Raw genomic sequence first — 55,250 nt, 5'->3', positions numbered from 1 at the left:
TTCTCCCACGAGGGGAGAAGGGACGCTTGTCGTCGCCTTGCCCTCGCGCTTGCCGCGTTGATCCTCGCCCCGGCCGCGGGCTGCGGCGGGGGGCTCGATGCCCTGGTCTCGACGCCGCCATCGGACGGGCTCCGGATCGCGACGCCCTGGCCGCGAGAGGAGCGGGCGCGGCTGGCGGGCGAGTTCGCGGGATGGCTTCGCGGGCGACCGGACGAGCCCGTCGAGGCCGGCGCGATCGTCTGGATCGAGACGGCCGACGACGAGCCGATCGACCGCGCGGCGCGTCGACCGGCGTCGGCGCCCGACGTCCTCCTCGGCGGCGACGCGGCGGCCTACGCGCGGATGACGGCCGACGGCCGGCTCGAAAGCCTGAGCGACGGCGCGCCGAAGCCGTACTGGATCGTCGCGCGCTCCGCCGCGATCGGCCTGGAGCCCGGCCCCGGCCGCCTCGCGCTGGCCGACCCTCGCCTGGATCCGCCGACCCTGGCGTGGTGCCTGGCGCGGGTGGACGACGAGGGCTGGCGCGCCGGCTACGCCGAACTGCTCGACCATTATGGGGAGTCCGCCGCCGTCGGCTGGCGGGCGACCTCGGCGCGGGCGGCGATCGGGCGAGGGCGGGCCGCGAGAACGCTGACCACCGCGGATGCATCGGAGGCGAGGCACGAGGAGGGCGCGGCGATCGTCAAGGGGACCTCGCGTCCCCGCGCCGCGCGGGCGTTCCTGAAGTTCGTGGAAGAAGCGGGCGGCGGCGGGCCGGGGCCGAGGTTCGAGGCGATCGGGCAAGCCGGGGCGCTCGCGTGGGAGGGCGACCTCGCGGCCGACCTGCTGGGGGCGACCCTGGTCGACGCCCAGGAGGAGCTGGCGGTCGCGGTCGCGGCGGTGAAGGCGGCGGGCTCGCCGCAATGGGCGGTGGAGCGGCTGACCCAGCCCCCTCCCTGGCCGCCGGCCTCGATCGAGAAGCTGCTGGCCCGGCCCGGCGAGGACGGCCCGGCGCTGGTCGATTCGCTCACCGGCCAGTTCGCCCCCGACCCCGCCGCGCGCGACTGGCTGGCCCGGAGCTGGCTGGCGCCTCGCCGCGACCTGGACCGATCGGTCGTCGCGGAGATCGCCGCCGCGGCGGGGGGCCGGCTGGCGGGCGAGCCGCGATTCCGATCCTGGCTGCGCGCGGAGTGGACGCAGTGGGCCCGTCAGCGTTACCGTTGGGTGGCCCGACTGGCCGCCGCCAAGCCCCCGCCGAGCGAATCATGATCCGCGTCATCGCCGAAGGACTCGTCAAGCGCTACGGCCGCGTCGCCGCGGTCGATCACGCCTCCTTGCGCCTGCCCCCCGGCGAGTTGACTTGCCTGCTCGGCCCCCCGGGCGCGGGCAAGACGACCTTCGCCCGGCTCGTGGCCGGGCTCGAAGCCGCGGACGACGGCGAGATCTACCTGGGCGACCGCATGTCGCAGGCCCTCCCGGCCGCCGAGCGCGGCGTGGGGATGGTCTTCCGCGACCTCGCGCTTTGGCCCGCGCTGACGGTCCGCGACAACGTCGCCTACCCGCTCAAGGCCCAGGGCGTCCCGACGCGCGAGCGTCGGCGTCGGGTCGACGAATCGCTGGCCGCGCTGCGGATCGACGGCGTCGCGGATCGCCGCCCGGACGGGATCTCCCCGGGGCAGGCGTTGCGGGTCGCGCTGGCGCGCGCGCTGATCGCCGACCCGGGGCTGTTGATCCTCGACGACCCCCTCGCCGGGATCGAGCCCCGCGAGCGCGAGGAGGCATGGGACGAGATCCGCCGCGCCCGGATCGAGGCCGGCGTCACGACGCTCCTGCTGACCTCCGACGTGGCCGAGGCCCTGGCCCGCGCGGATCGTCTGGCGGTGATGGACCTGGGACGCGTGCTCCAGTCGGGTCGCCCCGAGGAACTTTACAGGCAGCCCGTCGACGTGTTCGTCGCGCGGCTGCTGGGCGCGACGAACCTGCTCCAGGGCCAGGTGGACGGCGTGGGCCTGGACGCCTCGCTGCGCGAGGTCGTCGTGCGGACGCCCGTCGGCCGACTGGTGGCGCGGACCACGCTCGGGGGGCTGGTCCCCGGATCGCCGGTCACGGTCTGCATCCGGCCCGAGTCGCTGACGATCGCCCAGGGCGTCCCCAGCGACGCCAACCGCCTGCCGGCGACCGTCGAGCGCGTCACCTTCGAGGGCCCCACCCGCCGCATCCTCCTCCGCGGCCCCGGCGACTGGCCCGTCGTCACCCTCGCACTCCAGAGCCAGTCGGCGCACGTCCGCGAGGGCCGCGGCGTCACGCTCACCATCGCCCCGGAGAACGTCACCCTGCTGGCCGGCAAGTTCGCCGTCGGCGGGGGCTGACGTCCTCCGCGGGACGCCGATCAGATCGCGATCACGACCTTCCCGAAGTGCTCGCCGCTCTCCAGGTGACGGAGGGCGTCGACGGCCTGGTCGAACGGGAAGACGCGGTCGATCGCGGGCTTGATGGCGTGGAACTCGATCGCGCTGAGCATCGATTCGAACATCGCGCGGGAGCCGACGAAGACCCCCTGGAGCCGGATCCCCGCGAACAGGATTTGCGCCGGGTCGACCCCCGCGCCGGGGCCGGTCAGGACGCCGATCATCGCGACCGTGCCCCCCGTCTTGACCGCGCGGAGCGACTTCGGGAGCGTCCCCGCGCCCCCAAGCTCGACGACGAGATCGACGCCCCGGCCGCCGGTGAGCCGGCGCGCGGCCTCCTCCCAGTCGGTCGTGGTCTTGTAGTTGATCGTCTCCGCCGCGCCCATCGCCCGGGCGCGTTCGAGCTTGGCGTCGCTGCTGGAGGTGATGATCACGCGGAGCCCGGCGGCCCTGGCGAACTGGAGGGCGAAGATGGAGACGCCGCCGGTCCCCTGGGTCAGGATCGTCTCGCCCGCGCGGACGCCGCCGGTCTCGAACAGGCCGTGCCAGGCCGTGACCGCGGCGCAGGGGAGGGTGGCGGCCTCTTCGAAGCTCAGCGAGTCGGGCAGGCCGACCAGGCCGCATTCCGGCAGGACGACCTCCTCGGCCAGCACGCCGGGGAGTTCGCCGCCGAGGGCCGAGGCGGCCTTCTCGGCGTCGGACGGGCCGTCGACCCATCGCGCGAGGAAGTTGCACGAGACCCGGTCGCCCGGCTTGAACCGCGACGCCCCCGGCCCGTTCTCGATAACCTCGCCGGCACCGTCGGACAGCGGGACCAGCGGTAGCTGGAACATGGGGGGGTACTGCCCCTTGCAGATCATCAGGTCGCGATAGTTCAGCGACGCCGCGCGCATGCGGACCAGGACCTCGCCCGGCCCCGGCTTCGGCGTGGGGGCGTCCTCGGGCTTCCAACCAGAGGGGCCGCCGGACTCGCGCAGTCGGTACAGTTTCATCGGGATTCCTCCGTGGGGGCCTCGGCGGCGTCGGGCACGTCTCCTCATACTACCCGGTGTCGCGGCGGGCCTGCTAGGATGGGGCGTCTTCGGGGCCGGCGTCGGGGGGTGCGTTGATCCGTCTCATATCGGGCTGGTTGTCGTCGCTGGTGTTGGGGATGCTCGTCGTCGGGCCGCTGGCGGCGCTGGGGGTCTGCGCGCTGGTGGATGTCGGGCCGGGGGGGGAGGCGAGGGCGTCGCTGTTCCCGGCGGCGGTCGTGCTGCTGGACCCGTTCGTCTGGACGAGCCTGCGACAGAGCGCGATCACGGCCGGGATCGCGTCGCTGGCGGCGATCGTCGGCGGGACGATCGTGGGGCGCGTCGTGGGGCGGCCGGGGGGGGCCTCGCGGGCGGCGGCGATGGTGGCGCTGGGGATCGCCGCGGCGTCGCCCCCTTATCTGATCGCGCTGGGGGCCTCGGGGTGGCTCGACGCCGGCGATTCGGCGACCTGGCGGGCGCGGTTCCCGTCCATCGACGCCGCGTGGGCGGCGTGGGTCGCGGCGTCGGTCGTGCCGGGGATGGCGCTCGGAGCGCTCGCGTACCTCCGCGCGCTCGACGGGCTGGGGCCGTGGTGGCGCGAGGCCGCCGCGATGGCCGGCGGCCCTCGGCTCGGGCGCTGGCGCCGGCTGGCCTGGCCGCCGATCCGCCCGGCGATGGCCCGCGCGGGGGCGTTCACGTTCGCCCTCACGCTCGCCGATCCCGGGCCGCCGTTGCTGCTGGGGCTGCGGCGGACGCTGGGCTACCAGATGGTCGTCGTCGCGACGGGGGACGCGCCGTTCCCCGCGTTGGCGTCGCTGGCGCTGATCGCGGTCGCGACGGTCGCCGGATGGCGGATCATCCTGAGGCTTTGGTCCGGGCCCGACCGCGAGGGGAACGGGCGCGACGACCGCCCGCGCCCCCCCGCGTCGTGGCGGCGAGCGCTGGCGACGTGGGGCGTCGCGGCCGGCTTCGGGGCGTTCGTCCTGGCCGCGATGGTCGGACTGGGGATGGTCGCGGGGGAGGCCGCCGACGAGGGGGGGGCGACGCGGCGTCTGTCGGCCGACCCGGCCGTGACTCGGATCCTCGTCCGCTCGCTGGCGATGGGGGTGGGCGTGGCGGTGCTGGCGACGGCCTCGGGCGCCGCCCTGGCGCGGCTGGAGGCGTCGGCGGGGCTCGCCGCGGCGGGACGGTTCCGACGGCTCGCGAAGGCCGTCGCGCCGCCGCCGATCGTGGCGGGGGTCGTCGTCCTGGCGCTGGGACGGCTGGCGACGCTCGCCTCCGCCGGCCGGGAGGACGCCGGCGCGCTGATCGACTGGCTCGACGCCGACCGCGCGCCGATGGTCGCGACCACGCTGGCCGTCTGGCTGGCCGTCGCGTCGTCGCGGGTGGGCCGCCGGCCGCTCGGCCCGGTCGACGCGGCCCATGACGCCCGATACGACGCCGCCATGCTCGCCGGGGCGCGCCGCGGGTCGGCCCGCCGTCTGGCGCGCGGGGGGAGGCTCGGCGAGGGCTGGGGCGACTTCGCGGCGACCCTGGCGACGGCCGCCGTGGCCGTCGCGCCGGCCATGGTGGTCGTGTCCTGGCTCTCGATCGCGACCGTCGGGCCGGGGGTGTTGCTGTACCGCGAGCGGGGGGGCGCCGGCGCGGCGGTGGCGGCGACGCTGGGGCTGCTGGCGTGGGGCGTGGCCCTCGCGACCGCCCCGATCGGCGCGGGGCGTCGGGGAAACGCCTCGACGGCCGATTCGCCCGGCGCGTAGAATCGTGGGGATTCGCGAGGCGCATCCAGGTTAGGCGATTTCGGAGCGAGGGCCGCGATCAGGCCCCGGGAGCGACGATGGGCACGGCGAAACTGGCGCTCGAGGACGGTTCGGTATTCACGGGCCGGTCGTTCGGGGCGCAAGGCGAGACGGACGGCGAGGTCGTGTTCAACACGAGCATGACCGGATATCAGGAGATCGTCACCGACCCGTCGTACAACGGCCAGATCGTGGCCATGACCTACACCGAGATCGGCAACTGCGGCGTCAACCGAGAGGACGCCGAGAGCCCCCGCCTGTGGATCCGCGGCTTCATCGTCCGCGAGCTGTCCTCGCGCGTCAGCAACTTCCGCGCGGAGCGGTCGCTCGACGATTACCTCGCCGAGAACGGCGTGGTCGGCCTGGCCGGGATCGACACCCGCGCCCTCGTGCGCCGGATCCGCGTCCAGGGGGCGATGAAGGGGGTCATCTCCACGACCGACCTGGACGACGCCAGCCTGGTCGCCAAGGCGCGGAAGAGCCCCGGCCTGGTGGGCCGCGACCTGGCCAGCGAGGTCATGCCCGAGGGGCCGACCGTCTGGGAGCCGGGCCTCCACGAGGGCTACCACATCGACCCGACCGGCCGCGGGCCTGCCCCTCGCCCCGCCCGGGGGGAGAAGCGGCCCCACGTCGTCGCGATGGACTTCGGCATGAAGTGGAACATGCCCCGCCACCTGGTGGACGTCGGCTTCCGCGTCACGGTCGTCCCGGGGAACACCCCCGCCGAGGCCGTGATGGAGCACCAGCCGGACGGCATCTTCCTCTCCAACGGCCCCGGCGACCCCGAGGCGCTCGGCAAGGCCGTCGGCACGGTCAGGAGCCTGATCAAGACCGCCGCCGAGTCGCGCGGGATCCCCATGTTCGGCGTCTGCCTCGGGCACCAGCTCCTGGGGCTGGCGTTCGGCGGCAAGACGTTCAAGCTGAAGTTCGGCCACCGCGGCGCGAACCACCCGGTGCTCAACAAGGACACCGGCCGGGTGGAGATCACCACCCAGAACCACGGCTTCGCCATCGACCCTTCCAGCCTCCCCGCCGGCGTCGCCGTCTCCCACGTCAACCTCAACGACCAGACGGTCGAGGGGATCGGGCACGAACGGCTGCCCGTCTTCAGCGTCCAGTTCCACCCCGAAGCCTCCGCCGGGCCCCACGACAACCGCTACCTCTTCGACCAGTTCCGCGGCGCGACGGGCTGAGCCGCGCGGGCGGCGAGGCGATGTGGGCCGCCAAGTCCGCGACGACGTTGGACCAACACGTCCCCGCCTCCTCCTCGACGGAGGGGGCGGCGCGGCGACCCATCGAGCCGAAGCGGACTCATTGACGGGGCCGCGACCGTCCTGTAACCTGTGACTTTACGATACCAAGCGACCGCCATGCCGGTTCGCGAGCCGCTCCGGAGTGTGCCCCGTGGGATCGACGTGCGTGGTGGGCCTGCAGTGGGGAGACGAGGCCAAGGGTAAGATCGTGGACCTGCTCTGCGACGACCACGACGTGGTGGTCCGCTATCAGGGCGGGGCCAACGCGGGGCACACGGTCGTCCACGAGGGGACGACGTACAAGCTCTCGCTGGTGCCCACGGGGATCCTGAGGTCGCACGTCCACGCGGTGATCGCCAACGGCGTGGTGATCCACCCGCCGGCGCTCCTGAAGGAGGTCGCGACGCTGGAGGCCCAGGGGATCGACTTCCGGGGCCGCCTGCACGTCGGCGACCGGGCCCACGTCATCCTGCCCTACCACCTGGCGGAAGAGCGGCTGACCGAGGAGTCGTCGTCGAGCGCCGACCACCTGGGGACCACCCGGCGGGGCATCGGCCCGTGCTACAAGGACAAGGTCGGCCGGGTCCACGGCGTGCGGGTCGCCGACCTCTACCGCCCGGCCGAGTTCCGCGAGCGGCTCAAGCGGATCGTCGACTTCAAGAACCGCCTTTTGGGCGCGATGCTGACGGACTTCGAACCGTTCGACGACGCCGCGGTCGCGGAGGAGTACCTGGGCCACGCCGAGGCGCTCCGCCCGTACGTGTGCGATTCCACGGCCAAGCTCCACGAATGCCTGGACGCCGGCAAGCGGCTGATGTTCGAGGGGGCGCAGGGGTCGCTGCTGGACGTCGACCACGGCAGCTATCCCTACGTCACCAGCTCCAACTCCAGCGCCGTCGGGCTGTCGCCGGGCTCGGGCGTGCCGGCGCGGTACGTCGACCGCTGGATCGGCGTCGTCAAGGCGTACACCACCCGCGTCGGCGGCGGCCCGTTCCCCACCGAGCAGGACAACGAGATCGGCGAGCGGATCCGCCGCGTCGGCCGCGAGTACGGGACCGTCACCGGGCGGCCGCGCCGCTGCGGCTGGTTCGACGCCGTCGCCGCGGGATACTCGGCGCGGGTCAGCGGCTCCACGGAGATCGCCGTCATGCTGCTGGACGTCCTCAGCGGGCACGACGAGTTGCAAGTGGCCGTCGCCTACGAGCGGGACGGAGAGCCGGTCCGCACCCTGCCGGCCTCGCTCGCCGACCTGGAGGCCTGCCGCCCGGTCTACGAGACCCTGCCCGGCTGGAAGGAAGACGTGACCGCCGCCAGGAACTGGGACGACCTGCCGAAGGCCGCCCGGGACTACGTCGAGTTCATCGGCCGGAAGGTCGGCGTGCCGGCGACGATCGTCTCCGTGGGCCCGGACCGCAACCAGACGATCCGCGTGCCGCAAGGCCGCTGAACCCGACCAGGACGGACCAGATCGAACGGGCCGGACGCGGCAGGATCCCCCCTCATGGATTGGGCACGACACGACCCATGCGACCCGACGAACTCCCCCCGCTGAACGTCACCGTGGAAGGGCTCGCCAGGCTGGAGGGGTGGGACCTCCGGCCCGAGCAGCTCCCCCGCCACGTCGCGATCATCATGGACGGCAACGGCCGGTGGGCCCAGCAGCGCGGGCTCCCCCGCGTGATGGGCCACCGCCGGGGCGTCCGGAGCGTGCGCGCGATCGTCGAGGAGGGGGTCAGGCTGGGCCTGGAGCAGGTCACGCTCTATTGCCTGTCGGTCGAGAACTGGAAGCGGCCGGCCCGCGAGGTCCGGTTCCTGATGCGGCTGCTGCGCCATTTCCTCGTCGCCGAGCGCGCCGAGCTGATGGAGCGAAACGTGCGGCTGACGACCATCGGCCGTCGCGACGGCCTGCCGCCGGAAGTCCTGGCGGAGATCGACCGCACGGTCGCGGAGACCGCCGGCAACACCGGCATGGTCCTCCGGCTGGCGATCAACTACGGCGGGCGCGCCGAGATCCTCGACGCCGCGCGTCGGATCGCCGAGGAGGCCCGCGACGGCCGGCTCGACCCGGCGACGCTCGACGAGGACGCCTTCGCCGCCTACCTGGAGACCGGCGGGGCGGCCGACCCGGATCTGCTGATCCGCACCGCCGGCGAGCTGCGCGTCAGCAACTTCCTGCTCTGGCAGGTTTCGTACACGGAGTTGTGGGTCACGGACAAGTTCTGGCCCGACTTCCGCGGCGACGACCTGCTGCGGGCCTGCGCCGACTACGCCCTGCGGACGCGCAAGTTCGGCGGGCTGCCGGCCTCCTCGCTGGCCGCGGGGACTCCGGCCGGGTAGAGTGGGATCGAAGCGGCCCCGCCCGGTGGGGCCGCCCCAGGCCACCCACCCGCTCGTCACGCCAAGGATTCATGCTCCGCACCCGCGTCCTCAGCGCCGTCCTGATCGTCGCCGCGCTGGTCCTGGTCCTGTACGTGGACCAGGGGCTCTGGCCGTGGTTCCCGCTCTGGTTCGCCGTCGCCGCCCTGGCGATGGGGGCGACCTCGCGGGAACTCGTCGCGCTGCTGGCGAACACCCCGGCCCGGCCCGACCCCCGCGTCGTCGCCGGCGGGCTGCTGGCGATCCTGGCGGCGAACTGGCTCCCCCACCTGGTCTCCTCGTGCCCGGACCACGAGCCGATCTCGGGCATCATGTCCGAGCCGTACGGGTCGATCGGGGTCCTGGCCTGGCCGTTCCTCAGCTTCGTGGCGGTGGTGATGGCCGCGTTCGTGGCCGAGAGCCTGCGGTTCGAACGCCCCGGAGGCGCGATCGCGTCGGTCGCCGGGACCGTGCTGGTCGTCGCCTACGTCGGCCTGCTCGGGACGTTCATGATCCAGATGCGCTGGCTCGAAGGCTGCAAGCACGGCCTGATCCCGCTGGCGATGCTGATCGCCACGGCGAAGGGGGCGGACGTCGGCGCGTACACCATCGGCCGGCTCTTCGGCCGCCGCAAGCTCTGGCCGGCGTTGAGCCCGAACAAGACCGTGGCGGGGGGCGTCGGCGGGCTGGCGTTCGCGGTGGTCGGCGCGCTGGCGGTGGAATGGATCGCGCGGGGGCGGGGCCTGATGGCCCTGGGCTGGATGGGCGCGGCGGGCTTCGGCCTGCTGGTCGGGGCGACGGCGCAGATCGGCGACCTGATGGAGTCGATGATCAAGCGCGATTGCGGGACGAAGGACGCCTCGGCCGCCGTCCCCGGCTTCGGCGGGGTGCTGGACGTGCTGGACTCGCTGCTCTTCGCCGCCCCGGTGGCCTATGGGTTCTGGGCGATCCTCGGCCCCTGAACCGATTTTCATATCGCGTCGGGCATATTGTCTTCGGCCCCCGAATTGATAGCATAGAGTTGAATGGGATGGGCCGATCGGGCCCGAGTCCGTCGCGCCCGCCCGGGTCGGCGAAAGGGGAGGTATGCCGGAAGTCACCATCGCGCTGGAGGGCCAGGACGAAGAACTGGCGGTCTTCGGCAGTCGCGACCAGCACCTGCGGCAGATCCGCGACGCGCTGGGCGTCAAGGTGCTGGCGCGTCGGGGCGAGGTCCGCATCGAGGGGAACTCCGCCCGCGTCGAGCAGGCGCGGGGGATCTTCGAGGGGCTGCGCTCCCGCCACCGCTCGCGCAAGCCGGTCAGCTCGGCCGACGTGGCCGACCTGATCGATCGCGCCTTGCAGCCTCCGGGAGAGCCGGGGGGCGTCGAGATCCGCGAGGGGAACCGGGTCGTCCGCCCGCGCACCGGCGGGCAGGACCGCTACCTCCGCGCGCTCCGCGACCACGCGCTGGTGCTCTGCGTCGGACCGGCGGGGACCGGGAAGACCTACCTCGCGGTTTCGTACGCGGTCCAGCTGTTGCGCCAGGGGAAGATCAAGAAGATCATCCTGGCGAGGCCGGCCGTGGAGGCGGGGGAGCACCTGGGCTTCCTGCCGGGGGACCTGGAGGCGAAGATCAACCCGTACCTCCGCCCGCTGCTCGACGCCCTGCACGACCTGATGCCCTACGATCAGATCCGTCGCTACATGGACAACGACCTGATCGAGATCGCCCCGCTGGCCTACATGCGCGGTCGGACGCTGAACGACGCCGTCATCATCCTGGACGAGGGCCAGAACGCGACCGTCTCGCAGATGAAGATGTTCCTGACCCGCATGGGGCAGGACTCGCGGATCGTCGTCACCGGCGACGTGACCCAGGTCGACCTCCCCCCCGCGACCCCCAGCGGCCTCGCCGACGCCGTCGAGCGGCTCAAGGGCGTCCCCGGCGTCGCCGCGGTCACGCTCGACCGCACGGACATCGTCCGCCACCCGCTCGTCCAGGCGATCGTCGACGCCTACGAGCCCGTCGAGGTCGTCCCCCGCGAGCTGGAGGAGACGATCGGCATCCCGGCCCACCCCCGCGTCCATGGCCACGGCCACGGTCACGCCGCCGCCCCGCCGGGCGACGACGGGGCGAACGGGGACGGGGACGAGGCCGAGGCGGGATGAGGCCGTGACCCCCCCCCTCGTCATCACGATCCTGATCGTCGGCAAGGCCGACGACCCGCCCGCGAGGACGGACTCAGGGCGCACGGGGCCGCGCGGCCCCGGCGCGGAACAGCGCGGCGCGCCTCGCGACGGCCGCGGCGATTCGAGTCGCCTTCCATGAGCATCGGTAGACGGCGCCCGAGGCCGAGTCGGGCCCAGTTGAGAACCCTCCCGAGCATCTCCATCGAGCAGGGCCGAGCCGCCCGCCAGCGCGCCCGCCTCGTCAGCTTCTCGCTGATCGGCCTGACGGCGCTGATCGTCTCGGCCGTCGTCCACGGCTCCGGGCCGCCGTTCGAGTATCGGCTGGGCCAGCGTCCCGAGCGCGAGATCCGCGTGAAGGTCAGGGAGTTCGGGATCCGGAACCAGACCAAGACCAGCAACCTGCGCCAGGCCGCCGCCGACCAGGTCCCGCTGGTGATGATCAACGACCCGGCCCCGATCAAGGATCTGGCCGAGCGCCTGGACGACCTGACCGTCACCGTGGCGAAGTCGCAGCGGTACGAGGACGTCGACCCGACGGTGGTCTCCACCTGGCGGCTGAAGCCCGAGGCGTACCTCGACATCAAGGCCGCCACCGACACCCCCCAGCGTCGGGACAACCTGCACGTCCAGATCGCCAAGGCGTTCGAGCCCCTGCTGGAGGCGGGGGTCCTGGGCCCCGGCGCGTTGCCGCGCAACGAGGAATCCAGCCGCACGCTCTCGATCCGCGACATCGACCACCCCGCCGAGGCGGCCCGGATCTTCCCCCGCGAGCGGGTCGTTCCGGAGCGGATCGTGAAGCCGGACGGGCCGGTGGCCAAGGAGTTCGTCGCGGCGTTCACGCCGAGCCGCGTCGGCGAGACGCTGTTCCAGCTCGTCGCCGAGCGCCTCGACGGCCGCCCCACGCTGACGTTCGACCCGGAGGAGACCGCGAGGCTCCGCGAGCAGGCGCGCGAGGCGGTCCCGGAGTGGTTCGACACCTTCCGCGAGGGGGAGGTGCTCGTCGACCAGGGGCAGCCCATCGCCGAGGAGCAGCTGATCCTGCTCCGGATGGAGCACGACGCGGCCATCGCCGAGTTGACGCTCGCCGAGAAGCTCCAGCGGGCCGTCGGCATCCTCGCCCTGGTCTCGGCGCTGTTCATCCTGGCCGGCGCGTACATCGCCCGCCACGAGCGCCGGATCGCCGCGGATCTGGGGCGGATCGCCACCCTCTGCGCGCTGGTCGTCGTCTGCGTCGGGATGGTCCGGCTGCTGGCGAACCAGGCGTGGAACGCCGACCTGATCCCGGTCGCCGCGTCGGCCATGATCCTGGCGATCGCCTACAACCCCAGCTTCGGGCTGATGGCGACGTTCTGCCTCTCGATCCTGACGTGCATGGCGCTGGGGACCGGCATCTCCCACTTCCTGATCCTGATGGGGGGGACGGCCGCCGGCGTGCTGGGCCTGAACGACGTCCGCACGCGCACCAAGCTCATCAAGGTCGGCGCGACGTCCGCGGCGGTCTACCTGATCCTGACCTGGGCCGCCGGCCTGTGGGAGCATCAGCCGATCGAGCTGATCCGCTCCGACGGCTTCTGGCGCGCCGGCTGGGGGCTGATGGCCGGCTTCTTCATGGGGGGGGCGCTGCCGTTCCTGGAGAACTCCTTCGGGATCGTGACGGGCATCAGCCTGCTGGAGCTGGGGGACAACACCCACGCGCTGCTGCAGGAGCTGGTCCGCCGCGCGCCGGGGACCCACAACCACTCGATCACCGTCGGCGCGATCGCCGAGGCGGCGGCCGAGCGGATCGGGGCCAACGGCCTGCTGGTCCGGATCGGGGCGTACTTCCACGACATCGGCAAGATGCTGAAGCCCCACTACTTCGTCGAGAACCAGATGGGGTCGGCCAACCGGCACGCCAACCTCGCGCCGGCGATGAGCACGCTGATCATCATCGGCCACGTCAAGGACGGCGTGGACCTGGGGCGGCAGCACCACCTGCCGGAGCGGATCATCGACCTGATCGAGCAGCACCACGGCACGACGCTGGTGGAGTACTTCTACCACGAGGCCAACCGCCGCGGCGCCGGCGACCCGGACGCCGCCGTGGTGCAGGAGAGCGCGTTCCGCTACCCCGGCCCCAAGCCGCAGACGAAGGAGGCCGGCATCCTGATGATGTCGGACTGCGTGGAGAGCGCCAGCCGCACCCTCTCCGAGCCGACCCCGTCGCGGATCGAGGGCCTGGTGCGCGAGCTGATCGACAAGCGGCTGCGCGACGGCCAGTTCGACGAGTCCGGCCTGACCCTCCGCGAGATCGCCGAGATCCGCGACAGCCTCATCAAGTCGCTGATCGGCATCTACCACGGCCGCGTCAAGTACCCCGAGCAGAGGACGGCCTGAACGTGACCCCCCCGCCGGACGATCGCCAGGACCCCGACGCCCTCGACCTCGACCTCGAACCCGACGCGCCCGAGCCCCCCGCGTTCGAGATCGACGTGAGCGACTCGCAATCGCGCGTGGCCGTCGACCGCGCCGCGCTGCGGGCGTTGGTGGAGCGCGTCCTGAGGGGGGAGGGGATCGAGGCGGCGACGATCTCCCTGGCGATCGTCGACGACCCGACCATCCACCGGGTCAATCGCGACCACCTGGACCACGACGAGCCGACCGACGTCGTCACCTTCGACCTATCCGACGAGGGGGACGACCGCCTCCGCGGCGAGCTGGTCGTCTCGGCCGAGACCGCCGCGCGGGTCGCCGCCGAGATCGGCGTCGAGCCCCGCGACGAGCTGACCCTCTACGTCGTCCACGGCCTGCTCCACCTGTGCGGCTGCGACGACCTGGACGAGGAATCGGCCGCGGAGATGCGCCTCCGCGAGGATGCCGCCATGGGTCGCCTCGGCCTGGCGAACCCCTTCCGGGCGACCCATCGCCCCGCCCCCTGACGCCCCACGACTCCCGGAGACCCCGACTTGGACGGGCCTAGCTCGACCTGGCTGATCCTCCTTTGCACGCCCGTCTTCCTCACGCACGTGACGACGATCGCCCTGACCAAGGCCCTCCAGTCGTACTCGCGCAGCAGGCTGGAGGAGCTGACCGAGGCGCGAGGGCGGCCGGAGCGGGCCGACGAGATCGCGCATCACGATGCCCGAGTCGGCCGCGCCGCCGAGGCCGTGGCCGTCGCCACCGGGGTGTTCCTGGCCGTCGCCGCGGGGCTGGCCTTGCACCGTCGCGACGCGACCGGGGGCGACGGCGGGCTGATCCTGGGCGTCACCCTGGCGGGGATCGCCGGATACCTCCTCGCCGGGGTCGTCGGGCGGCTCTACGCGGAATCGATCCTCGACCGCGCCTGGCCGGCCGCGCCCTTCCTGCGAGCGGCCGGGCTGCCGCTGACGGCCGCGTCCGCCGGGCTGGAACTCCTCGTGGAGTGGCTCGTGGGCGTCCCCGACGCCGGCGCGCGGCCGGCCAGCGTGGAGGTCGAGGTCCCCGCCGACCTGGAGGAGGACGAGGACCAGGAGCCCGACATCCCCGAGGAGGCGCGCGAGATGATGGGGAACGTGGTCGAGCTGACCCGGACCACGGCCTCCGACATCATGCGGCCCCGGGCGGAGATGGTCATGCTCCCCTCCACGACCTCCGCGGCCGGGGCGGCCGAGACGTTCCGCGCCACCGGCCTGAGCCGCATCCCGGTGTATGGCCGGAGCCGCGACGACATCGTCGGGATCCTGCTGTTGAAGGATCTGTTCGGCCGCCTCGCCGCACCTCCCGACGGCGGGGAGGTCCCCCTCGCGCGGCTGGTCCGCGAGGCCTACGGCGTCCCCGAGACCAAGAACGCCTTCCAGCTGCTGGAGGAGATGCGGGCCCGGTGCGCCCCGATGGCGGTCGTGCTCGACGAGTACGGCGGCGTGGTCGGGCTCGTCACGATGGAGGACCTGGTCGAGCAGGTCATCGGCCCGATCCGCGACGAGCACGACGCCCCGACCGAGGAGGAGCCGGTCGTCCCCGTGGGAGATTCGGCCTTCGAGATCGTCGGCGGCGTCGACCTGGAGGAGCTGAACGAGCGGTTCGGCCTCCACCTGCCCACCGACGAGGAATTCCACACCGTCGGCGGCCTGGCCTTCCACGCCCTCGGACGACTCCCGGAGCCCGGAGCGAGCTTCCGACGCGACGGCGTCGAGTTCACGGTCCTCGCCGTGTCGCCCCGTTCCATCCGCCGCCTCCGCATGGACCTCAGCCCCGCCCCCCCGCCGGAAGGCTGACCCGACCGAGGGGGAGAAAGGTGAAGACGATCTTCCCCCCTGGAGGGGGAAGACAGACCGCGAAGCGGTCAGATGAGAGGGAGCCCGCCCACCGAACGCCGGACTTCGGAACGTTGGCGCGCGCCGATGGCCTCGGAAAGCCCCGCCTGGCTTCGGAAAGATGTCTCGCTGGTCCCCCCCTCATCCGGCCCTCCGGGCCACCTTCCCCCTCCAGGGGGGAAGGCCGTCGTGAGAGGTTGGCGCGACATGTCGAAACGGGAAGACGCGGCGCCGGGAGGGAGGCCCTCGCGGTCGCCGCGTCGCGGATGATGGCGGTGGTTGGGATGGTTCAGCGGGCGACGGGTCCGCCGTGGGCGGCGGTCACCAGGGCGGGGCCGGACAGCACGTTGATCCAGGCCGAGAGGGCCTCGCGCGTCAGGCGGACGGCCCGGTTGACCTCGGGCGAGGGGGGGAGCGGCTCGGCGGCGACGATCAACTCGGCCTTCGGCTCTTCGGGGGCGAAGACGTCGGCGGGGAGTTCGACGAGCGCGGTCGTCGCCTCGACGGCGGCCGGCTCGGGCGTCTCGGCGAGCATCGCCTCGGGGGCGGGGGCCGGCTCGTCGACGATTGCGGGGGCGAAGTAGAGGTCGGCGCTGGTCTCCATCTCCGAGAAGTCCGGCAGCGGGGCGGGGGCGGGGCCGGCGGCCACGGGCAGCGGGCCTTCCAGGGCGACCGGCTCGGGGCCATCGACCGCGGCGACGGCCTCGGCGGGGATCGGCGCGGGCTCGGGCTTCAGGTCGGCGAGGGCCATGGCGTCGAAGTAGAGGTCGGACGACTCGCCCATCGCGACGAAGGCGCGGGCGTCGCGGTCGCGGTCGGCGGCCTCGCGGATCCCCTCGGCCAGCGCCGCGGCGAGGCGGTAGCCCTCGGGACGGGCCCGATCCCAGGCCAGCAGGGCCAGGTCGTCGGGACGGACGGCGGAAATAGTCGGGGCCGGCGTCGCGAGTTCGGTCGTCGCGACGGCCAGGTAGTCGTCGAGCTTCGGCAACGGGAACGGGAGCGCGAGCGGGGCGGCGACGGACGAGGCCGCGTGACGGCGGGGGGCGATCGAGTGCTCGACCGCGATGATCGGGCGGCGGGGCGCGAGGGCGGGCGCGGCGGCCGTTCGGTTGGCGAGGCTAGCGGCGTGGGCCCGCTGCATCTCGGCCGCCAGCAGGTCGTGGATGATGACGTGCCGCTCGCCGGCGCGGTCGTCGGCCGCCGCGAGTCGGGCGTTCATCCACTTCTGAGCGCCGGCGACCCAGCCCTCGATCGTCGGCCAGGTGGGGAGGCCAAGGCCCAACCCCGCCACCAAACTGATCAAGACGAGTCGTAGCGTCATGGGTCGATCTCCGGGTCGTGACGATTTCATCGGTCGTCGATTCCGTGCGATGTCATGGTCGTACCCTATCCGAATCGATGTCTCCTTGTGCTAAGTGGTATCGACGGGGCTGCCCTGGCGCTTTGCGAAATATCGAGAAAATAAGCAGTCGGGATTGCATGCGGGGCCGGTTCGCATTGGCTGGAGGCTCTGGGTGCCGGGGCGGGCGCCGGTTACGTCAAGCGTCCGGGCCTGGCTCGCGAGGAAGCATGGGAGCTTTGTCCGGCCGGTACCTCGGAAAAAAACCGAGACTCGTGAAATCCCGACGGTCTCGTCGGTGACCATGTAGGCGCTTGATGTCGGTGATCCTTGTCAATTCGGAAGCACTTGAGGACTGCGGGCCGACCGGCCGCCGATGCGCAATCGGGCTCGTCGTGGCGTTGACGTCTCGTTCGAGAAGGCGCGCGCGTTTCGCCCCCGCCGGGCTGGCATGAGCGAGGCGTCGATCGAGAAAACCACTTCGAAAAAGACGAACGAAGCCAACGTGAAAAAATTGCAAGGCGATTTATTGTTGGAGTTTATGGCGAAGCCTGGGAGAGGCGTGGCGCGCGAACGAAGCCAACTCGCGGGGGCTTCGCCACGCCGGGCTTCGACGGGGGAACACGGCCGACGGGCCCTCGAACTCGGAGGGCTCGACCGTTTGCCGGGGGTTCGCGTGGTCAAGACCGGCCCGGCGCTTTAAGATGGGCCGTCCCGTCGGGTTTCGACGGGGGACGAGGAGGAGGCGGACATGGGCAAGGCGGTCCTGGTCACGGGCGCGGGCGGGTTCATCGGCAGTCACCTGACGGAACGCCTCGCGCGGCTGGGACATCGGGTGCGCGCCCTGGTCCGGTACAACGGCCGCGACGATCGCGGCTGGCTCGACGACCTGCCGAGCGACATCCTCGCCGAGATCGAGGTCCATCGGGGCGACCTGAAGGACCCCGACGCGGTGGCCCGCGCGGTGGAGGGGCGGGAGCTGGTCTTCCACCTGGGGGCGCTGATCGCGATCCCGTACTCCTACCAGAACCCGTTCGACGTGGTGCAGACGAACGTCGTCGGAACGGCGCACGTCCTGGACGCCTGCCGGCGGTCGAGCGTGCTGGAGCGGGTGGTGCTGACCTCGACGTCGGAGGTGTACGGCACGGCCCAGTACGTCCCCATCGACGAGAAGCACCCGGTCCGTGGCCAATCGCCCTACGCCGCGACGAAGATCGCCGCGGACGCGCTGGGCGAGAGCTACCATCGCTCGTTCGGGACGCCGGTGAGCGTGCTGCGGCCGTTCAACACGTTCGGCCCCCGCCAGTCCGCCCGCGCCATCATCCCGACGATCATCAGCCAGGCGCTGACGCGACCGGTCGTGAAACTCGGCCGGCTCGACCCCCGCCGCGACCTGACCTACGTCAAGGACACCGCCGAGGCGTTCGTCTCCATCGCCGGGTGCGACGCCGCGCTGGGCAAGGTGGTGAACGTCGGCCGCGGGTCCGACGTGACGATCGGCGAGCTGGTGGAGCGCATCGGCGCGATCCTCGGCAAGCCGATCGAGGTCGAGACCCAGGACGACCGCGTCCGCCCCTCGGCCAGCGAGGTCGAGCGGCTCCAGGCCGGCACGGCGCTCGCCGAGAGCCTCTGGGACTGGCGGCCCCGCTACAGCCTGGACGACGGCCTGGCCGAGACCGTCGCCTGGATCCGCGACCATCTCGACCGCTTCCGCCCCGACGAATACACGACATAAGACGTACCGAACCCGACCCGACCCGATCCATCCTCGCCGAGACCCGGACCCGAGCCCGACATGATCGACTGGACGCCGCTCGCCGACCTGATCGAGAAGCACGACCGCTTCCTGCTGACGACCCACATCCGCCCCGACGGCGACGCCCTCGGCTCCGAGGTCGGGATGGCGGGGCTCCTCCGCCAGAAGGGGAAGGACGTCCGCGTCGTCAACACCAGCACGACCCCGCCGCGGTACGACTTCCTCGACCCCGACGGCACGCTCTTCGAACACTTCGGGTCGATCGACCCCGCGACACTGGCCGACCGGGAGGTCCTGGTGATCCTGGACCTGTCGGCCTGGACGCAGCTCGGCGACATGGCCGATTTCGTCCGCGCGTTCCCCGGCCCGCGCGTGGTCGTCGACCACCACGTGAGTCAGGACGACCTGGGGGCCGTCTTCCTGAAGGACACCTCGGCCGAGGCCGCCGGGACCCTGGTGATGCGCGCGGTCAAGGCGCTGGGGGGATCGTTCACGAAGGAGGTCGCCGTCGGGCTGTTCACGGCCATCGCCATGGACACCGGATGGTTCCGCCACCCGAACACCGGCCCCGCCACCCTCCAGGCCGCCTCCGAGCTGATCGAGGCCGGCGCGGAGATCGACCAGATCTACCGCGACCTCTTCGAGCGCGGGACGCTGGGGCGGCTCCGGCTGACAGGCGAATTCCTGGCGAAACTTAAGACCGATCTCGGGGGCCGGGTCGCGTACTCGACCGTCACGCGGGACGACCTGCAACGCACCGGCTCGATCCCCTCGGACAGCGAGGACCTGGTCGACTACACCGTGAGCATGCGGGGCGTGGAGATCGGGATTTTGCTGATGGAGCTGGAGAAGGGGGGCGTCAAGGGCTCCCTTCGTTCCCGCGCCGGGGCCGACTGCGCCCGGATCGCGGCCGAGTTCGGCGGGGGCGGCCACAAGGCGGCGGCCGGGCTGAGCATGGACGCGCCGCTGGACGTCGCGGTGGAGCGGGTGCTGGCCGCCGTCCGGAAGGCCCTTGATCCCGCCTGATCCGATCGCGATCATGAACGCCAGGTCGCGGGCCCGCCCCGGGCCCCTTCCGCGCCGAGACCCCCCGCGTCCGCGCCGGTCGACGTCCGACCTCCCACCTTGACGAGCCCCCCCATGAACCGACGCGATTTCCACCGCCTGGGCACCTGGGCCCTGGGCGGGCTGATCAAGCTGGCGGTCGCCGTGCCGGCCGCCGCCTTCCTGCTGAATCCCCTTCGCAAGAAGGGAGGGGCCGCCGGCCTCGGCGGCTTCGAGGACCTCGCGCCGCTGAGCCAGCTGAAGGTCGGCGAGCCGCGGTCGTTCGGCGTCGTCCGCGATCAGGTCGACGCCTGGGTGAAGTACCCGAGGGAGCCCGTCGGCTCGGTCTGGCTGGTCCGCCAGCCCGAGGGGGCCGAGCCCCCGGTGATCGCGTTCACGGCCGAGTGCCCCCACCTCGGCTGCGCGATCACCTCGGTGGAGGGGAACCGGGGGTTCTTCTGCCCCTGCCACTCCAGCGGGTTCACGATCGAGGGCGCCCCGACGAACCACGTCCCCCCCCGGGCGATGGACCGGCTCGACGTCGAGCTGAGCGACGACCCGGACCCGGTCGTGCGGGTCAAGTTCGAGCGCTTCCGCACCCTCGCCACGGAGAAGATCCCCCTTGCGTAAGCTCATCGCCGAATGGTTCGAGGACCGCACCGGCCTGGGCTCGCGCCTGCGGGCGATCCGCGAGGAGCCCCTCCCGGCCGGGCCGCGCTGGCGGTACGCCTCGGGCTCCGCCCTGCTCGCCATCCTGCTCGTCCAGGCTTTCACCGGCATGATGATGACCACCGCCTACAGCGCGGGGTCGTCGACGGCCTGGGGGAGCGTCTATTACATCGAACATCAAATGTGGATGGGCTGGCTGATCCGCGGCCTCCACCACTTCGGCTCCCAGGCCGTGATGGTCCTGGCCGCCGTCCACCTGCTCCAGGTCCTGTTCGCCGCGGCGTATCGCGCCCCGCGCGAGGTCAACTGGTGGCTCGGCCTGGTGCTGCTGGGCCTGCTGGTCGGCTTCGGCCACACCGGCTACCAGCTGCCGTGGGACCAGAAGGGCTACTGGGCCACGAAGGTCTCCACCAACATCGCCGGCGGCGCCCCGGTGATCGGCCCCTACATCCAGACGGTCCTGGTCGGCGGCGTCGAGTACGGCAATCAGACGCTCACGCGGTTCTACGGCCTGCACGTCGTGATCCTGCCGACGCTGCTCGCCCTGACCCTGGGCGCGCACCTGGCCCTGCGGCATCGCCACGGGCTGAAGCCCCCCGAGGACGCCCCGAGCGGGCCGCGGGCCGACGGCTACGTCGCCACCTACTTCCCCGACCAGACGTTCCGCAACGCGGTGGTGGTCACGGGGATCCTGGGCGTGCTGTTCGGCCTGGTCCTCTGGCACGGCGGCGCGCCCCTGGACGCCCCGGCGGATCCGTCGAGCGCCGACTACGAGGCGCGGCCGGAGTGGTACTTCCGATTCCTCTATCAGATGCTCAAATATTTCCCCGGGCATCTGGAGTGGGTCGGCTCGATCGCCGTCCCCGGCGGCCTGATGACGGCGCTGGCGCTCCTGCCGATCCTGGACAAGTTCGTCCCCTCGAAGGCCCTCCACGTCGTCGCCTGCGGGACGGCCTTCCTGGTCGTCGGCGGCGCGACCTTCTTCACGATCGAGTCGTTCTACAAGGACTCCCGGAGCGAGTCGTTCATCGCCTCGCGCGAGAAGGCCGACGCCGACGGCAAGCGGGCAATCTTCCTGGCGTCGCACCCCGATTTCGGCATCCCCCCGGAGGGTTCCAGCTACCTGTTCCGGTACGATCCGCTCACGCGCGGCTCGTTCCTGCTCGAGCGGAAGTGCCTGAGCTGCCATTCCTACGACGGCAAGGCGGAAGGGGAGCAATCGGCGCCGGAACTGAAGGATTTCGGCTCGCTGGCCTGGATCCGCGGCCTGCTGGAAGACCCCGCCGCCGACGCCTACTACGGCAAGGTCCCCGAGTGCGACGGCATGATCGAGTGGAAGAAGACCACGAAGCTCGACGCCAAGCAACTCGACCAGGTGGCCGAGTTCGTGGCGACCTTCGCGAGGATCCCCGAGGACCACACCGTCGACGACTGGCTCAACACGCCGGGCGTGACCGAACACCCGGGCTACGACCTGTTCGTCGAGGACTGCGGCAAGTGCCACATGATCGACGGCTTCACCGACGGCGGCCTGCGAGACTCCCCGGACCTCTTCGCCTGGGGCTCCCCGCGCTGGACGCGCCGGATGATCCGCCGTCCGAGCGAGCCGTCCCTGTACGGCTACCTGGAAGACCAGCAGCGGATGCCCGCCTCCCCGCGCGACGAGATGCCCGACCGCGACGTGGACATGATCATCCGTTACCTCCAGGGCGACTACCTGCCGCAGCCCGCGCCGACGCATTAACCGGCCGGCCCACCGGGCGGGGCGGGGCCTCGCCGCGGGGCGCGGGATCTGCTACAAGCGATCCCGTCCCGCGATGTCGCCCCGCACCATCCCCGCGCGAGGTTCCGCCCCATGTTTCTCGGCGCCGACCCGTTGTATCTCCTGCTGGTGACGCCCGCGCTCGCGCTCGCGGCCTGGGCGCAGGCCCGGATCACGTCGGCGTATCGCGAGGGCTCGCGGTATCGGGCCTCGTCGGGCGTGACCGGGGCGGAGGCCGCGCGGCTGGTGATGGAGGAGGGGGGCGTCCGGGGCGTCGCCATCGAGCCCGTCGCCGGGCAGTTGACCGACCACTACGACCCGTCGCACAAGGTGCTGCGGCTCTCGGCCGGCAACTTTCAGCAGGATTCGCTGGCCGCGGTGGGGGTCGCCGCGCACGAGGCGGGGCACGCCCTCCAGGACGCGACCCGATACGCGCCCCTGGTCGTCCGCAACCTGATGGTCCCCCTTGCCTCGCTCGGCTCGAACGCCTCGATGCTGCTCCTGATCGGCGGCGTGGCGATGCAATGGCCGGCGCTGATGTACGTGGCGATCGGACTGTTCTCGCTGGCCGTGCTGTTCCAGGTCGTGAACCTCCCCGTCGAGTTCAACGCGAGCCGACGCGCGCGGGCGATGCTCCAGGGCTCTGGCCTGGTCACGGCCCAGGAAGACGTGGTCGTCGGCAAGGTCCTGAACGCCGCGGCGCTGACCTACGTCGCCGCGACGTTGACGGGCGTGTCGCAGCTTTTGTACTTCCTGATCCGCGCCGGTGTCCTCGGCGGCCGTCGCGATCGATCCGACCGGGGGGCGTGAGCCTCGGCCTCAGCGCGCCGGCTCGGCCTTCGCCTCGGGCTTCTCGAAGACGATGACGTGCTGCCAGGGGAGGAACTCGTGCGTCGTCTTGTAGGCGAAGCCGCGGGGTTCGACCTCGCGGCGGACCTGGGCGAGCGTCATCTTGTGCTCGGGCTTGATCGGCACGTCCGGGTCCTCGCCGCGGAACTCCACCAGGACCAGCCGGCCCCCCGGCTTCAACGCGGCGAGCATCCCGTCGAGGACCGCCTCGGGGTCGGAGCATTCGTGGTAGACGTCGACCATGAGGATCAGGTCGACCTCGCCGGCGGGGAGCCGGGTGTCGCGCTGGGTGCAGAGCAGGGGGCGGACGTTGCGGGCGCCGGCGTCGCGGACGTTGTCCTTGAGCATGGCGATCATCTGGGGCTGGACGTCGGTCGCGAGCACCAGCCCCCTCTCGCCAACCCGCCTCGCCAGGCGGACGGTGTGGTAGCCCGCCCCGGCCCCGACGTCCGCCACGGTCATGCCCGGCTGGATGTCCAGCGCGTCGAGCATGGCCTCGGGCTGCTCCTCGTCGACGCGGGTCTGGCGGAACAGCCATTCCGCGCCCTGCCACGACATGACGTCGGCGATCCGCCGGCCCATGTAGTGGCCGGGGCGGCCGCGGCGCGCGGCCTTGGGGGCCTCCTGCGCGGGGGACGGGGCGGAGGTCGCCAACGAGCAGACGCAGAGGAACGCGGCGAGGAGTCGTCCGGCGGGTCGCATGGGGCGGGGCCTCTCTCTCAGTCGCCGAAGGCGTAGCGGACGATGCAGTAGAGGGCCTGGAAGCCGTCCTTCACGCCGATCTTCTTGCCTTCGAGGTAGGTCCGGCCGTGGTAGGAGACAGGGATCTCGTAGATGCGGCAGGCCCGCTCGACGCCGTTCTCCTTGATCCGGAAGCGGGCCACCTTGGCCGTCACCTCGGGCTCGAAGCCGAAGCGGTCGCTCTTCAGCGGGATGCTCTGGATGATCTCCCGCTTGAACAGCTTGTAGCAGACCTCCATGTCGGTCAGGTTCAGGTTCGTGAACATGTTCGACAGGAGCGTCAGGACGCGGTTGCCGACGGAGTGCCAGAAGTAGAGGACGCGGTGGGTCTCCCCGATGAACCGCGACCCGAAGACGACGTCGGCCTTCCCCTCGATGATCGGCTGGAGGAGTTCGGGGTACTGTTCGGGCTCGTACTCCAGGTCGGCGTCCTGGACGATGACGACGTCGCCGGTGGCGTGCTGGAAGCCGGTGCGGAGCGCGGCGCCCTTGCCCTTGTTGACCTCGTGGAAGGCGATGGTCAGGTCGTCGTCCGTGCGGGCCAGCTCGCGGAGGATGTCGGCGGTGCCGTCCTTGGAGCAGTCGTCGACGAGGATGATCTGCTTGCGGATGGGGACGGCGCGGACGCGGCGGAGGATCTCGTGGATCGTCTTCCGCTCGTTGTAGACCGGGATGACGACCGATAGGACGAAGTCGGCGGGGATGCGATAGACGCCGAGCTTGCGGCAGAGGGGCTCGCCGAGGTTGCTCAGCAGCCACTCGCGGCGCTCGTCGTCGAGCGGGTCGAGCAGGGCCGCGGGATCGTTCGAGTCGGGGCGGGCCATCGACGGGCGGGCGGGGTCGAACGTCACGGTGCAAGCCTCCTGGTGTCGGATCCGCCGCGATCGGGCGGGGGCGATCCTCGCCTCCCGCCGGCACCTGGGGCCGCGCCGCGGATCTTCTCTTCGGATGATGTAGCCGTCATGATACGCACGACGGCGGTTCCTGAGGAAGTCGGAACTTCGGGGGCGATCAAGGGTCCTCGATGCTGATGTCGGGGCCACGCACGGCGCGGCCGCCCGGCTTGCGGGCGCGGGTACGCTCGGGCTCATCGTCGTAGGCCTCGTCGTACTCCCGCCGGCGCGCGGCGGGCTGGGCCCTGGGCCGGGCGTACTCCTCGGGGGGAGGGACGGCCTCGACCTCGGCGCCCCGGCCGCGGCCCTGGGCCCGGCTGGAGACCTCGACGTCCAGGAAGACGAGGACCTCGGTGCTGCTGGGGGCGCCGAGCGGCGTTCCCAGCCAGCCCCCCTTCTTGTCGAGGACGCCGGGATGGACGCCGCCGGAGAGCAGCAGCGTCTGGCCCAGCCGCCAGTTCTTCAGCGTCTGGTCGAGCCGCGTCTGATAGGCGACCGGGACGTCGATGGTCATCTCGCTGGGGCCGACCTCGCGCGGGGCGATGATCTTCGTCCGCTGGAACGCCTGGACCGAGTTCACCAGCAGCTCGATGGCCGCGTCGATCGAGTCCCCCTCGTAGGAGAGCAGGGGGCTCAGCCGAAGGACGATCGATTCGTCAAGCTTGTCCGACCGGGGTTGATAGCCGGTCCCCGAGGCGCTGACGCGCTCGATGCCGCCGGCGTAGCTCCGCGGGTCGGTGGTCCGGATGGTGAGCGTCTGGCCGTTGACGACCTCCAGGCGCTGGTCGACGATGCGCCGGAAGCCGGGCTGCATCTGCAACTGGGCGAGGACGTGAGCCGCGTCCTCCAGCGCGAGGGTCCAGATCTGCTGGCCCTGGGGGCCGGCGCCGACCGGCTCCAGCTTGGAGTAGACGGCGTAGCGCCAGCGGGTGTCCGCCGCGGCGACGACCTGGACGTGGATGGAGAGGTAGTCCTCGACGGCGTCGGTGAACCGCTCGACGACGTCGGCGACCTGGGAGAGGATCTCGGGGCTGTTGTACGCCCTCAGCTCGGTCTTGCCGGCGGCCAGGACGGCGGTCTTCTCGCCGTGCCAGTCGGCGGTCCCCGTGCGGCGGAAGATCCAGTCGATGATCGCCTTCTGCGGGGCCTTCTGCTCGGCGGCGGCGCGGGTGTAGCCGCCGATGGGGAACCGCTTCCACTGGAAGCCGGGCTCGTTCACGAAGCCGGCGGGGGGCTGATCGTCGGGCTCTAGGGACTCGCGGGCGGGCCGGGGGGCCGCCTCGGCCTCGACCTCGGCGGCGGTGGCGCCGGCGGGGCGGAAGCCGGGATCCCGGCGGGGCTCGTCCCGCGAGCCGCGCGCGACGTCCTCCTGGGCCAGGAGCCTCGACGGGGCGAGGCCGCCGAGCAGCGTCGTCAGCATCAGCGCGGTGCGGCGATCCATGCCATGCGGCCTCCTTGCCTGCCGGTGGGGTCGGGGACCGGTCGGTCCCGGGCGGAACCGTAGCAGACCCCGCGAATCGGCTCAAGTCCAATCGCCCGCCGACCGACGGGGGAGATTCAGCCCGAGACGTCCGCCCCGGAGCGCAGGCCGCCGGCGGGCTCGGCGGCGTCATCGCCGGCGAGCAGGCCGTCCTGGATCTCCAGCACCAGGTCGCCCGGCCTGATGAAGCGGCGGTCGTGGGTGACCACGACGAGCGTGGTGTCCGAAGACTCCTGCAATTCGCGGAGGATCCGGTAGATCTCGTCCCCCGACTTGCTGTCCAGCTCGCCGGTCGGCTCGTCGGCCAGGACCCGGGCGGGATCCGTGACCCGCGCCCGAGCGATGGCGACGCGCTGCTGCTCGCCGCCGGATAGCTGGTAGGGGCGGTGGTTCATGCGGTCCCCCAGGCCGACGCGGCGGAGCAGTTCCTCCGCGCGGGCCCGCTGGGCGTCGGTCACGCCCCGCGGGAGGAACGGGATCAGGATGTTCTCGACGGCCGAGAGGTTGCTGATGAGGTTGAACGACTGGAAGATGAAGCCGACGCGCTCGCGGCGATAGTCGTTCTGCTCCGCCTCGGTCATCGCGGTGAGGTCGCGGCCGTCGACGACGATCTGGCCGCGAGTCGGGCGGTCGACGGCCCCCAGGGTGTAGAGCAGCGTGCTCTTGCCCGACCCGCTGGGGCCCACGATGAACGCGAACCGGCCCCGCTCGATGTGGCAGGTCACCCCGCGCAGCGCGTCCACCTGGCGCGGGCCGCTCTTGTACGACTTCCAGACGTCCACCACGTCGATCATCGCGACTCCTTCGGCACGGGCGTCAGTGCGAGCCCAGCCGGATGGCCTCCATCGGGAGCATCCGCGCGGCCTTCCAGGCCGGGTACAGGCCGCCGAGCATCCCGGTGGCGAGGGACAGCGCCAACCCCAGCGCCATCGAGCCCGGGGTGACTCCCAGGCGGATCCCGCCGCCGAGGAACGGGTTGACCGCGGCCGTCCCCAGCCACGCCAGCAGGCAGCCCGCCGCGCCGGCGAGCAGGCCGAGGAACGCGCTCTCGGTCGTCACCAGCCGCAGCACGTCCCACTGCGACCATCCGTTGGTGCGCAGGACGCCGAACTCCACGAAACGCTCGGTCGTGCTCATCAACATGGTGTTGACGATCCCCACGACCCCGACCGCCAGCGCCAGGCTGACGACCAGCATCAGTATCTTGTCGACCTCGCCCATCAGCATGCCGAAATTCGCCTGCACCTCGTTCATGCCGCGGGCGCTGACGCCGGGCTCGGCCTGCTCGATGGCGTCACAGACGGCCTCGTACCCGGGGGGCGTGTCGGCTTCCACGTAGATGCTGGAGACGGTCTCCGGGGCCATCTTGAGGAGCTTCCGCGCCACGTGGATGTCCATCAGGATGACCCCGTCCAGCAGCATCGAGCCGGTGTCGTAGATGCCGATGATCTCGAATTCGCCGTCGGAGATGCGCAGCGTGTCGCCGACCCGCTTGGGCTCCTTCGGATCGGCGGCGAGCTGCTTGGCGAGCTTCCGGCTGATGACGACGCGGGGCTCGCCGATGTCGCCGTGGTCGAGGAACCGGCCCTCGCCGCGTGCCTTCAGCGCCCTGGGGTAGACCGCGCTCCGGAGGCCGGAGTGCGAGGGGATGTCCTGGCCGGAGATGACCGGCTGGTCGAGCAGGCTGTCCCAGCTCTTGGTCATCACGCCGCCGATGAGCCGGCTGGTCATGCCCCGGCCCTCGATGTCGGGGGCGAGCCGCCAGACCTCGGGGGCGGCGGAGCGGACGCCGGGGATGGCGCGGATCTTGTCGACCACCTCGGTCGTCATCGAGCTGGTGATCGGGCTCGGGGAATTCTGGCTGAGCACGATGACCCCCTCGATCTGGCTGAGGGTGTCCCCCACCATGTTTCGAAGGCCGTCCGACAGGCTGAACAGGCCGAGGACCCCCAGGATCGGGATCGACAGGCCGATCAGCGCGAGGATCGTCCGCAGGGGGCGGGTCAGCAGGTTGCGCCAGGCGAAGACACCCATGAAGCTCTCATCCGTGCGATGTGCGAAGACTTCGGAGGGGGGCCGGCGCGGGGCCGGCCCCTCCTCGTGATGTCACTTCGAGCCCGAATCCCCTTCGGGCCGCTCGGGATTGCTCGCGTCCGCGGGGGGCGTCTGGCCCCCCTCCGTCCCGGGCTCCTCGTCCTCGCGGGCGGCCCAGAGCTGCTTGAGCTGGCCGAAGGTCCGGAGCGGGACGTTGCCGGTCAGGGCGTCCTTGGAGAGCGGGGGCGGCGGGGGGGCGGGCCGGGGAGGGCGCGGGGTCGCCGGGGCCTCGGATCGCTCGGGACGGGGGCCGCCGAAGCGTCCCCCCTCGCGGCCGTAGCCCCCGCCGCCGCCGCCGCGCTGGCCGCCGCGACCCTGGCCGGGGCCTCCCTGGCGGTATCCGCCTGGGCCCGGAGGACGACCCCCGGGGCCGCCGCGACGCGGCCCGGCGTCGCCCCCCTCGGGGCGGACGTCGACCGGCGGGGCGCCGACGGGGGGGTTGGTCAGGCTCGACGGCCCGGGACGCGGGCCCCGGCCGCGGCGGCCGTGACCTTCCTGCCCCTGGCCCGCGGGCGCTCCCCCCTCGCCGCGACGACCGCCGCCGCCGCCGCGATGACGCTCGGTCCCCGGCTTGACCATGGTCAGCGAGACCCGCTTGCGATCCTGGTCGACCGACATGACCCAGACGGTCACCACGTCGCCGACGCTGACCACGTCGTGCGGGCTCTTGATGTAGCGATTGGCGAGCTGGCTGATGTGGACCAGCCCGGAGTCCTTCAGGCCGATGTCGACGAACGCGCCGAAGTCGACGACGTTCAGGACCGTCCCCTTCAGCTCCATGCCGGCTTCGAGGTCCTCGAGCTTGAGGATCCCCTTCTTGAAGATCGGCTTGGGCAGGTCGTCGCGGGGGTCGCGCTCGGGGCGGCCGAGCGCCTCGATGATGTCGGCGAGGGTCGGCTCGCCGATCTCCAGCTCCTGGGCCAGCGCGGGGACGTCGACCTCGGCCAGCTTGGCGCGAAGCTCGGGGAGCTTCTCCTTGTCGCGGACGACCTCGGGCCCGTGGCCGAACTTCTCCAGCAGCTTGAGCGCGGCGGGATAGCTCTCGGGGTGGACCCAGGTCCGGTCGAGCGGGTGGGGGCCGTCGGCGATCTTGAGGAAGCCGGCGGCCTGGGTGTAGGTCGCCGGGCCGACCCCCTCCACCTCCATCAGCTCCTCGCGGGTGAAGAACCCGCCCTTCGCCTTGCGGCGATCGGCGATCCGACGGGCGGTGAGCTGGTTCAGGCCGGAGACGTAGCGGAGGAGCGGGACGCTGGCGGTGTTCAGGTCGACGCCGACGAAGTTCACGCACGAGGCGATCACCGCGTCGAGCGAGTCCTTGAGCTGCTTGGGGCTGACGTCGTGCTGGTACAGGCCGACCCCGATGTTCTGGGGCTCGATCTTGACCAGCTCGGAGAGCGGATCCTGGAGCCGACGGCCGATGGAGATCGCGCTCCGCAGCGTGGCGTCGAACTCGGGGAGTTCCTCGCGGCCGATCGGGCTGGCCGAGTAGACGCTGGCGCCGGCCTCGTTGACGATGACGTAGGCCAGCTTGGCGATCTGCTCGTCGGCCTCGTGGGGCGCGGGGGGGAGTTGCGGCGGGGGCGTCTGGTTGCGATTCCGCGAACCGCGGCCCTTGCCGCGACGGCCTCCCTCGCGGCGGCCTCCGCCTTCCCTGCCCCCGGCGGGCTTGCCCTCGGCGGCGGCCGCGGGCTCCCCGGCCGACTCGGGCGGGACCGGCACGGCCTGGTGCTCGGCCGCGGCCGTCTCCGGAGCGGCCGACTCCGCGGGAGGCGTCTCGGCGGGGACTTCCGACGGGGAGGGTGATTCGGCGGCCGCCTCGGCCCGGCTCGTCTCGGGCGTGGGCTCGGCGGCGGGGGCTTCCGACGGCGGGGCGGGCTCGGCGGGGGCCGAGCGTTCGGCCGACGGGTGGGCCTGATGCTCGACGTGGCCGTTCGGGGCGGACTCGCCGGCGCCGGCCTCGGTCTCGGACTGGTCGGGCTCGGGGGCGCCGCCGGAGATCGGCGGCAGCTCCTCGTCGTCGGCGTCGTCGGCGTCGTCGGGCTCCTCGGGCCCGTCGGGCACGACATAAGGGCCGGGGTCGGCCGGCTCGACCGCGGGGGCCTCGGCGACCGGCGCGGGGGGCTCGTCGCCGGGAGCGGCCGGGGCGTCCTCGACGACCGGGGCGGTTGCCTCGTCGCTCGCCTCGGGCGGGGCCTGAGCCTCGGGAGACACTTCGGACGGGGACCCGGCGTCGGTGGAATCGCCGGCCGGGGCCTCGGCCTCCGGAGTTTCGCCGGACGGAGTCTCGGAATCGGGGGCCGAGGGCTCGGCGACGGCCGGGGCGGGGGCCTTCAGGGCGGCCTCGTAGGCGGCCTGGGCGGCGGCGCGGGCCTCGGGGTTGGTGCTGAACTCCTGGCCCTCGGCGATGATCTCGGAGATCAGCTCCTCGGTCTCGCGGCAGGCGGTTCCGTTGCCGATGGCGACGACGTCCACGTTGTGCTTGCCGATGAGGCCCTTGATGACCGTCTTGGCGTCGGAGCGCCGGCCCTGGGGGGCGTGGGGGTAGACGATCCCGTGTTCCAGCAGCCCGCCGTTGGGGTCGAGCACGGCCAGCTTGCAGCCCGAGCGCAGGCCCGGGTCGATGGCCAGGACGATCTGCTTGGGGATGGGGGGCTGGAGCAGCAGGCTGCGGAGGTTGCGGGCGAAGACGTCGACGGCGTGCTTCTCGGCCGTCTCGGTCAGGTCGTGGCGGACCTCGCGCTCCATGCTGGGGAGGATGAGCCGGTCCAGGGCGTCCATGGCGGCCTCGCGGAAGGCCTCGCCCTGCGGGTGCCCCTCAAGCGGAAGCTGCGCCAGGAACGCGGCCTCCAGGTCGGGGCGGGAGACCTCCAGCTTGACCTTCAGCGGGCCTTCCTTGTCGCCCCGGTTGATGGCCAGGACGCGGTGGGGCGGGACCTGGGAGACGGGCTCGCTGTAGTCGAAGTAGTCGCGGTATTCCTGGCCCTGGCCCTCGGCCACCTCCCCCTTGGAGGTGACGACCTTGCCGGTCTTCCAGACGGCCTTGCGGACGGCCTCGCGCACGGCGGCCATCTCGCTGACGGCCTCCGCGAGGATGTAGCGGACCCCCTTGAGGACATCCTCGGCCGAGTTCAGCCCCTGGGCGGCGTCGACGAACTCGGCGGCGGCGGCGGCCAGGTCGGTCAGCGTCTCGTCACGCTGCCAGATGCGCGCGGCGAGGGGTTCGAGGCCCTTCTCGCGGGCCTCCGACGCCTTGGTCCGCTTCTTCGCCTTGAACGGCAGGTAGAGATCTTCCAGGCGCTTGAGGTTCTCGGCCCCCCGGATGGCGACCTCGAGCTCGGGGGTGAGCTTCCCCTGCTTGTCGATCGCCTTGAGGATCGTCTCCTTGCGCTCGGCAAGGTCGCGCAGCCTCTGGATCCGGACCTGGATCTCGCGGATGGCCACCTCGTTGAGGTTGCCGGTCCGCTCCTTCCGGTAGCGCGTGATGAAAGGGACGGTGTTGCCCTCGTCCAGCAACTGGACGACGCTCTCCACCTGAACGCGCCGGATCTGCAAGTCTTGCGCGATTCGGCCCAGGTCGACCTGAATCGGGTTGTCCATGGAGCCTCTACTCTGCACCAATGGTGTGACGACGGCGAGGGGGCGTCGGCGGAGGGACCGGCCGGGCTGGGCCGGGCCGCCGCACCCCAAGGGAGACGGCTCGCGGTTCGATCCGAGCGCACGAAGACGCCTAGCCTTGTAACAAGTTTGGTCAACCTATATCAACGCCCGGGCGGTGTCAAGGACCGCGTCGTCCCGGCCTCCCCCCCAAGTCGTGTTGCAATCCGGCTTTCCGCCGGACGATTGGGGGGGATGGGCAAGGCTGGCCGGGGCGTCTTCTCGGGGGCGGCGGGTCCGGGGCGGGCTCAGCCCCCCTTGTGCCAGTTGAAGTAGAACGGGTAGGGATAGGGCCCGGGGCCGGGGACGAGCGGGTCGATGTCGTAGATCGGCACGTAGGAGCCGTTCGAATAGTACATGCCGACCGGCTTGAACGGGTGGGCCATCCCCTGGAAGACCCGCAGGGGCCGGGGCCAGGGCTTGCTGTACGAGGTGATGCTGGAGGACCCCGGGTTGCCGTAGAAGTAGGGGTAGACGCTCTCGGTGTCGGCCCCCTTCCAGCCCAGGCCGTAGAGGCCCTGGCTCTTGGGGTTGATCCGCGGGTGCTTGACCAGCCCCTGGTCGGCGTAGCGGGTGGCGTAGAAGTTGTCGCGGTACTTATCCGGCGGGAGGCGGCCCGGGGGGTCGGTGAATCGCATCATCAGCCCGCTGCGGTCCTGGACGTCCGGGACGTTCGGGGGCGGGGTCTGCGCCCGGGCGACGCCGGCGGTCCCGGCGGCGAGGGCGAGCGCGACGGCGGCCATGGCGAGGCCGGCGCGTCGGGTGGGGCTTGCGGACATGGCATCCTCTCCTATCCGGGTCGTGCGTTGGGGCCGGGCCGGTCTCCGCCGGGCGGCGGGGACGACGAAGGCCCGGCGCGGGTCGCGCGCCGGGCCCTGGTTCGTCAGGGGTCCTGGATCAATGATCGGTCAGAACCCGTCCGGGGTGCGGGGCGGGAAGGCGAAGAAGTCCCGCGGCGATCGGGTCGTGACGATATAAGGGGAATAGCCGGGCGTGAGGGGGACGGGGCCGCCGGGGCCGACGAAGTAGGGGAACTTGGGGCCGGCGATCCCGCCGAGCAGGCCGTGGAGCTTGCCCTTCAGGCCGTGGCCGCCCATGCACAGCTTGCAGCCGGCGCCGCCGCAGCCCAGGCACCGCTTGAGCTTGCTCAGCAGGCCGCAGCCGTTGCAGAGGCCGCACCCGTTGCCGCCGCAGGAGGAGCAGGGGTCGCCCGCGCCCATCCCACCGCAGCCGCCGCAGCCGTTGCCGCCACAGAGCTTGCACTTCAGCTTGCCGACCAGCCCCGAGAGGTGGTCGTGGAGCCCGCGGCCGCCGCAGCCGGGGTCGACGCACCCGCCCTGGGAGGCGGGCATCACGACCGCCTGGGCCGAGGGGGCCGTCTGGCCCGACGCGACGACCTGCGTGGCGTGATGAATCGGGCCGAAGTTCTTGACCTTCCCGTGGCCCTTGCCGTGCTTCGGCCCGCAAGGGTCGCCGCACAGGCCCGACCCGAGGGAGTGGCCCCCGAGGCCGCAGCCGAGGCCGCAGCCGGCGCCGAGCTTGCTCTTCAGGCCGTGCCCGAGGCCGCAGCCGAGCCCGCAGCCGGAGCCGCCCAGGCCGTGGCCGATGCCATGTCCGTGGCCCCCCGCGCCGTGTCCGAGGCCGTGGCCGTGCCCGTCGCCATGGCCGTGACCGCCATGACCCAGGCCGTGACCGCCGCCGTGCTTGAGGCCCGCGAGGTGCCCCTTCAGGCCGTGGATCGGGCCCGCGACCATGCCGATCCCCTTCGCCACGTGGGCGCCGGGATCCTTGGCGTAGTGGCCGTAGGGGACCGGGGGCATGAAGTACTCGCCGCCGGTGCTGTAGTCGTAGGCGGGCACCTCCCTGGGGAGGGTGTGATGGAACCAGCCGCCGGCCCTCGCCGTCGCCGACAGGCTCGTCCCGAGCATGACGGCCATACCGAGGGCGATCGCCGCCCCTCGCCATTCACCGAAGCAACGCATGGTCAATCCCTTACCTAAGTCGCGTGTATCCTCCTGAATCGTCCGGTAGCGAGCGTGCGGTGGACCGAGGGTCCCCGGCGTCCTGCGCGGGGCGTCTCCTGCCGATCACCTTGCGGCCATCTCTGGCCTCGCCACAAGGATCGGCCCGGGGCGGGGGGCGTCTCGACGGATTCCGGCCTTCGAAACGGCGCGAAGGCCCGCCCCCCCCGCTACAGGCCGGGGGGGCGGACCATTCGTCGTCGTCGTCGCGACCGGCCGGGGCCGGCCGCGGCCGGTCGGATCGGTCAGCGGCCCTTGCCGAAGACCATGGACGCGGGCAGCTCGGTGACCGGGCCGTTGGCGTCGCCGTAGGAGATGGAGGCGTGGGTCTCCCGGCGGGCTCGCTCGCGGTTGGCGCGGGCGACCCGGCCGATCCGGGTGAGGTCCGGGAGGTCCAGCATGTGGGTGATGATCCTGGGGCGCGCCGGGCTGTTGTCGCCGCCGATCGCCGTCTGGGGCGGGATCATGCTGGACGGCATGACCGATGGGTCGCGCGGGGCGGTCGGGGCGGCGACCGGGCCGGCGACGGGGGTGAAGTTCCCCTGGCTGGCGACGGCGGCGCCGATCGGGGCGGGCTCGGCCCCGACGACGGCGCGGCCGGCGGGGAACTGGGCGGCGACGGCCTCGTCGTGGTCGCCGCCGACGACGGCGCGGCCCGGCGGGGCGACGACGGAGTCGCTGACGACGATGGAGCCGGGGACGATCGTCCCCCCCATCGCGGCGGCGTCATGCTCGCACTCGACGCAGCCGGTCGATCCCGGCGCGACGGCCAGCGCCGGGGCGGCGTGGGCATGGGCGTGGGCGTGGTCATGACCATGGCCGAGCTGGGGCGCGCCGGGCTTCATGGCCGAAGGGGGCGGCGGGACGTTGACGCCGTCGCGGGCCATGGCGCGGGCGCGCTGGCACTCGGTGCAGTTCCGCCGGCCCAGCAGGCCCTTGTGCTCGTGCTTGGGGGCGTCCGACTGGCCGTAGGCCGAGCCGACGCACGGGACGGCGAGGGCCAGGCCCAGCAAGCCCGGGACCAACCGTTTGAGGGAACGCATGCGGGAACTCCTTTCCCAGGGCGCCGCGCCGTCCGTCCGGCCCGGGTCGGGCGGGATCGGCTCGCGGCCGAGAGCGGTCGAGACCGGGGCGGGCTTTCGCCTTCCGGGCCGTCGGCCCCGGGGGCTCCGCCCCCGCGACCTGGGGCGCGGCGGACGACCGCCGGCGCCGGGCCCTCCCGATACGTCCCCTATCATCGGCACTCCCGGCCCCGGGCTTTCGGGAAAACCGGCCCGAGCCGGGCGACCCGCGCCCCGCTCGCCCCTGGACCGGGCCCCGGCCGGGGGTTAGGATCGGAGCCGGGGCTCGATCGCGGCCCCCCCCAGCGCGGCCCGGGAGGCGATCGCGGCGGAGATCCAGGTCCGTGACCCAGCCCAGCAACCAGCCGACCGTGGGCCAAGGTCCGACCCCCGCCGGGACCGATCTCCTCCCCGCGCCTCGCCCGGCCCCGCGATGGGCCTGGGGCCTGCTCGCCTTCCTGTTCGCCGGGAACCTCGCGGCGGCCGTCGACCGCGGCCTCTTCGCGGCCTTGATCCGGCCGATCGGCCGCGAGCTGGACCTCTGGGACGACCAGGCCGACTGGCTGGAGGCCCTGCCGCTGGTCGCCGCGGCGCTCTGGGCCCCCATGCTCGGCTACTTCGCCGACCACACCCGCCGCGCCAGGATCGTCGCCCTCGGCGTCGCCGTGTTCGGGCTGGCCAGCGTCGGCGTGGGGCTGGCCGCCTCCTTCGAGGCGCTCCAGAGGGCGCGGGCGCTGGTGGGGCTGGGGACGGCCACCTTCGGGGTGGCGGCGCTCACGCTGGTGATGGACGTCTTCCCGCGGACCCACCGGGCGCGGGCGCTGGCGGTCTTCTTCCTGGCCGGGCCGATCGGCATGGCGCTGGCCCTCAACCTGGGGCCCGTGGTGGCGGAGGTCGCGACCTGGCAGACCGCGTTCCTGGCCGGCGGCGCCCCGGCGCTCATCCTGGCCCTGGCGGCGCTGCGGCTCCCCGACCCGGTCCGCGGCGTCAGCGAGGGGGTCGCGGTGGCGAGGCTCCGCGCCCACGAGGCGGCGGGGGCCTCGCCCGAGGATTACGTCGACCTGATGGTGAACTCCTCGTTCACATACGCGGTCTTCGGGCTGACGTTCACGGCCTTCGCGATCGGCGGCCTGGACGCCTGGCTGCCGACCTTCCTGATCGGGGCGCGAGGCCTGCCCGAGGCGCGCGCGGCGCGGGCGGCGGCGACCATCGTCCCGGCGGCGTCGGCCGTCGGCCTGCTCGCCGGCGCCTGGGTCGCGGACCTCTGGGGGAGGCGGGAGCCCCGCGCGGCGTTTCTGGTCGCCGGGATGGCCGCGTGGCTGGCGCTGCCGTGCTGGCTGGCGACCTTCCTCGGCCCGGCGCGGGGCTGGCAATACGCGACGCTGTTCGCCACGATCGCCCTGCTGTTCGCCAACCTGGGGCCGTGCCTGGCGATCGTGGCGGCGGCGGCGGCCCCGAACATGCGGGGCGTGGCCTGCGGCGCGACGGTCGCCGTGGCCTACCTGCTGGGGGTGGCCTGGTCCCCCCGGCTCCTGCAGTGGGGCGCCGAGGCGTTCGGCCAGCCCGACGCCATGGCCACGCCGCTCGGCCGCGCCCTGGCGACCCTGGGGGCGACCCCCCACTCCGTCGGCGGCAGGCCCCCGGAGAACGTCGCCGCCGCGCTGCTGTTCGCCGCGCCGACGCTCGCCGCGGCGGGCTTCGTCCTGCTTGCGGGCGCAAGGCACCTGCCGAGGGAGACGGCCCTCATGCTCGCCAACCTCCGCGCCGCCCCCTCCCGATCCGGCCCCCGGGCCTCGGGGGCCGCGGCGCGGACCAAGCCGTCGTCGGAATCGTAGCCACTGTCCTTCCCATTCGCATAGCTGGAGAGATTTGAGATGTCCACCCCCATCCGGGTCGCGATCACGGGCGCCGGCGGCCAGATCGGATACGCCCTGCTGTTCCGGATCGCCTCCGGCGCCCTGTTCGGCCCCGATCAGCCCGTCGCCCTGCAACTCCTCGAGATCACCCCGGCCCTGCCCTCGCTGAACGGCACGATCATGGAGCTGGACGACTGCGCGTTCCCGCTCGTGACCGACGTCAAGGCGTCCGACAAGGCCGAGGTCGCCTTCGCCGACGCCGACTGGGTCATCCTCGTCGGCGGCCTCCCCCGCAAGGACGGCATGACCCGCGCCGACCTGATCCGCGCCAACGGCCCGATCTTCACCGGCCAGGGCAAGGCGATCAACGAGGTGGCCTCGAAGGACGTCCGCGTCGTCACGGTCGCCAACCCCTGCAACACCAACTGCCTGATCGCCAAGTCGCACGCGCCGAGGGTGCCGGCCCAGAACTGGTTCGCCATGACCATGCTGGACCAGAACCGCGCGTCCTCGCAGATCGCCAAGAAGGCCGGCGTGCCGGTCTCGTCGGTGAAGAAGGTCACCATCTGGGGCAACCACAGCGACACCCAGTACCCCGACTACAAGAACGCCGAGATCGCCGGCGTGCCGGCGCCGCAGGTGATCCGCGACGACGCCTGGCTCTCCGAGACGTTCATCCCGACCGTCGCCAAGCGCGGCGCGGCGGTCATCAAGGCGCGGGGCGCCTCGTCGGCGGCGTCGGCGGCCAACGCGGCCATCGACACGGTCGCCAACCTCTACCACCCGACCCCGGCCGACGAGTGGTTCAGCACGGCCGTCGTCTCCGACGGCAGCTACGGCATCGAGTCGGGCCTGATCTACAGCTTCCCGCTGGTCTCGAAGGGCCGGGGCAACTGGTCGATCGTCCCGAACGTCCCGATCGACGAGGACGCCCGCAAGCGCCTCGACGCCTCCGCCGCCGAGCTGGTCGCCGAGCGCGACGCCGTCAAGGACCTCCTCGGCCCCGCCGTCTGATCCGGCGCGGCCCTGGCTTCGTTCGCGAACGAAGCCAACTCGTCGATTCCACAAGCTGATGGCGATTAGAGGCTTGTGGAATTCGAGTTGGCTTCGTTCGTCATTTTCGAATCACGCTATTCGGCGGCGGGGACTCGATTCCTCCCCTCCGCCGTCACCTCGCGCGAGGGGGGACGCCCCCCCCGGGGGTGGACATGACCCCGCGCCGTTCATGGCCGGCCTCCGTTGGGCCGGCTTCGTTCGATCTCCCGAATTGCCAAGGAACGGAAATCACTCCTAGGGGATGATCACGAGTCTTCGCGTCGCGGTTCCAGGTTTTCGGGATTTCTCCTAGAGTCGGGGCCGAGGCTCAGGGCTCGGGTCGATTTCGCCGGGACCTCGGCCGGAGCGGTTCCCACGATGGACTCGTGCTCGATATACTCTCAAGCTGAGGGCGGGAGGCGTCCGCGAGGCGGCGGTTCGCGAGGGAACGGGCGTGGACGGCGTCTAGCGGCGAAGAGGAGCGGTGCCCTTGGAGAAAGACTTGGGAGGCGTCCTGGGCGACCAGGAGGCCCGCCGACGCGCCGAGGAGGCGCTGGAGGCCGAGCGCGAACGCCTGCGAATAACCCTGGCGAGCATCGGCGACGGCGTCGTCAGCACGGACGCCCAGGGCCGGGTCACGTACCTCAACCCGGTGGCCGAGGCGCTCACCGGCTGGACGATCGCGGAGGCCGCCGGCCGGCCGCTGGTCGAGGTCTTCCGGATCGTCAATGAGCATACCCGGGCCGAGGTGGAAAACCCCGCGCTGCGGGCGCTGCGCGAGGGCGTGGTCGTCGGGCTGGCGAACCACACGATCCTGATCGCGCGCGACGGGGCGGAGCGGCCGATCGACGACAGCGCCGCGCCGATGTTCGACGCGCGGGGCGAGGCGATCGGCTCCGTGCTGGTCTTCCGGGACGTCACCGACCGGATCCGGGCGAGGGAGGCGGCGACGAGGCTGGCGGCGATCGTCGAGTCGTCGGACGACGCGATCGTGAGCAAGGGGCTCGACGGCGTCATCCGATCGTGGAACGCCGGCGCCGAGCGGCTGTTCGGCTGGACGGCCGAGGAGGCCGTGGGCCGGGTGCTGGCCGACCTCATCATCCCCCCCGACCGGCTGGGCGAGGAGGTCGACATCCTGACGAAGCTCGGCCGCGGCGAGCGGGTGGAGCCGTTCGAGACGGTCCGGCTCCGCAAGGACGGCCGCGAGGTCGAGATCTCGGCCACGATGTCCCCGATGCTGGACGACGAGGGCCGGGTGGTCGCCGCGTCGAAGATCGCCCGGGATATCTCGGCCGCGAAGGAGGCCGAGCGCGCCCTGGCGGACAGCCGGTCGCGGCTCGACTACGCGGCCCGGCTCTCCGGCATCGGCTTCTGGTACTGCGACCTCCCCTTCGACGAGCTGATCTGGGACGTCCGCGTCAAGGAGCATTTCTGGCTGGGGCCCGACGAGCGGGTCACCATCGACACGTTCTACGAGCGCATCCACCCCGACGACCGCGAGCCGACGCGCCGGGCCATCGAGGCGTCCGTCGACGGCCGCAAGCCCTACGACATCGACTACCGGACGGTCGACCCCGCGACCGGGGAGATCAAGTGGATCCACGCCGTCGGCGGGACTTCCTTCGCCGCCGACGGGACGCCGACGCGGTTCGACGGCGTGACCCTGGACGTGACCGGGAGGCGACTCGACCAGCGCCGGCTCGCCCGGCTGCTCGACCGAGAGCGCGAGCTGAGCCGGATGCTCCGTCGCGTGGAGCAGGCCGGCCTGGCGATCCACGCCGCGGGGTCGCTCGACGGCGTCCTGCGGGCCATCGCCGAGGAGGCCCGCGAGATCGTCGGCGCCCACCAGTCGGTCGCCAGCCTCACCATCGGCGAGGGCTGGGGCCAGTCGATCAGCACCGTCTCCCTCTCCGACCGGTACGCCCGCTGGCGGGAGTTCGACGTCGAGCCGACCGGTGAAGGGATCTACGTCGAGGTCATCAAGGCGAACCGCCCGATGCGGATGACCCAGGCCGAGCTGGAGGCCCACCCCGCGTGGCGGAACTTCAGCGGCCACGCCCAGGAGCACCCGCCGATGCGCGGCTGGCTCGCCGTGCCGCTCGTTGCCCGCGACGGCCGCAGCCTCGGGCTGCTCCAGCTTTCCGACAAATTCGAGGGGGAGTTCACGGCCGAGGACGAGGCGGTCGCCGTCCAGCTCGCCCGCATCGCCTCGGTGGCCGTGGAGAACGCCCGGCTCTACGACGAGCTGAGCGAGCAGGACCGCCGCAAGAGCGAGTTCCTGGCGATGCTGGCCCACGAGCTGCGCAACCCCCTGGCCCCGCTCCGGAACGGCCTCCAGCTCATGAGGCTCTCGCCCGACGCCGAGACGACGGCGCGGTCCCGCGACATGATGGAGCGGCAGCTCGGGCACATGGTCCGCCTGATCGACGACCTGATGGACGTCTCGCGGATCAACCAGGGCAAGATGGAGCTGCGCCGGGACTGGACGACGCTCGGCGAGGTGGTCGCCTCGGCCGTGGAGACGGCCCGGCCGCTGATCGAGCAGGCGGGGCATGAGCTCGCCGTGTCGCTGCCGACGGCCCCGGCGCCGCTGAACGCCGACCTCACCCGGCTGGCGCAGGTCGTCAGCAACCTGCTGACCAACAGCGCGAAGTACACGCCCCGAGGGGGCCGGATCCGCCTCTCCGGCCGGGTCGAGAGGGGGATGGTGGTGCTCCGGGTGGAGGACAACGGCATCGGCATCCCGGCCACGGAGTTGCCCCGCCTCTTCGACATGTTCTCCCAGGTCGACCGCAGCCTGGCCCGCTCCAACGGCGGCCTGGGGATCGGCCTGGCGCTGGTGAAGGGGCTGGTCGAGCTGCACGGCGGCACGGTCGAGGCCGAGAGCGGGGGGCCGGGCCGCGGCAGCGCGTTCACGGTCCGCCTGCCGGCCGAGGCCGGGCCGCCCCCCGCCCGGGAGCCCGCCCGCGCCGAGCCCCCGGCGGGCTCGGTCGCGCGGCTTCGGATCCTCGTGGCGGACGACAACCGCGACTCGGCCGCCACGATGTCGGAACTGCTCAGGATCCTCGGCGCCGAGGTCCGCACGGCGTACGACGGCCTGGAAGCCGTGGAGGCGTCCGAGGCGTTCCGGCCCGACGCGATCCTGATGGACGTGGGCATGCCGCGGCTCGACGGCCGCGAGGCCACGCGCCGCATCCGCCAGTTCCCCTGGGGCCGCGAGGTCGTCATCATCGCCCTGACCGGCTGGGGGCAGGAATCCGACCGCGCCCTCACCCGCGAGGCCGGCTGCGACGGCCACCTCGTCAAGCCCGTCGACCTACCCGAGCTCGAAAAGCTCCTTTCCGAACTGGGCCGCCCGCGCTGAGCCGGCCCGCCCGCCCGCGGGACGGCCCCGCTTCGCGGGCCACGGTGCGTCCCGGGGCGTCAGGCGAGCTCAGCCTCGTGCCACTCGCCTGTAAGATAAAGCCTGCCGTCGCGTAGTCATGTCTGTACGAGGCCATCCCGTCAGTCTGGGCGCTCACACGTCGCCCCCGGGACGGCCGCCAGCGGCCCACGGCCAGGCGAGGGCGCGATGAGCCACGACGAGACGAATCGGCACCGCGACGACGCCCCGCCCGGCCGTGCGACGCTGGGCGAGGTCATGGAGTTGGAGGCCGTCGAGATCGGCCTCCGGCGCGAGGAGTATCGCGTGGGGCCTCAGGTCCCGATGGCGAATGCCCCGGAGAATCTGGCCGGGGAGGGGCCGACGGGACTGAGCCTCTCGGGTGGGGGCATCCGATCCGCCTGCTTCAGCCTTGGCGTCCTGGAGGGGTTGGACCGTCGCGAGGCCGCCCCGGGGGATCCTCGAGGGTTGAGCTGCCTGGAGTGCTTCGACTATGTCTCCAGCGTCTCCGGGGGGAGCTACGCCGCCGGGCACCTTGCGACCACGATGCTCAAGCCGACGCCCGGCGACGACGCGAAGCCGTCATGGCTGGGGGCCGTCCAGCTGACGTCGAAGACGGTGCCGGGCTGGACCTGGGGGCTAGGGGTCTGGTTCCTGGGCGTCGTGTTCCAACTGCTCAAGACCGGGGCGCTGCTGGTCGCCGCGCTGGCCGCGCTCGCGTTCGCGATGCGGATGCTCGACGCCCCGGACGCGGCGAATTTCAGCGCGGCGATGGGCCTGACGTCCGACGTGGCGCGGGGGTTCGTGCCCTTCTGGCTGACGCTGTGGGCGTTCCTGGTCGGCTACTGCATCAACTCGTCGATCCGCCACGGCCGGCGCTGGGCGGGCTGGTGGTTCGCGTACTTCGTGGTCGTCTCGCTGGCCTACGTCCTCGCGATCTGGCTCCGGTTCCCCGGCCACGGCCCGGACGACGCCGCGAGCGGGGTGTCCTTCAGGGCCCAGTATTTCCTGCTTGCGGCACTGCTGGCGCCGCCAGTGGCGGCCTGCGCGGCGGTGGGGGCGTGGCAATTGATCGGCGCGCTCCACCCGGCGACGGCCCGCCGTATCCTGGGGACCTGGGCGAAGATGAAGGTGAAGTCGCGTCGGGCGTTCCGATGGCTCCTGCCGGCGAAGGCCGATCGGGCCGACCCCGGCGGGGCGGCGGCCGCGAAGAGCGACCTCCTGGGCGGGCCGACCCTGAAGCAATCGTTGCTGGCGCCGATCCTGGTGGCGCTGTTCTGCTTCGCCGCCCTGGTGACGACCGGCGACATCGGCCTCGGGGAGGCGGGGGACGAGGGCGCGGCGGCCTTGCACCGGCGATCGCAATGGTACGGCGAGCTGGGGGACTGGATCTACTACGCCGCGTGCGCGGCCCTGACGGTGATCTCGATCGGGCTCCTCTCCCCGACCAACGTCTTCAGGAACGCGGTGTTCAAGAGCGCGCGCCGGGTCGAGGAATACGACGCGGCGACGGGGGGTAAGGGACGGGGCCCGCGCCGGGGGTGGGAGCCGGTCTTCCGCGTGGTTGTCTTCCTGTGCAGCTATGGGTTCGTGCTGCTGGTCGTGTTCGTGGTGTTCAGCACGGTCGCCAAGGAGAACGTCTCGGGCTACTACGAATGGCGGTCGGACCTCCCCTTGGCCGCGTTCCACCCGTCCGACCTCCGCGAGCCGGACCCGGCGTGGGAGCGCGTGGCGCGCGACGCCCGGGGGCCCGACGGCCCCTGGAAGCCGTTGGCGAAGAAGTTCCTCGAGGCCCGGTCGGCCGCGGGGTTCCCGCTGGTCGAGGAACGCGACCGAGCCGCCCGGATGCGGCTGCTGGATTCCCGGCCGTGGGTCGATCGGCTGCTCTGGCCGCTCGCCTGGATCTGGTCTCGCCCCGACTGGTCGGACGATAACCACCCCCAGGCGGCCTCCGCCGAGGCCCACTACGACGAGATGGCGACCCAGTCTTACAAGCAACGTGTCCTGGCCCGACGGCTCTCCGAGATCGTGCTGGGCTGGGACTGGCTCTACACGATCGTCCCCAAGGAGCCTGTGACGCCGGCGCGCACGGAATTGCCGGAGAACTGGGACCCGGAGCGATACCGGGGCCTCGGCGAGCGCTACCGCGGCCGCGCGAGATCGCTCGCCGCGCTGCGCAACCCCGGGGAGGCCCTCAAGCCGCTCGATCCGATGCTCGATGAGCCGGCCGAGGGGCCGGCCGAGGCGCCAAAGGCCGCGGATGGCGGGCCGGGCGGCGAGATTGGGGGGGCCGGCCTGGACGCGGCGATCCGCAACAACAACCGTCGCGCGCTGCACCTGTACTTCCCCGGCCTGATGCGGGACCGTCGAGACAAGGTGGTCTTCTCGTCGATCGTCTGGGAGGAGGACCAATGGATGCGACTGCGGATCGGCCTGGTCGCCCTCGCGGTCTGGGCCCTGTGCTGCGCCGTCGACGTGAACACCTACGCGTTGCAGAAGTTCTACCGCGGGCACGTGATCGACAGTTGGGTTGACATCGAGCCGGGCAAGGTCGCCCACCGCTGGCTTCATCAGGCTCGCCGCGGCTATCGCGGCTGGGATTTCGCGCCTCCCTCCCCCGGTGCGAGGGGACAAGGCGAGGGGGGCGACGGCGCGCGGGAACGCCGGGCTCCGTTGCTGCTGATCAACGCGACCCTCGAGGGGAACCGCTCCCTGGGCCATGAGCCGGAGCTTCCGACGCACATCTTTTCGTTCTCGCCGGTGGCGTCCGGCTTCGGGGCCGTGGACTACTGGAGGGTGGGGAAGAAGGCCGGCGGGATGACCGAGGAATTCGCCCGACGGAACCGGCTGGACATCGGGAACATCGTGGCGATCTCCGGCGCGTTCCTGTCGCCGGGGACGATCGCCAACCCGGCGCTCTCGGCCGTCCTTCACCTGCTGAACGTCCAGACCGGATACTGGGTGTCCGAGCCGGACAGGATGCGCCGCCCTCTCCACGAGAAACTCCTGTTCCATCTCTGGCAGTCGCTGGGGGTCGACTGCAACGGCGATAGCCGGATGCTGCTGTCCGACGGCGCCCACGCGGAGAACCTGGGGCTCTACTCCCTGCTACGGCGGCGCTGCCGGCTCATCGTGGTCTCGGATTGCAGCCAGGAGGACGGCGGCGCCCCGGAGGATCGGCGGTTCGACGCGCTGACGCAGGTCCTCCAGCAGGCCGCCGTCGAGCGCGTGGAGATCGGCCCGTTCCTCAGCTCGCGCGCCTATCGCCACTGGCTCAAGACGGGCGAGCTCCCGGAGGGCGGATCGGGCCATCCCGGCTGCCGGCATCGGACGGCGATCGGCCTGGACCTCGTCCGGCCCGCCCCACCGAAGTCGTCCGCCGGCAAGGCGAAGAAGCCGGAAGGGGACGGTGAGAAATCCTCGTCGACGGCCGCCAAGGCCCCGGAGGAGGGAGCCGAGGCCTCCGAGGAGCGGCACTTCTCCCAGGAGCATTACCTCTTCGCCCGGATCCGCTATCCCGGCGGGGCCCGGGGGCTCGTGGTCTACCTTCGGCCGACGATCACCGGCGACGAGGGGGACACGCTGCTCCACGTCGCGCGCCACTCCCAGTTCCCGAACGACGACCCGGTGGACCAGTTCTACACGCCGGCCAGGATGAACACCTACCGACTCCTGGGGCGCCACATCGCCGACGAACTGATGGACGACCCCGTGATGGAGGACGTGATCGCCGCGATCCTGACGGGGGGAGACGTCGCCCCGCCGCTCGAATACAAGCCGGGCGGCCTGGGGACCGATCTCTGCCGCAAGGCCTGCGGCGAAGGGGCGAGTTGTTCGGCGAACCTCCCGCGCTCGTTCCGCCGCGAATACCTGAACGCCAGGACGCGCCACGAGAAGGAGAGGGCCGCCATGGATTGCAATGGCGAGCGGCACGTTGCGTCCAGTTCTCCGACGAGTAACGGCCACGATCGTTCCCACAGCGGGGGGGGGCACCAAGAGTAGCCGCGCGGCCAGGCATGGCGCCAATCCGGCGAGCCGACCTTGAGGCGGTGGGCGGGCGCGGGGGCCACGGGGTCGCTCGCACCCCGAGGACGCACTCGGCCCCCCTCGCCGAGCCGCCAGCCGCCTCGACGTCGAGGGGTGCCTCGCGCGTCAGAGCCGGGGACAGCGGTCGAACAGCGTCCGGCCCGGGGCCGAGAAGCCGGAGGGGATGCCGGACAGCTCGCGCAGGCGGTCGCAGACCAGGTCGCGGCCGACTCGGAGGCCGTCGGGGAGGCGGGCGACCGGGCAGGCGCGGAGGATTAGGCTGCCGCCCACTGTCAGGCCGTCGGGGAGACGGTCGAGTCGGGCGCAGCCCTGGAGCGTCAGGTCGCCGCCGACGCGCAGCCCGGCCGGCAGGCTCGCGATCCCCACGCCGACGAGGCACAGCGAGCCGCCGATGGTCAGCGATGAAGGGAGATCGAGGAGCCTGGGCGCGCCTATGATCGCGAGGCTACCCAGGACCTCGAACGGGTCGGGCAAACGTTCCAGGGACGAACAGCCTTCCAGGGAGATCGAGCCGCCGACGTCCATGTCGTGGGGGAGCGTCGCCAGCCGGCGGCAGGCCCGCAGGACCAGATCGCCACCGACGCCCAGGCGGGCGGGCAGGGCTTCGATCGGGCACTGGCCGTCGCGCGAGGGCCTCGCGAAGATTGGCGCGGACCAGAAGCGTCGCCGGGCCTCGGGCGAGGCCTTGAGGATAGTCGACCGCCACGGAAGCGCGTGGAGATCGGCGGCCCCGCCGATCTCGAGACGGCCGCCGACCGTCAGGCCGTCGCCAATGCGTTGCAGGCGCTGGCTCTGCCGCAGATCCAGGTTGCCGTCGACGCTCAGATCCGAGGGGAGCGAGCGCAGCCTGAGACCCGCCAGCGAGAGCTTCCCCGCGTGGCTCAGCCCGCCCGGGGCCCGGCCGGAGGCGAGCAAGATGACCAGTTCCCTCCATCCCGGCGGGAGCCAATCCCAGGAGCCGGGGTAGTAGGCCGGCGCGGCCTCCGCCGGGGGGAGCGGTCCGGTCGGGTAAGGAGGATCGAGCGGGCCGACGAAGAGTTCGCGGAGCCATCGCCACATCGGGACGCCCTCCCGTGCTCACCAGTCGGTCGGCTCGTAGTCCTTGAAGAAACATCCCCAGGCGCGTTCCCCGGACAGGCCGCGGGCGATCGGGTCGAGGACCCGCGCGGCGGCGTCGACCTCGTCGAGCGGCGGGACGAATCCCCGGGCCCGCATGCGCGCCCGGCGCGAGTGGGCGCCCTCGTGAGTCACCCAGCCGGCGTCGACGCTGTTGAGGTAGATCCCGTCGCGAGCAAGGTCGGCGGCCGAAGTCCTGGTGATCATGTTCAGCCCCGCCTTGCTCATGTTGATATGAGGGTGCCGGTCGGACTTGCTCCCCGCGAACCGGCCGTCGAGCCCCGCGACGTTCACGACGTAGCGATCCTCGAACGGCGACGCCGCCATCAGCGGCCTGAGCCCGGCGATGAGCCAAAACGGCGCGGCGGCGTTCACCAGAAGCACCTCCAGCAGCTCGACGGGGGGTACCTCGTCGATCCGGGCCGTCCAGCTGTTGGACTCCCGGCGGTCCGGCTCCGGGAGGATCGCGGCGAGGCCCCCAGCGCGGCGGACCACGTCCCCCACGTTCGACGGCAAGGGGGACGACGGCCGGGCCTCGGACGCGATGGCGTCGGCCAGATCGTCCTCGATCCGGCGGACGCTTTGCGCGGCGTTGTTGATCAGGATCTCGAGCGCCGGGAACCGCGACGCGACGCGGGCCGGGAAGGCGAGGACGTCGTTCGGGCGTCGGAGGTCCAGCGGCTCGATCCAGAGGCGGTCACGCCAGGCGTCGAAGTCGGGCTCGGCGGCGTACCGGGGGGCGGCGTCGTCGGGGAAGCGGGTGGTGACCAGGACCTCGGCCCCGTCGCGGAGCAGCCGCAGGGCGACCCGCCGGCCGATCTTGATCCGCCCGCCGGTGACGACCGCCCGACGCCCCGCCAGGTTGCTACGCCGAAGGCGCTCCGCGAGGTTGCGACCGGCGCACTCGGGGCAGAGGAGGTGATAATGGGCATGGACCTCGCGATACCGGCCCTTGCAGATGTAACAGAGCCGGGACCTGGCCCGCAGCGCGGTCGGGGGGGCGTCGGCGACTTCCGCCGACTCTCGCGCCCGGCCGGTGGCCGCGACGGTCGCGCGGTCCGTCTCCTGGCGCTCCCCGGCCGATGCCTTGCGACGCAGCCGGCGCGCCTTCTTGTAGATCTTCGCGACCGCGCGTTCGAGCCGCGCCGGGTCGGGGGCCAGACCTGGCGAGCGGCCGAGGGCCTCCAGCACTTTCAGGCACGTCGACCACTCCGTCGCCGAGAACAGGTCGTCCCGGTCGTCCACGTCCATCGCGTCGCCTCGCGTCCCACTCAGAGTCAGTCCCATAAGTGGGCTCAGGCCGCATTGCGGTAACGGAACGCCGGCTCCGCATCCGAGGGCTCGAGGCGGTGGAGCATCAGCTGGATCATCGCCAGCTTGATAAACGACTCGGACGACAGGACAGTCCTCTCCCGGTCCTTGCTCAGCCGCCGGCAGCGGCCCAGCCAGGCGAACGTCCGCTCGACCGTCCAGCGGATGGGCAGCTTCACCCAGCCCTTGGCGCCCTCGGGGCGTCGGATGATCGCCAGGTCCCAACGGGCGTTCGCCTCCACCCACCCGTAGAGGCTCCAGTTGTGGTACTTCGAGTCGGCGTACATCCGGACGACCTTGCCCACCGGTTGGCCCTCGAGCCGGCCGAACAGGTCGGTCGCGGCCCGGGCGTCGTCGACCGAGGCGGCCGTGACCAGGACGGCCAGAAGCAACCCCATGGAGTCCACCACTATGTGGCGTTTCCGCCCGTCGACGTTCTTGGCGTTGTCGCGTCCCCGCTCCTCCCCCCCGGAGGTCGCGTCGACCGACTGGCTGTCGACGCTGGCCGTGGTCCGGGGCCGATAGGGCTTCTCCTTGGTCCGCACCTTCCGCCGCAGGGCGTCGTGGATGCGGTCGAGCGTCCCGTTCGACCGCCACTCGTCGAAGTAACGCCACACCGTGCTCCGAGGCGGGAAGCCCTCGGGCAGGTATCGCCACTGGCAACCCGTGCGGAGCATGTAGAGGATCGCGTCGAGGACCTCGCGGACGTCGGTCTTGCGAGGCCGTCCGCCGGGATAGACGGGGATCAAGGACTCGATCAAGGCCCATTGCTCGTCGGTGCCGTCGCTGGGGTAGCGTCGGGTTCTCATCCCCTCCCTACGTCGCTAAACGCTTCCTTGTTCCACTTATGGGACAGTCACTCAGGTCCCGACGGGGCCGGCCGGAGTTGAACCGGCTTCCCTCCGAATTGGGATCGGCCGCTCTACCGCTGAGCTACGGCCCCGCCGGGCGGCACCAGACTATTGCGACCGCGGGCCCGGGTCAACGACCCGCGCTCCCCGGGCCCGTCAGAGCCGGGGGTCGACGGGCTCGCTTTCCAGGGCCAGGACGCCGAAGACGCACTCGTGGACGCGGCGGAGGGGCTCGCCGCGGACGAAGCGCTCCAGGGCCTCGACGCCGAGCGCGAACTCGCCGAGGGCGAGCGAGCGCTTGCGGCCCAGGCCGCGCGAGCGGAGCCGGGAGAGGTTCGCCTCCGTCGTGTAATCAGGGCCGTAGATGATCCGCAGGTACTCGCGGCCGCGGCACTTCACCGCCGGCTGGGCGAGCCCGCGGGCGCCCTTGAGGACGAACGGCAGCGGCTTCACCACCATCCCCTCCCCGCCCCGGCCGGTCAGCTCGTCCCACCAGGCGATCCCCTCGGCCTCGCTCGCCGGGTCGGTCACGTCGACGACCCGGTACGGCGTGGCGAGGAGCAATCCCGGGTCGGCGCGGCAGACCTCGGCCAGGGTCTCCATGTGCCAGACGTGGTCCTTGTCGACGTGCGCGCGGCCCTCGGTCGCAAGGAGGTGGAACGGGGCGAGCTTGTAGTCGGTCAGGTCGGCGACCGGCCAGCAGTAGCGGCGGTACGCGGCGACGAACCGGGCGACGTCCTCCGAACGGCGGTGGCACGCCTCCTCGACTTCCAGCAGCTTCGCCCGCTCCTCCCCCTCCAGCCGCGACGAGGCCCGCGCGAGCATCTCGGCCGCGCGGGGGAGGGCGGCCGTCCCCGCCGCGCCCACGGCCGCGTACTGCGACTTCAGCAGCTCCTGCGCCTTGGCCGACCAGGGCATCAGCTCGCAGTCGAGCACGGCCCAGCCGGTGTCCATGCGGGTCCAGAGGTCGGCCGCCGTTAGCGCGGCGCGGACGCGGTCCAGGAAGCGGCGTTCCAGGTCGGCGTCGGGGAAGAACCGCCGCCCCGTGCGCGTCACGACGACGCCGACCGCGTCCTCCACGCCGAAGCGTCCGCGCGCGGCGTCCTCGTCGCGACAGGCGACGACGACGGCGCGGGAGCCCATGTGCTTCTCCTGGCAGACCACCCTCGGAGCGCCCTGGGCGCGATAGTAGGCGAAGGCTTCGGCCGGGTGCTCCAGGAGGCCGGCCTCCTTGCTGGTCTCGCTGGGGGACATCGTCGGCGGGAGGTAGACGAGCCAGCGCGGATCGGCGGCGAACCGGCTCATGACCTCCAAAGCCGCCGCGGCGTTCCCCTCGCGGATCGTGACGTTGCCGCGCAGGCGGGTGGAGACGATCCGCTTGCCGATCACGTCCTCCAGGTCCAGCATCCGGTCGTGGAGCTGCTGCGCGGGGACCGCGGACGCCTGGACGTCCGCCGGCAAGAAGGGTCGGGCCGACGGCTGGTAGACGCGATCGGCGGGGACGGAGACCAGCTCGCGCTCAGGCCAGCGCAGGGCGGTCAGCGCGCCGCCGAAGACGCAGCCGGTGTCGATGTTGATCGTGCGGTTCAGCCACTCGGCCGAGGGGACCGGCGTGTGGCCGTAGACGACGGCCGCCTTGCCGCGATACTCCCTCGCCCATTCGACGCGCACGGGGAGGCCGAACTCGTCGGTCTCCCCGGTCGTCTCGCCGTAGAGGGCGAATTCACGCACCGCTGCCGAGCCCCGCCCCTGCATCGACTCCTTCAACCCGGCGTGCGCCACCACGACCTCGCCGCCGTCCAGGACGTAGTGGCTGACCAGCCCGTCGAGGAACTTCGTCAACTCCTCCGTGAACGGGACGCGCGCCTCGGCGGGCAGGGCGTCGATCTCGGCGAGCGTCTCGGCCAGCCCGTGCGTGATCCGCACGTCCTTGCCGCGCAGCTTCTTCAGCAGCTTGACGTCGTGGTTCCCCGGCACGCACAGGGCCGAGCCGCCGGCGACCATCGTCGCGACGATCCGCAGCGTGTCGACCACGCGCGGGCCGCGATCCACCAGGTCCCCCACGAAGACGGCCTTTCGGCCCTGGGGATGGGCGTATCGCGGCCCGCCGAGGAGCGACGATCCGTCGGGAGGGGCGACGACCTCGTACCCGAGACGGCCCAGCAGCGACTCCAGCTCGTCGGCGCAGCCGTGGACGTCGCCGATGAAGTCGAACGGCCCGTGGTCGCGGGAGCGGTCGGTCCAGAGCGGCACGCGCTCGATGGCCGCGGCCTCAACCTCCTCGGGCGACCCCAGGACGAAGACGTTGCGGAACCCCTCCTTCCGCAGCCCCCGCAACGACCGCCGGAGCTGCGAGGCCTGGTTGCGGACGACGTGCGGGCCGAACGCGCGGTCGGCCCGGTCGCGGTTGCGTTCGTGGCAGAGGGCCTCGGGCAGGTCGAGGACGATCGCCACCGGCAGGCAGTGGTACTTGCGGGCCAGTTCCACCAACGGCCGTCGCGACTCCGGCTGGACATTGGTCGCGTCCACGACCGTCAGCCGGCCGCGCGAGAGTCGCTTCGACGCGACGTAGTGGAGCACGTCGAACGCGTCGTTCGTCGCTTCCTGGTCGTTCTCGTCGTCCGAGACCATCCCGCGGCAGGCGTCGGACGAGAGGACCTCGGTCGGCGAGAAATGCCGGCGCGCGAACGTGCTCTTGCCCGAGCCGCTGGGGCCGATCAGGACGACGAGGGAGAGCCTGGGGATGGAGAGGGTCACGGTCGCGGCCTCGCGGGCGGGGTGTCCATCGGGGCGGGGGCGCAAGCCGCGATCGCGCCGTCCAGGGCCCATGACGGGCCCGGCCAGCCGGCCGATCGCAGGGCCAGGAGGAGCGGGAGGAATTCGGGGTCGCCCAACTCGCCCGCGGCCTCGACCTCGAATTGATCCGGGTCGGCGCGGGAGAGGCGTTCCCGCAGGATCGACGGCACGGCGGGGTCGTTGCGCCGGGCGAGGCCGTCGAGGGCCTCGCCGCGGGTTGGCGCGTCCTCGTCGTCAAGTCGAGCAACCAAGGCGGCGCGGACCTCCGCCGTGTCCACGTCGGTCTGGGCGCCGAGCCCGAACGTCGACCAGTCGCGGACGCGCGGGTCGGAGTCGCGAGAAAGCTCGATCAGGCCGGCGATCGCCCAGGGCTCGCCGAGCGTCGACAGCGCCTGAACCACCGCCCATCGGACCTCGGGGTCGGGGTGCTCGCGGAACGCCAGGGTGGCGCGACGCCCCTCGGTCCCATCCTGGTGAGACATGGCGATAATGGCGGCCTTCAGCGCGTCGGCGTTCGTCTCGGTTTCCAGCATCCGGGCCAGGATATCCCTCGCCTCATCCGGGAAGGTCCGAGCCGGGCAGCCGAGCTGGCCGAGGACTTCCGCCCCGACTCTCCGCTCCAGGGGGCAGACGCTCGTGGCGAGGGCCGTCGCCCGGTCCAGGATCTCGCGCGTGCCGCGCCAGTGGAGGGCCATGACGGCGTCCCAGGCGAGATCCTCGTCGGGCTCGCACAGGGCCGCGTTGAACAGGTCGTCGACGGATCGCGGGTCGTCCTTCGGGTCGATCGGGGGATCAGCGTCCACGGGCGAACACCCCCATCTGGGTCGGCGGGCCGAGGGTCGGATCCTCGGGGCCGACGGCGAGGAAGCGGGCCGAGTAGCCGAAGCGCGAGGCGACGGCCTCGGCCCAGGCGAGGAACTCGGCGCGGGTCCATTCGAATCTATGGTCGGAGTGCCGGAGACGGTCCGGGCCGACGTTCTCCCAGGTGACGTTGTACTCGCGGTTCGGGGTGGTCAGGACGACCGTCGCCGGGCGGGCGAACTCGAAGACGGCCCGTTCGAAGGCGGCGAGTCGCGGGGGATCCAGGTGCTCGACGACCTCGACGCAGGCCGCGGCGTCGAAGCCCTCCAGCCGGCGGTCGCGGTAGGTGAGCGAGCCGTGCAACAGCTTGATCCGCGCCGCCTGGTTCTCGGGGAGCCGGTCCAGGTGGAGCCGGTCGCTGGCCGCCTCGAGCGCCCGGACCGAGACGTCGACGCCCACGATCTCCCGGAATTGGGGCTCCTTGAGCAGCAGCCGGAGCAGGCGGCCCTCGCCGCAGCCCAGGTCGAGCACCCGACTCGCGCCGGCCCCGCGCAGGACGCCGAGGACCGAGCCGAGTCGCTGGTCGTTCAGGCTCATCGACGACTCGACCGCCTCCTCGACCCGCGCCGAGGGCTCCTCGACGTCCTCGGCGATGGCGGGCGTCTCGGGCGCAAGGCGGGCGAGGGCCTCGCGGTAGAGGCTGGGACGATGCCGGAGGTAGCGGCGGGCGATCTCGTCCCTCTGGGGGTGGGAGTCCAGCCAGCCGACGCCCCGGGCCAGCAGCTTCTCCATCTCGGCCTCGCCGACGAAGTAGTGCTTGGCGTCGTCGAAGACGGGGATGAGGACGTACAACTGCGTCAGCAGTCGCGCCAGCGTGGTCTCGGCGGAGATCTCGACGGAGAAATACCGGCTCTCGCCCCAGTCGGGGAACGTCGGGTCGAGCGGGTGGCGCGTGGCCTCGATCGCGTAGCCGAGGGGTTCGAAGACCGAGCGCAGGAAGGGCTCGCCGCCGCGGACGGGCAGGACGTCGATCCTGGCGGAGAGGGGCATCGGAGTCTCGGCCAGGCCGGGGCGGGCGTCGCAGCGGCCTCGCATGGCGGTCCGGAAGACCTCGGCCATGGCGACGCTCATCAGCGACGACGCGGCGTAGGGCCGGTCGTTGACGTACTGGCCCAGCAGCCCCTCGCCGCCCCCCTTGCCCCGCACCAGGCCGACGGGGTCCACGTCCACCATCAGGCAGGCGGAGCAGCGATCCGGGCCGACCTCGGGGTAGAAGACGCGAGCCCGGCCGAACGCGAGGTCATAGCTCTGGAATCGCGCCGGGTGCTTGTGCAGCAGGAAGCCGAGGTCGTCGGCCGGTTCCCGAGTCGTCGTGATCGTCAGCAGCATCGGCCGGCCCCTCCCGCATCCACGATATCCGAGGACACGAGGGCGGGGCCAGGGGTTCACGGAAGGATCAAGCCCTGACGAACTGGTGTCCGGGGAGCCGCTTCACCATGCGCTTCAGCTCCAGGACGCTCAAGGTGGCCATCACCTGGGAGGCGGTCAGGCCGGTGCGGGCGATGAGGACGTCGACCCCGCTGGGGGAGTCGTCGAGGTGGCCGAGGAGCGACCGCTCCTGGTCGGTGAGCGCCAGCTCGGCCGGGTGGCGGACGGCCGGCTCGTCGGGGGCGGCGCGGACCTCGCGGACGAGGGGGCCGAGCTCCTCCAGCACGTCGTCGACCGTCTCCACCAGCCGGGCGCCGTCGCGGATGAGGCGGTGACAGCCCCGGCTGGCCAGGCTGTCGACCGCGCCGGGGACCGCGAAGACCTCGCGGTTCTGCTCCATCGCGTGATGCGCCGTGGATAGCGAGCCGCTCCGGGGCGCGGCCTCCACGACGATGACGCCCAAGCATAAGCCAGAGATGATGCGGTTACGCTGCGGGAAGAGGCCGGCCAAGGGCCCCTGGGTCATGGGGAGTTCGCTCACCAGCGCGCCGCGGCCGTCGGCGATCTCGGCGGCGAGGTCCTCGTGCTCGGGGGGGTAGATGGCGGAGAGTCCGTTCCCCAACACGGCGAGCGTCCGGCCGCCGGCCTTCATGGCGCCGCGGTGCGCGGCGGCGTCGATGCCGCGAGCCAGGCCCGAGACGATCGTGAAGCCGGTGCGGGACAGGGCGGTCGCCAGGCGTTCGGCCGTGCGGATGCCGTAGGGGGTGCAGCGGCGCGAGCCCACCAGCGCGATGGCGATCTGGTCCCGCGGCTCGAACGTCCCCTTGACGTAGAGCAGGGCGGGGGGATCGGGGATCTCCTGGAGCGTGGGCGGGTAGGCGGGGGAATCGCGCGGGATCAGGGTCACGCCCAGGCGGCGAGCCTCGGCGAGTTCGCGTCCCGTGTCGTTGTCGGCGCGGGCGTGATGGATGCGATCGGCCAGCTTCGGGCCGATGCCGGAGACCTCGCGCAGTTGCGCGATCGGGGCGTCCAGCACCGCCGCCGCCGACCCGAAATGCTCCAGGAGCGCGCGGCTCGTCAGCGGCCCGACGCCGGGCGTCAGCGTCAGGGCGAGCAGGTCGCGGATCGGGTCGTCGGGCGGTCGCGGGTCCACGGGGGTCGTCCTCGGGGCGGTGCGGGGGTGAAATTCGATCGATCCCGGGCTTTGGCGATCCACGAGCCTCGTGGCCCATGAAGGATGATGGCCGCTCCGGCAAGCCAAACCGACGCCCCCAGCACGTCCCATCGGTCGGGGCGGGCCCCCTCGACGAGCCAGAGCCAGGCCAGGGGGCGGCAGGACGCGGATCCCGCCTAGGCCGCGTGGGCGCGGCCCGCCGCTTCGGAGTCGATTCGGGCGAGGGCCAGGGCGAACACGACCTGGGCCGCGCCGCCGGGGAGGACCCAGGGCGGGCTCCTATCCATACGCATCCAGGCCCGGGAGGCGAAGCACCCTCCGATCTCTCCAAGCGGCGAGACAGTACCAGAGTATCGACTTCGATGCATCGCCTCCTCGGTCATCTCCCCCGCCAGGGGCTTCGAGCATAACAATCCTCGGCCGGATGGAGGACCGTCCGTGATTGCGAGGGACAGCCCCGGGCGATTCGGCTACGCTTCACGCGCGCGCCGTGGCGGTGCCGCATCCTGTCCCGTCGACGCGGGGGTCGGATGTGATCCGGCTGGGAAGGGGTAGCTCCGAGGCCGATGGGGATCCCTCCGATGGACGAGCCATTCGTCAGCCACGCCTTCCAGGACCTACCACGGAAGAAGGTCGTGGAACACGGCGCTCAGTATGACGGCATCGACATGGCCCATTTGATGGGCGCCGACGAGGAGAATTTGCTGCTCTGTAGAAAACCCATAGTCGCACGATCATAACGTTGAGAGTGATGGCCCGGAGGATGATCTCGCGGGCCTGGGACGGTTCCGTCCGCGCGCGGAGCGCCGAGCCCAGATGACGCTTGATCATCGAGTTCACCGTCTC

39 protein-coding genes and 1 tRNA gene are annotated in these 55,250 nt (G+C 72.1%); 20 read left to right on the top strand and 20 right to left on the bottom strand.

Annotated features, from left to right (window positions below):
• On the top strand, positions 1–1,248 hold a 1,248-nt coding region (locus tag WG209_RS22605; protein WP_337177365.1), incomplete at its 5' end, for a hypothetical protein.
• A complete protein-coding gene (locus WG209_RS22600) occupies positions 1,245–2,348 on the top strand; it encodes an ABC transporter ATP-binding protein (protein WP_337177364.1) in 1,104 nt (367 codons plus the stop codon). The genes WG209_RS22605 and WG209_RS22600, both read left to right, overlap by 4 nt.
• 20 nt (positions 2,349–2,368) lie before the next feature.
• Here WG209_RS22600 and WG209_RS22595 read toward each other — a convergent pair whose 3' ends face one another.
• Positions 2,369–3,379 (bottom strand): NAD(P)-dependent alcohol dehydrogenase, encoded by a 1,011-nt coding sequence (locus WG209_RS22595; RefSeq protein ID WP_337177363.1) that lies wholly within the window; start codon positions 3,377–3,379, stop codon positions 2,369–2,371.
• 113 nt (positions 3,380–3,492) lie between these two features.
• Between WG209_RS22595 and WG209_RS22590 the strand changes: the two genes are divergently transcribed.
• The 9 genes from WG209_RS22590 (at position 3,493) to WG209_RS22550 (ending at position 15,205) form a co-directional block, all read left to right on the top strand.
• The gene (locus tag WG209_RS22590) at positions 3,493–5,154 is read left to right on the top strand and encodes a hypothetical protein (protein ID WP_337177362.1); all 1,662 of its coding nucleotides are present in this window, start codon (positions 3,493–3,495) and stop codon (positions 5,152–5,154) included.
• A 77-nt stretch (positions 5,155–5,231) separates the two neighbouring features.
• Complete coding sequence (gene carA, locus WG209_RS22585) at positions 5,232–6,386, top strand: glutamine-hydrolyzing carbamoyl-phosphate synthase small subunit (protein ID WP_337177361.1); 1,155 nt, start codon at positions 5,232–5,234, stop codon at positions 6,384–6,386.
• 211 nt (positions 6,387–6,597) lie between these two features.
• A complete protein-coding gene (locus tag WG209_RS22580; protein WP_337177360.1) occupies positions 6,598–7,893 on the top strand; it encodes an adenylosuccinate synthase in 1,296 nt (431 codons plus the stop codon).
• Between the two features lie 77 nt (positions 7,894–7,970).
• Positions 7,971–8,783 (top strand): isoprenyl transferase, encoded by an 813-nt coding sequence (locus WG209_RS22575; RefSeq protein WP_337177359.1) that lies wholly within the window; start codon positions 7,971–7,973, stop codon positions 8,781–8,783.
• Between the two features lie 71 nt (positions 8,784–8,854).
• Positions 8,855–9,763, top strand: a complete 909-nt coding sequence (locus WG209_RS22570; RefSeq protein WP_337177358.1) for a phosphatidate cytidylyltransferase — start codon at positions 8,855–8,857, stop codon at positions 9,761–9,763.
• Between the two features lie 124 nt (positions 9,764–9,887).
• Positions 9,888–10,952 carry a PhoH family protein gene (locus tag WG209_RS22565; protein WP_337177357.1) on the top strand — a complete coding sequence of 355 codons (1,065 nt, stop codon included), beginning with the start codon at positions 9,888–9,890 and terminating at the stop codon, positions 10,950–10,952.
• 198 nt (positions 10,953–11,150) lie between these two features.
• On the top strand, positions 11,151–13,349 hold the full coding sequence (locus WG209_RS22560; protein WP_337177356.1) for an HDIG domain-containing metalloprotein: 2,199 nt from the start codon (positions 11,151–11,153) through the stop codon (positions 13,347–13,349).
• Positions 13,350–13,351: 2 nt separating this feature from the next.
• Positions 13,352–13,891 carry an rRNA maturation RNase YbeY gene (gene ybeY / locus WG209_RS22555; RefSeq protein ID WP_337177355.1) on the top strand — a complete coding sequence of 180 codons (540 nt, stop codon included), beginning with the start codon at positions 13,352–13,354 and terminating at the stop codon, positions 13,889–13,891.
• Between the two features lie 27 nt (positions 13,892–13,918).
• The gene (locus WG209_RS22550; RefSeq protein ID WP_337177354.1) at positions 13,919–15,205 is read left to right on the top strand and encodes a hemolysin family protein; all 1,287 of its coding nucleotides are present in this window, start codon (positions 13,919–13,921) and stop codon (positions 15,203–15,205) included.
• A gap of 328 nt (positions 15,206–15,533) precedes the next feature.
• Here WG209_RS22550 and WG209_RS22545 read toward each other — a convergent pair whose 3' ends face one another.
• The gene (locus tag WG209_RS22545) at positions 15,534–16,565 is read right to left on the bottom strand and encodes a hypothetical protein (protein ID WP_337177353.1); all 1,032 of its coding nucleotides are present in this window, start codon (positions 16,563–16,565) and stop codon (positions 15,534–15,536) included.
• Between the two features lie 769 nt (positions 16,566–17,334).
• Between WG209_RS22545 and WG209_RS22540 the strand changes: the two genes are divergently transcribed.
• From WG209_RS22540 to WG209_RS22520, 5 genes are all read left to right on the top strand, one after another.
• Positions 17,335–18,318 carry a GDP-mannose 4,6-dehydratase gene (locus WG209_RS22540; protein WP_337177352.1) on the top strand — a complete coding sequence of 328 codons (984 nt, stop codon included), beginning with the start codon at positions 17,335–17,337 and terminating at the stop codon, positions 18,316–18,318.
• Positions 18,319–18,378: 60 nt separating this feature from the next.
• Positions 18,379–19,365, top strand: coding sequence for a DHH family phosphoesterase (locus WG209_RS22535; protein WP_337177351.1), 987 nt, complete (start codon positions 18,379–18,381; stop codon positions 19,363–19,365).
• Positions 19,366–19,479: 114 nt separating this feature from the next.
• Complete coding sequence (locus WG209_RS22530) at positions 19,480–20,013, top strand: Rieske (2Fe-2S) protein (RefSeq protein ID WP_337177350.1); 534 nt, start codon at positions 19,480–19,482, stop codon at positions 20,011–20,013.
• Positions 20,006–21,796 (top strand): cytochrome bc complex cytochrome b subunit, encoded by a 1,791-nt coding sequence (locus WG209_RS22525; protein ID WP_337177349.1) that lies wholly within the window; start codon positions 20,006–20,008, stop codon positions 21,794–21,796. Before WG209_RS22530 ends, WG209_RS22525 begins: the two co-directional genes overlap by 8 nt.
• Positions 21,797–21,907: 111 nt before the next feature.
• Positions 21,908–22,624: a zinc metallopeptidase gene (locus tag WG209_RS22520; protein WP_337177348.1), complete on the top strand. Its 717-nt coding sequence runs from the start codon at positions 21,908–21,910 to the stop codon at positions 22,622–22,624.
• 9 nt (positions 22,625–22,633) lie between these two features.
• Here WG209_RS22520 and WG209_RS22515 read toward each other — a convergent pair whose 3' ends face one another.
• From WG209_RS22515 to WG209_RS22475, 9 genes are all read right to left on the bottom strand, one after another.
• Positions 22,634–23,365, bottom strand: coding sequence for a class I SAM-dependent methyltransferase (locus WG209_RS22515; protein WP_337177347.1), 732 nt, complete (start codon positions 23,363–23,365; stop codon positions 22,634–22,636).
• 17 nt (positions 23,366–23,382) lie between these two features.
• On the bottom strand, positions 23,383–24,255 hold the full coding sequence (locus WG209_RS22510; RefSeq protein ID WP_337177346.1) for a glycosyltransferase family 2 protein: 873 nt from the start codon (positions 24,253–24,255) through the stop codon (positions 23,383–23,385).
• A 160-nt stretch (positions 24,256–24,415) separates the two neighbouring features.
• Positions 24,416–25,738, bottom strand: coding sequence for a hypothetical protein (locus WG209_RS22505; RefSeq protein WP_337177345.1), 1,323 nt, complete (start codon positions 25,736–25,738; stop codon positions 24,416–24,418).
• A 116-nt stretch (positions 25,739–25,854) separates the two neighbouring features.
• Entirely contained in the window at positions 25,855–26,571 is a 717-nt protein-coding gene (locus WG209_RS22500; RefSeq protein WP_337177344.1) for an ABC transporter ATP-binding protein, read from the bottom strand.
• A gap of 22 nt (positions 26,572–26,593) precedes the next feature.
• Positions 26,594–27,811 carry an ABC transporter permease gene (locus WG209_RS22495; protein WP_337177343.1) on the bottom strand — a complete coding sequence of 406 codons (1,218 nt, stop codon included), beginning with the start codon at positions 27,809–27,811 and terminating at the stop codon, positions 26,594–26,596.
• 72 nt (positions 27,812–27,883) lie between these two features.
• Entirely contained in the window at positions 27,884–31,468 is a 3,585-nt protein-coding gene (locus tag WG209_RS22490) for a Tex-like N-terminal domain-containing protein (RefSeq protein WP_337177342.1), read from the bottom strand.
• Between the two features lie 305 nt (positions 31,469–31,773).
• Entirely contained in the window at positions 31,774–32,304 is a 531-nt protein-coding gene (locus tag WG209_RS22485; protein WP_337177341.1) for a hypothetical protein, read from the bottom strand.
• A gap of 129 nt (positions 32,305–32,433) precedes the next feature.
• Positions 32,434–33,462, bottom strand: coding sequence for a hypothetical protein (locus tag WG209_RS22480; RefSeq protein WP_337177340.1), 1,029 nt, complete (start codon positions 33,460–33,462; stop codon positions 32,434–32,436).
• A gap of 329 nt (positions 33,463–33,791) precedes the next feature.
• The gene (locus WG209_RS22475) at positions 33,792–34,589 is read right to left on the bottom strand and encodes a hypothetical protein (RefSeq protein WP_337177339.1); all 798 of its coding nucleotides are present in this window, start codon (positions 34,587–34,589) and stop codon (positions 33,792–33,794) included.
• 362 nt (positions 34,590–34,951) lie between these two features.
• On the opposite strand from WG209_RS22475, the gene WG209_RS22470 reads away from it, so the two are divergent.
• The 4 genes from WG209_RS22470 to WG209_RS22455 all read left to right on the top strand — a co-directional run bounded on the left by WG209_RS22470 (position 34,952) and on the right by WG209_RS22455 (position 44,882).
• Positions 34,952–36,442 carry an MFS transporter gene (locus WG209_RS22470; RefSeq protein WP_337177338.1) on the top strand — a complete coding sequence of 497 codons (1,491 nt, stop codon included), beginning with the start codon at positions 34,952–34,954 and terminating at the stop codon, positions 36,440–36,442.
• A 39-nt stretch (positions 36,443–36,481) separates the two neighbouring features.
• On the top strand, positions 36,482–37,477 hold the full coding sequence (locus WG209_RS22465) for a malate dehydrogenase (RefSeq protein WP_337177337.1): 996 nt from the start codon (positions 36,482–36,484) through the stop codon (positions 37,475–37,477).
• A gap of 511 nt (positions 37,478–37,988) precedes the next feature.
• Entirely contained in the window at positions 37,989–40,862 is a 2,874-nt protein-coding gene (locus WG209_RS22460; RefSeq protein ID WP_337177336.1) for a PAS domain S-box protein, read from the top strand.
• Between the two features lie 207 nt (positions 40,863–41,069).
• A complete protein-coding gene (locus tag WG209_RS22455) occupies positions 41,070–44,882 on the top strand; it encodes a hypothetical protein (protein WP_337177335.1) in 3,813 nt (1,270 codons plus the stop codon).
• 150 nt (positions 44,883–45,032) lie between these two features.
• Here the strand turns inward: WG209_RS22455 and WG209_RS22450 are convergent, their stop codons facing one another.
• The 9 genes from WG209_RS22450 to WG209_RS22410 form a co-directional block, all read right to left on the bottom strand.
• Positions 45,033–45,986, bottom strand: coding sequence for a hypothetical protein (locus tag WG209_RS22450; protein WP_337177334.1), 954 nt, complete (start codon positions 45,984–45,986; stop codon positions 45,033–45,035).
• Positions 45,987–46,004: 18 nt separating this feature from the next.
• Positions 46,005–47,294 carry an SDR family oxidoreductase gene (locus WG209_RS22445; protein WP_337177333.1) on the bottom strand — a complete coding sequence of 430 codons (1,290 nt, stop codon included), beginning with the start codon at positions 47,292–47,294 and terminating at the stop codon, positions 46,005–46,007.
• A gap of 44 nt (positions 47,295–47,338) precedes the next feature.
• Entirely contained in the window at positions 47,339–48,163 is an 825-nt protein-coding gene (locus WG209_RS22440; RefSeq protein ID WP_337177332.1) for an IS5 family transposase, read from the bottom strand.
• A 62-nt stretch (positions 48,164–48,225) separates the two neighbouring features.
• Positions 48,226–48,297 (bottom strand) — tRNA-Trp (locus WG209_RS22435).
• Between the two features lie 64 nt (positions 48,298–48,361).
• Positions 48,362–50,962 (bottom strand): polynucleotide kinase-phosphatase, encoded by a 2,601-nt coding sequence (locus tag WG209_RS22430; protein WP_337177331.1) that lies wholly within the window; start codon positions 50,960–50,962, stop codon positions 48,362–48,364.
• Positions 50,959–51,804, bottom strand: coding sequence for a HEAT repeat domain-containing protein (locus WG209_RS22425; protein WP_337177330.1), 846 nt, complete (start codon positions 51,802–51,804; stop codon positions 50,959–50,961). The genes WG209_RS22430 and WG209_RS22425 overlap by 4 nt, the downstream gene beginning before the upstream one ends.
• Positions 51,794–53,191: a 3' terminal RNA ribose 2'-O-methyltransferase Hen1 gene (locus tag WG209_RS22420; protein WP_337177329.1), complete on the bottom strand. Its 1,398-nt coding sequence runs from the start codon at positions 53,189–53,191 to the stop codon at positions 51,794–51,796. The genes WG209_RS22425 and WG209_RS22420 overlap by 11 nt, the downstream gene beginning before the upstream one ends.
• Positions 53,192–53,258: 67 nt before the next feature.
• Complete coding sequence (gene dprA / locus WG209_RS22415; RefSeq protein ID WP_337177328.1) at positions 53,259–54,383, bottom strand: DNA-processing protein DprA; 1,125 nt, start codon at positions 54,381–54,383, stop codon at positions 53,259–53,261.
• Positions 54,335–54,556 (bottom strand): hypothetical protein, encoded by a 222-nt coding sequence (locus WG209_RS22410; protein ID WP_337177366.1) that lies wholly within the window; start codon positions 54,554–54,556, stop codon positions 54,335–54,337. The genes dprA and WG209_RS22410 overlap by 49 nt, the downstream gene beginning before the upstream one ends.
• Between the last annotated feature and the right edge of the window lie 694 nt (positions 54,557–55,250).

Source organism: Paludisphaera sp. (assembly GCF_037189885.1).
GTDB lineage: Bacteria > Planctomycetota > Planctomycetia > Isosphaerales > Isosphaeraceae > Paludisphaera.
Note: the sequence above shows the minus strand (reverse complement) of the source record. Positions and strands in the feature narration are given on the sequence as shown.

Coding starts and splice junctions, on each gene's coding strand:
- WG209_RS22600 (WP_337177364.1), top strand. CDS start 1,245: ATGATCCGCGTCATCGCCGAAGGACTCGTCAAGCGCTACGGCCGCGTC.
- WG209_RS22595 (WP_337177363.1), bottom strand. CDS start 3,379: ATGAAACTGTACCGACTGCGCGAGTCCGGCGGCCCCTCTGGTTGGAAG.
- carA (WP_337177361.1), top strand. CDS start 5,232: ATGGGCACGGCGAAACTGGCGCTCGAGGACGGTTCGGTATTCACGGGC.
- WG209_RS22575 (WP_337177359.1), top strand. CDS start 7,971: ATGCGACCCGACGAACTCCCCCCGCTGAACGTCACCGTGGAAGGGCTC.
- WG209_RS22570 (WP_337177358.1), top strand. CDS start 8,855: ATGCTCCGCACCCGCGTCCTCAGCGCCGTCCTGATCGTCGCCGCGCTG.
- WG209_RS22565 (WP_337177357.1), top strand. CDS start 9,888: ATGCCGGAAGTCACCATCGCGCTGGAGGGCCAGGACGAAGAACTGGCG.
- WG209_RS22545 (WP_337177353.1), bottom strand. CDS start 16,565: ATGACGCTACGACTCGTCTTGATCAGTTTGGTGGCGGGGTTGGGCCTT.
- WG209_RS22540 (WP_337177352.1), top strand. CDS start 17,335: ATGGGCAAGGCGGTCCTGGTCACGGGCGCGGGCGGGTTCATCGGCAGT.
- WG209_RS22535 (WP_337177351.1), top strand. CDS start 18,379: ATGATCGACTGGACGCCGCTCGCCGACCTGATCGAGAAGCACGACCGC.
- WG209_RS22530 (WP_337177350.1), top strand. CDS start 19,480: ATGAACCGACGCGATTTCCACCGCCTGGGCACCTGGGCCCTGGGCGGG.
- WG209_RS22520 (WP_337177348.1), top strand. CDS start 21,908: ATGTTTCTCGGCGCCGACCCGTTGTATCTCCTGCTGGTGACGCCCGCG.
- WG209_RS22515 (WP_337177347.1), bottom strand. CDS start 23,365: ATGCGACCCGCCGGACGACTCCTCGCCGCGTTCCTCTGCGTCTGCTCG.
- WG209_RS22505 (WP_337177345.1), bottom strand. CDS start 25,738: ATGGATCGCCGCACCGCGCTGATGCTGACGACGCTGCTCGGCGGCCTC.
- WG209_RS22500 (WP_337177344.1), bottom strand. CDS start 26,571: ATGATCGACGTGGTGGACGTCTGGAAGTCGTACAAGAGCGGCCCGCGC.
- WG209_RS22495 (WP_337177343.1), bottom strand. CDS start 27,811: ATGGGTGTCTTCGCCTGGCGCAACCTGCTGACCCGCCCCCTGCGGACG.
- WG209_RS22490 (WP_337177342.1), bottom strand. CDS start 31,468: ATGGACAACCCGATTCAGGTCGACCTGGGCCGAATCGCGCAAGACTTG.
- WG209_RS22485 (WP_337177341.1), bottom strand. CDS start 32,304: ATGTCCGCAAGCCCCACCCGACGCGCCGGCCTCGCCATGGCCGCCGTC.
- WG209_RS22480 (WP_337177340.1), bottom strand. CDS start 33,462: ATGGCCGTCATGCTCGGGACGAGCCTGTCGGCGACGGCGAGGGCCGGC.
- WG209_RS22475 (WP_337177339.1), bottom strand. CDS start 34,589: ATGCGTTCCCTCAAACGGTTGGTCCCGGGCTTGCTGGGCCTGGCCCTC.
- WG209_RS22465 (WP_337177337.1), top strand. CDS start 36,482: ATGTCCACCCCCATCCGGGTCGCGATCACGGGCGCCGGCGGCCAGATC.
- WG209_RS22455 (WP_337177335.1), top strand. CDS start 41,070: ATGAGCCACGACGAGACGAATCGGCACCGCGACGACGCCCCGCCCGGC.
- WG209_RS22450 (WP_337177334.1), bottom strand. CDS start 45,986: ATGTGGCGATGGCTCCGCGAACTCTTCGTCGGCCCGCTCGATCCTCCT.
- WG209_RS22445 (WP_337177333.1), bottom strand. CDS start 47,294: ATGGACGTGGACGACCGGGACGACCTGTTCTCGGCGACGGAGTGGTCG.
- WG209_RS22440 (WP_337177332.1), bottom strand. CDS start 48,163: ATGAGAACCCGACGCTACCCCAGCGACGGCACCGACGAGCAATGGGCC.
- WG209_RS22420 (WP_337177329.1), bottom strand. CDS start 53,191: ATGCTGCTGACGATCACGACGACTCGGGAACCGGCCGACGACCTCGGC.